At 52.1% G+C, this 55638-nt stretch carries 61 protein-coding genes, 5 tRNA genes and 2 pseudogenes (2 of these 68 cut by a window edge); 32 read left to right on the top strand and 36 right to left on the bottom strand.

The window, feature by feature from the left end; all coding sequences use genetic code 11:
- The 12 genes from Q9J79_RS00965 to Q9J79_RS00910 form a co-directional block, all read right to left on the bottom strand.
- Positions 1–325, bottom strand: partial view of a ribose-phosphate pyrophosphokinase gene (locus tag Q9J79_RS00965; RefSeq protein WP_013449165.1) — the beginning only. It extends 659 nt beyond the left edge of the window; 325 of the gene's 984 nt are visible here — the first part of the coding sequence; the start codon lies at positions 323–325; its stop codon lies off the left edge, out of view.
- 167 nt (positions 326–492) lie between these two features.
- Positions 493–568, bottom strand: a tRNA-Gln gene (locus Q9J79_RS00960).
- 8 nt (positions 569–576) lie between these two features.
- Positions 577–652: transfer RNA gene (locus tag Q9J79_RS00955), tRNA-Gln, on the bottom strand.
- A 12-nt stretch (positions 653–664) separates the two neighbouring features.
- Positions 665–740: transfer RNA gene (locus Q9J79_RS00950), tRNA-Gln, on the bottom strand.
- 7 nt (positions 741–747) lie between these two features.
- The gene (gene ispE, locus Q9J79_RS00945) at positions 748–1593 is read right to left on the bottom strand and encodes a 4-(cytidine 5'-diphospho)-2-C-methyl-D-erythritol kinase (RefSeq protein WP_301911467.1); all 846 of its coding nucleotides are present in this window, start codon (positions 1591–1593) and stop codon (positions 748–750) included.
- 9 nt (positions 1594–1602) lie between these two features.
- The gene (locus Q9J79_RS00940) at positions 1603–2184 is read right to left on the bottom strand and encodes an outer membrane lipoprotein LolB (protein WP_301911468.1); all 582 of its coding nucleotides are present in this window, start codon (positions 2182–2184) and stop codon (positions 1603–1605) included.
- A gap of 130 nt (positions 2185–2314) precedes the next feature.
- Entirely contained in the window at positions 2315–4159 is a 1845-nt protein-coding gene (locus Q9J79_RS00935) for a tetratricopeptide repeat protein (protein WP_301911600.1), read from the bottom strand.
- A gap of 159 nt (positions 4160–4318) precedes the next feature.
- Entirely contained in the window at positions 4319–5155 is an 837-nt protein-coding gene (panC, locus tag Q9J79_RS00930) for a pantoate--beta-alanine ligase (protein WP_301911469.1), read from the bottom strand.
- Positions 5156–5352: 197 nt separating this feature from the next.
- On the bottom strand, positions 5353–6024 hold the full coding sequence (locus Q9J79_RS00925; protein ID WP_107862794.1) for a hypothetical protein: 672 nt from the start codon (positions 6022–6024) through the stop codon (positions 5353–5355).
- On the bottom strand, positions 6021–6812 hold the full coding sequence (panB, locus tag Q9J79_RS00920; RefSeq protein ID WP_301911470.1) for a 3-methyl-2-oxobutanoate hydroxymethyltransferase: 792 nt from the start codon (positions 6810–6812) through the stop codon (positions 6021–6023). Before panB ends, Q9J79_RS00925 begins: the two co-directional genes overlap by 4 nt.
- A 141-nt stretch (positions 6813–6953) precedes the next feature.
- Positions 6954–7029, bottom strand: a tRNA-Thr gene (locus tag Q9J79_RS00915).
- 34 nt (positions 7030–7063) lie between these two features.
- Positions 7064–7139 (bottom strand) — tRNA-Thr (locus Q9J79_RS00910).
- 165 nt (positions 7140–7304) lie between these two features.
- Here Q9J79_RS00910 and Q9J79_RS00905 point away from each other — a divergent pair.
- Together Q9J79_RS00905 and Q9J79_RS00900 are read left to right on the top strand one after the other, a co-directional pair.
- Positions 7305–8096 carry a polyamine aminopropyltransferase gene (locus Q9J79_RS00905; protein WP_301911471.1) on the top strand — a complete coding sequence of 264 codons (792 nt, stop codon included), beginning with the start codon at positions 7305–7307 and terminating at the stop codon, positions 8094–8096.
- A 54-nt stretch (positions 8097–8150) separates the two neighbouring features.
- Positions 8151–8792 carry an alpha/beta hydrolase gene (locus Q9J79_RS00900; protein ID WP_301911472.1) on the top strand — a complete coding sequence of 214 codons (642 nt, stop codon included), beginning with the start codon at positions 8151–8153 and terminating at the stop codon, positions 8790–8792.
- Positions 8793–8868: 76 nt separating this feature from the next.
- Here Q9J79_RS00900 and Q9J79_RS00895 read toward each other — a convergent pair whose 3' ends face one another.
- Positions 8869–9792, bottom strand: coding sequence for an RluA family pseudouridine synthase (locus Q9J79_RS00895; RefSeq protein ID WP_301911473.1), 924 nt, complete (start codon positions 9790–9792; stop codon positions 8869–8871).
- A gap of 164 nt (positions 9793–9956) precedes the next feature.
- Between Q9J79_RS00895 and Q9J79_RS00890 the strand changes: the two genes are divergently transcribed.
- From Q9J79_RS00890 to dcd, 10 genes and pseudogenes are all read left to right on the top strand, one after another.
- The gene (locus tag Q9J79_RS00890; RefSeq protein WP_301911474.1) at positions 9957–10826 is read left to right on the top strand and encodes a meta-pathway of phenol degradation family protein; all 870 of its coding nucleotides are present in this window, start codon (positions 9957–9959) and stop codon (positions 10824–10826) included.
- Positions 10827–10868: 42 nt separating this feature from the next.
- Positions 10869–11264 (top strand): hypothetical protein, encoded by a 396-nt coding sequence (locus Q9J79_RS00885; protein WP_002223883.1) that lies wholly within the window; start codon positions 10869–10871, stop codon positions 11262–11264.
- A complete protein-coding gene (locus Q9J79_RS00880; RefSeq protein WP_301911475.1) occupies positions 11254–11469 on the top strand; it encodes a hypothetical protein in 216 nt (71 codons plus the stop codon). The genes Q9J79_RS00885 and Q9J79_RS00880 overlap by 11 nt, the downstream gene beginning before the upstream one ends.
- A 55-nt stretch (positions 11470–11524) precedes the next feature.
- Complete coding sequence (locus Q9J79_RS00875) at positions 11525–12181, top strand: C39 family peptidase (RefSeq protein WP_301911476.1); 657 nt, start codon at positions 11525–11527, stop codon at positions 12179–12181.
- A gap of 117 nt (positions 12182–12298) precedes the next feature.
- Positions 12299–13594, top strand: coding sequence for a histidine--tRNA ligase (hisS, locus tag Q9J79_RS00870; RefSeq protein WP_301911477.1), 1296 nt, complete (start codon positions 12299–12301; stop codon positions 13592–13594).
- On the top strand, positions 13595–14224 hold the full coding sequence (locus Q9J79_RS00865; RefSeq protein WP_070695350.1) for a YfgM family protein: 630 nt from the start codon (positions 13595–13597) through the stop codon (positions 14222–14224). It abuts the gene before it with no gap.
- 141 nt (positions 14225–14365) lie between these two features.
- A complete protein-coding gene (der, locus tag Q9J79_RS00860; RefSeq protein ID WP_301911478.1) occupies positions 14366–15823 on the top strand; it encodes a ribosome biogenesis GTPase Der in 1458 nt (485 codons plus the stop codon).
- Between the two features lie 30 nt (positions 15824–15853).
- Positions 15854–16753 (top strand): recombination-associated protein RdgC, encoded by a 900-nt coding sequence (locus tag Q9J79_RS00855; RefSeq protein WP_301911479.1) that lies wholly within the window; start codon positions 15854–15856, stop codon positions 16751–16753.
- A gap of 61 nt (positions 16754–16814) precedes the next feature.
- A pseudogene (locus tag Q9J79_RS00850) lies at positions 16815–17231 on the top strand (hypothetical protein).
- A gap of 68 nt (positions 17232–17299) precedes the next feature.
- Positions 17300–17866, top strand: coding sequence for a dCTP deaminase (dcd, locus tag Q9J79_RS00845; RefSeq protein ID WP_002222688.1), 567 nt, complete (start codon positions 17300–17302; stop codon positions 17864–17866).
- A 64-nt stretch (positions 17867–17930) separates the two neighbouring features.
- Here dcd and Q9J79_RS00840 read toward each other — a convergent pair whose 3' ends face one another.
- On the bottom strand, positions 17931–18635 hold the full coding sequence (locus Q9J79_RS00840) for an SIMPL domain-containing protein (RefSeq protein ID WP_301911480.1): 705 nt from the start codon (positions 18633–18635) through the stop codon (positions 17931–17933).
- 153 nt (positions 18636–18788) lie between these two features.
- Between Q9J79_RS00840 and Q9J79_RS00835 the strand changes: the two genes are divergently transcribed.
- Positions 18789–19742: a PhoH family protein gene (locus Q9J79_RS00835; RefSeq protein ID WP_301911481.1), complete on the top strand. Its 954-nt coding sequence runs from the start codon at positions 18789–18791 to the stop codon at positions 19740–19742.
- A gap of 103 nt (positions 19743–19845) precedes the next feature.
- Here the strand turns inward: Q9J79_RS00835 and Q9J79_RS00830 are convergent, their stop codons facing one another.
- From Q9J79_RS00830 to yjgA, 5 genes are all read right to left on the bottom strand, one after another.
- Positions 19846–20169: a hypothetical protein gene (locus tag Q9J79_RS00830; protein ID WP_301911482.1), complete on the bottom strand. Its 324-nt coding sequence runs from the start codon at positions 20167–20169 to the stop codon at positions 19846–19848.
- Between the two features lie 172 nt (positions 20170–20341).
- Positions 20342–21703 (bottom strand): polynucleotide adenylyltransferase PcnB, encoded by a 1362-nt coding sequence (locus Q9J79_RS00825; RefSeq protein WP_304671456.1) that lies wholly within the window; start codon positions 21701–21703, stop codon positions 20342–20344.
- A 432-nt stretch (positions 21704–22135) separates the two neighbouring features.
- Positions 22136–23836 (bottom strand): single-stranded-DNA-specific exonuclease RecJ, encoded by a 1701-nt coding sequence (recJ, locus tag Q9J79_RS00820; protein ID WP_301911484.1) that lies wholly within the window; start codon positions 23834–23836, stop codon positions 22136–22138.
- A gap of 68 nt (positions 23837–23904) precedes the next feature.
- A complete protein-coding gene (locus Q9J79_RS00815) occupies positions 23905–24618 on the bottom strand; it encodes a YidX family protein (RefSeq protein ID WP_301911485.1) in 714 nt (237 codons plus the stop codon).
- 46 nt (positions 24619–24664) lie between these two features.
- Complete coding sequence (yjgA, locus tag Q9J79_RS00810) at positions 24665–25171, bottom strand: ribosome biogenesis factor YjgA (protein WP_301911601.1); 507 nt, start codon at positions 25169–25171, stop codon at positions 24665–24667.
- Positions 25172–25324: 153 nt separating this feature from the next.
- Here yjgA and pmbA point away from each other — a divergent pair, with 153 nt between their 5' ends.
- Complete coding sequence (gene pmbA / locus Q9J79_RS00805; RefSeq protein ID WP_301911486.1) at positions 25325–26656, top strand: metalloprotease PmbA; 1332 nt, start codon at positions 25325–25327, stop codon at positions 26654–26656.
- 478 nt (positions 26657–27134) lie between these two features.
- Here the strand turns inward: pmbA and Q9J79_RS00800 are convergent, their stop codons facing one another.
- Positions 27135–27338, bottom strand: a complete 204-nt coding sequence (locus Q9J79_RS00800; protein ID WP_002217533.1) for a cold-shock protein — start codon at positions 27336–27338, stop codon at positions 27135–27137.
- Positions 27339–27582: 244 nt separating this feature from the next.
- On the opposite strand from Q9J79_RS00800, the gene clpS reads away from it, so the two are divergent.
- Positions 27583–27885, top strand: coding sequence for an ATP-dependent Clp protease adapter ClpS (gene clpS, locus Q9J79_RS00795; protein ID WP_002221161.1), 303 nt, complete (start codon positions 27583–27585; stop codon positions 27883–27885).
- Between the two features lies 1 nt (position 27886).
- Positions 27887–30178, top strand: a complete 2292-nt coding sequence (clpA, locus tag Q9J79_RS00790) for an ATP-dependent Clp protease ATP-binding subunit ClpA (RefSeq protein ID WP_301911487.1) — start codon at positions 27887–27889, stop codon at positions 30176–30178.
- 63 nt (positions 30179–30241) lie between these two features.
- Here clpA and rfaD read toward each other — a convergent pair whose 3' ends face one another.
- The 5 genes from rfaD to Q9J79_RS00765 form a co-directional block, all read right to left on the bottom strand.
- Positions 30242–31246 carry an ADP-glyceromanno-heptose 6-epimerase gene (gene rfaD / locus Q9J79_RS00785; protein ID WP_301911488.1) on the bottom strand — a complete coding sequence of 335 codons (1005 nt, stop codon included), beginning with the start codon at positions 31244–31246 and terminating at the stop codon, positions 30242–30244.
- A gap of 63 nt (positions 31247–31309) precedes the next feature.
- Positions 31310–32272, bottom strand: a complete 963-nt coding sequence (gene hldA / locus Q9J79_RS00780) for an ADP-heptose synthase (RefSeq protein WP_301818477.1) — start codon at positions 32270–32272, stop codon at positions 31310–31312.
- A 104-nt stretch (positions 32273–32376) separates the two neighbouring features.
- On the bottom strand, positions 32377–32769 hold the full coding sequence (locus tag Q9J79_RS00775) for a DUF2185 domain-containing protein (protein ID WP_003751480.1): 393 nt from the start codon (positions 32767–32769) through the stop codon (positions 32377–32379).
- A 95-nt stretch (positions 32770–32864) separates the two neighbouring features.
- Positions 32865–33596, bottom strand: coding sequence for an orotidine-5'-phosphate decarboxylase (gene pyrF, locus Q9J79_RS00770; RefSeq protein ID WP_301911489.1), 732 nt, complete (start codon positions 33594–33596; stop codon positions 32865–32867).
- 102 nt (positions 33597–33698) lie between these two features.
- Positions 33699–33959, bottom strand: coding sequence for a helix-turn-helix domain-containing protein (locus Q9J79_RS00765; protein WP_070765029.1), 261 nt, complete (start codon positions 33957–33959; stop codon positions 33699–33701).
- Positions 33960–34073: 114 nt separating this feature from the next.
- Here Q9J79_RS00765 and Q9J79_RS00760 point away from each other — a divergent pair, with 114 nt between their 5' ends.
- On the top strand, positions 34074–34436 hold the full coding sequence (locus Q9J79_RS00760; RefSeq protein WP_070843357.1) for a hypothetical protein: 363 nt from the start codon (positions 34074–34076) through the stop codon (positions 34434–34436).
- 75 nt (positions 34437–34511) lie between these two features.
- On the opposite strand, the gene adk is transcribed toward Q9J79_RS00760, so the two are convergent.
- Positions 34512–35159, bottom strand: coding sequence for an adenylate kinase (gene adk, locus Q9J79_RS00755; protein WP_013449205.1), 648 nt, complete (start codon positions 35157–35159; stop codon positions 34512–34514).
- A gap of 216 nt (positions 35160–35375) precedes the next feature.
- On the opposite strand from adk, the gene htpX reads away from it, so the two are divergent.
- Positions 35376–36215, top strand: coding sequence for a protease HtpX (gene htpX, locus Q9J79_RS00750; protein ID WP_301911491.1), 840 nt, complete (start codon positions 35376–35378; stop codon positions 36213–36215).
- Here htpX and Q9J79_RS00745 read toward each other — a convergent pair.
- The 3 genes from Q9J79_RS00745 to Q9J79_RS00735 form a co-directional block, all read right to left on the bottom strand.
- Complete coding sequence (locus Q9J79_RS00745) at positions 36202–36357, bottom strand: hypothetical protein (RefSeq protein ID WP_301911492.1); 156 nt, start codon at positions 36355–36357, stop codon at positions 36202–36204. The two genes, htpX and Q9J79_RS00745, sit on opposite strands and share 14 nt — an antisense overlap.
- A 93-nt stretch (positions 36358–36450) precedes the next feature.
- Positions 36451–37749 carry an adenylosuccinate synthase gene (locus Q9J79_RS00740; RefSeq protein ID WP_301911493.1) on the bottom strand — a complete coding sequence of 433 codons (1299 nt, stop codon included), beginning with the start codon at positions 37747–37749 and terminating at the stop codon, positions 36451–36453.
- 82 nt (positions 37750–37831) lie between these two features.
- Positions 37832–39004 (bottom strand): ATP phosphoribosyltransferase regulatory subunit, encoded by a 1173-nt coding sequence (locus Q9J79_RS00735; protein WP_301911494.1) that lies wholly within the window; start codon positions 39002–39004, stop codon positions 37832–37834.
- A 334-nt stretch (positions 39005–39338) separates the two neighbouring features.
- Here Q9J79_RS00735 and norM point away from each other — a divergent pair, with 334 nt between their 5' ends.
- From norM to Q9J79_RS00690, 9 genes and pseudogenes are all read left to right on the top strand, one after another.
- On the top strand, positions 39339–40718 hold the full coding sequence (gene norM, locus Q9J79_RS00730) for a multidrug efflux MATE transporter NorM (protein ID WP_301911495.1): 1380 nt from the start codon (positions 39339–39341) through the stop codon (positions 40716–40718).
- Between the two features lie 76 nt (positions 40719–40794).
- On the top strand, positions 40795–41835 hold the full coding sequence (murB, locus tag Q9J79_RS00725; protein ID WP_301911496.1) for a UDP-N-acetylmuramate dehydrogenase: 1041 nt from the start codon (positions 40795–40797) through the stop codon (positions 41833–41835).
- Between the two features lie 11 nt (positions 41836–41846).
- Positions 41847–42497 carry a TetR/AcrR family transcriptional regulator gene (locus Q9J79_RS00720; protein ID WP_003677657.1) on the top strand — a complete coding sequence of 217 codons (651 nt, stop codon included), beginning with the start codon at positions 41847–41849 and terminating at the stop codon, positions 42495–42497.
- Between the two features lie 190 nt (positions 42498–42687).
- The gene (locus Q9J79_RS00715) at positions 42688–42966 is read left to right on the top strand and encodes a hypothetical protein (RefSeq protein ID WP_301911497.1); all 279 of its coding nucleotides are present in this window, start codon (positions 42688–42690) and stop codon (positions 42964–42966) included.
- A gap of 25 nt (positions 42967–42991) precedes the next feature.
- Positions 42992–43054: pseudogene (locus Q9J79_RS00710) on the top strand (transposase); the annotation flags it as partial.
- Between the two features lie 119 nt (positions 43055–43173).
- Entirely contained in the window at positions 43174–43959 is a 786-nt protein-coding gene (locus tag Q9J79_RS00705; protein ID WP_301911498.1) for an SDR family oxidoreductase, read from the top strand.
- Positions 43960–44009: 50 nt separating this feature from the next.
- Complete coding sequence (locus Q9J79_RS00700; RefSeq protein WP_301911499.1) at positions 44010–44576, top strand: ubiquinone biosynthesis accessory factor UbiJ; 567 nt, start codon at positions 44010–44012, stop codon at positions 44574–44576.
- 19 nt (positions 44577–44595) lie between these two features.
- Complete coding sequence (locus Q9J79_RS00695; RefSeq protein ID WP_301911500.1) at positions 44596–45486, top strand: NAD(+) kinase; 891 nt, start codon at positions 44596–44598, stop codon at positions 45484–45486.
- A gap of 24 nt (positions 45487–45510) precedes the next feature.
- Positions 45511–46269 (top strand): pseudouridine synthase, encoded by a 759-nt coding sequence (locus Q9J79_RS00690; protein ID WP_301911501.1) that lies wholly within the window; start codon positions 45511–45513, stop codon positions 46267–46269.
- A 54-nt stretch (positions 46270–46323) separates the two neighbouring features.
- Here the strand turns inward: Q9J79_RS00690 and Q9J79_RS00685 are convergent, their stop codons facing one another.
- Together Q9J79_RS00685 and folE2 are read right to left on the bottom strand one after the other, a co-directional pair.
- Entirely contained in the window at positions 46324–46989 is a 666-nt protein-coding gene (locus tag Q9J79_RS00685) for an NAD(P)H-dependent oxidoreductase (RefSeq protein ID WP_301911502.1), read from the bottom strand.
- A 197-nt stretch (positions 46990–47186) separates the two neighbouring features.
- Positions 47187–47960: a GTP cyclohydrolase FolE2 gene (gene folE2, locus Q9J79_RS00680; RefSeq protein ID WP_369414975.1), complete on the bottom strand. Its 774-nt coding sequence runs from the start codon at positions 47958–47960 to the stop codon at positions 47187–47189.
- 202 nt (positions 47961–48162) lie between these two features.
- Here folE2 and Q9J79_RS00675 point away from each other — a divergent pair, with 202 nt between their 5' ends.
- Positions 48163–49320, top strand: a complete 1158-nt coding sequence (locus Q9J79_RS00675) for a trans-sulfuration enzyme family protein (protein ID WP_301670114.1) — start codon at positions 48163–48165, stop codon at positions 49318–49320.
- Positions 49321–49382: 62 nt separating this feature from the next.
- Here the strand turns inward: Q9J79_RS00675 and hemB are convergent, their stop codons facing one another.
- The 5 genes from hemB to yhbY form a co-directional block, all read right to left on the bottom strand.
- Positions 49383–50384 (bottom strand): porphobilinogen synthase, encoded by a 1002-nt coding sequence (gene hemB / locus Q9J79_RS00670; RefSeq protein ID WP_301911504.1) that lies wholly within the window; start codon positions 50382–50384, stop codon positions 49383–49385.
- A 132-nt stretch (positions 50385–50516) separates the two neighbouring features.
- Positions 50517–51179, bottom strand: a complete 663-nt coding sequence (locus Q9J79_RS00665; RefSeq protein ID WP_301911505.1) for a zeta toxin family protein — start codon at positions 51177–51179, stop codon at positions 50517–50519.
- 53 nt (positions 51180–51232) lie between these two features.
- Positions 51233–51490: a hypothetical protein gene (locus Q9J79_RS00660; protein ID WP_301911506.1), complete on the bottom strand. Its 258-nt coding sequence runs from the start codon at positions 51488–51490 to the stop codon at positions 51233–51235.
- 68 nt (positions 51491–51558) lie between these two features.
- Entirely contained in the window at positions 51559–51681 is a 123-nt protein-coding gene (locus tag Q9J79_RS00655; RefSeq protein WP_257392222.1) for a hypothetical protein, read from the bottom strand.
- Between the two features lie 60 nt (positions 51682–51741).
- Positions 51742–52026, bottom strand: a complete 285-nt coding sequence (yhbY, locus tag Q9J79_RS00650; RefSeq protein ID WP_025457224.1) for a ribosome assembly RNA-binding protein YhbY — start codon at positions 52024–52026, stop codon at positions 51742–51744.
- A 109-nt stretch (positions 52027–52135) separates the two neighbouring features.
- Here yhbY and Q9J79_RS00645 point away from each other — a divergent pair, with 109 nt between their 5' ends.
- The 4 genes from Q9J79_RS00645 to Q9J79_RS00630 form a co-directional block, all read left to right on the top strand.
- Positions 52136–52756, top strand: coding sequence for an RlmE family RNA methyltransferase (locus Q9J79_RS00645; protein WP_301667891.1), 621 nt, complete (start codon positions 52136–52138; stop codon positions 52754–52756).
- 63 nt (positions 52757–52819) lie between these two features.
- Positions 52820–54787 carry an ATP-dependent zinc metalloprotease FtsH gene (gene ftsH, locus Q9J79_RS00640; RefSeq protein ID WP_301911507.1) on the top strand — a complete coding sequence of 656 codons (1968 nt, stop codon included), beginning with the start codon at positions 52820–52822 and terminating at the stop codon, positions 54785–54787.
- A gap of 221 nt (positions 54788–55008) precedes the next feature.
- On the top strand, positions 55009–55440 hold the full coding sequence (locus Q9J79_RS00635) for a type II toxin-antitoxin system RatA family toxin (protein ID WP_301673749.1): 432 nt from the start codon (positions 55009–55011) through the stop codon (positions 55438–55440).
- Positions 55433–55638 carry the 5' portion of an RnfH family protein gene (locus Q9J79_RS00630; protein ID WP_002217575.1) on the top strand. It continues 73 nt past the right edge of the window, so only the first 206 of its 279 coding nucleotides appear in the window; the start codon lies at positions 55433–55435; its stop codon lies beyond the right edge, outside the window. The genes Q9J79_RS00635 and Q9J79_RS00630 overlap by 8 nt, the downstream gene beginning before the upstream one ends.

Genomic DNA, 55638 nt, shown 5'->3' with positions numbered 1-55638 from the left:
CGCGGACGGAACGCGGACGGCGGTCTTGGCGCGCATAGCCGAAATACGGAATGGCTGCGGTAATACGACCTGCCGAAGCACGCTTCAGTGCATCCGCCATCGTCAGGATTTCCATCAGGTTGTCATTGGTCGGCGCGCAAGTAGGCTGAAGGATGAAAACATCGCGGCCGCGTACGTTTTCCAACAGTTCGACGGCAACTTCGCCATCTGAAAACTTGGATACGGAAGCATTGCCCAAAGAAATGTCCAAATGCTTGACAACACGTTGTGCCAATTCGGGATTGGCATTGCCTGTAAATACCATCAAACTGTCGTACGCAGCCATATTCTCACCTGATTTTATGTTTAACTTCCGCTCAGAAAACACAATGCTTCCCTCCGCTTGTACCAAGCCCGACATTATACCTGCAACATCCGACACAAACAAAGGCATTTCAATATTTTTATTTCTATGAAATAAAAAGCGTGTAAGCAGGCTTACACGCTTTTGTCTGGCTGGGGAGGAAGGATTCGAACCTTCGCATGCTGGAATCAAAATCCAGTGTCTTAACCGCTTGACGACTCCCCAAAAAGGGCTGGCTGGGGAGGAAGGATTCGAACCTTCGCATGCTGGAATCAAAATCCAGTGTCTTAACCGCTTGACGACTCCCCAACTCGTTTGACTTGGCTGGGGAGGAAGGATTCGAACCTTCGCATGCTGGAATCAAAATCCAGTGTCTTAACCGCTTGACGACTCCCCAACAATGTTTATACGGACAACAAAGGATGTTTTGAAAGACCCTCTGCCAAATATGCCTCGTACAAACCTGAAACTTGTCGGTATATATTGTATGCGCCATCCCTATCTTGAAATGCTGCAAATATACAGGCTCCTGAACCTGTCATCATTGCAGAACCGTATTTCGACAACTCGGAATAGGCTTCCCAAACCTCAGGGTATTCTTTAAATACAACTGCCTGCATATCATTTCTGAACGGTTGCAGGTTTTGGAAAGTCGGCATTATGCTTGAGGCGGAATTTCGTGTCAAGCCTTCGTGTGTGAAAATTTTTGCGGTGGAAACGTGGGCGGGCGGTTTGACGATAACATACCACTGTTTCGGAATATCCATTTCGTCCAGCCTGTCGCCTATACCCCGCGCAAACGCATTTTTGCCGAAAATAAAAAACGGCACGTCCGCACCCAGTGTTGTACCCAGTTCAATCAGCTGCGACGTTGTGAGCCCGCACTGCCACCAACGGTTCAACACCAGCAAAACGGTTGCCGCATCCGAGCTTCCTCCGCCCAAACCGGCCCCTGTCGGGATTTTTTTGTCCAGCCATATCTCCACGCCGGTAGGGGTGCGTGCATATTTTTGCAGCAGCGATGCGGCACGGTAGCTCAAATCGGCTTCCTGCGGCATTCCGCCGACCGGGTTGTGCAGGATGATTTTGCCGTCGTCCCTCGGTTTCAAATATACGGTATCCTGCAAATCTATCAGGCAGAATATGCTTTCGATATTGTGATAGCCGTCTTCCCGCCTGCCGGTAATCCTCAAATCGAGATTCAGTTTGGCAGGGGCGGGAAACGCCTGCCGTCCGTCCGCAATATTCATCTGTCCGCCTTATCTCGTGCGCGCCGCACAACGTTCCGGGGTTTCGGTTTCAGACGGCATTCCAATTTCGGTGAAAACCAGCCTGATGTTCAATTTCCCGTTGTCCAATTGCAGGATGCGGGTTTTTCCTCCGCTGCCTGCGGTTCTGCCGATTGTCCAACCGTATTGTTCCAATATGCCGTCTGAAAGGATGCGGTAAGGTGCGCCCGCCACACGCCTGCCTTCTGCCCAGATATGCAGATATTGGATTGGCAGCTTGAAGCCAATAAGCTGTCGACCCAACTCTTCCGCACTCTCTGCCTGATAGACATTTCCTTTGCCGTCCACTGCCAATGCGCCATCCCTGTCTTGACACAACTGTCCGAGCGTACTGCCTAAAGGTGTATTGATATTGATGGTTTCTACAGGAGGCTGATATGTCCAGTCGAAATTTGCATAAGAACCTTTCCCTTCCGCTTTGACTGCCAACCGCCCTTCCGCCGTGAAACTGCGGGTGTGTTCGGACGGCTGCCACAGGCCTGCACTGTCCTGCGGCAACTGCGCACAGGCCGACAAAAGCAGGATTGCCGCTATTGATACAGTATGTTTCATGAAAATTTCCTTACCGATTGAAATCCTACCCGCGTGGACAACATCCTTTAAAACAGAGGCGTTGGCATTTGCCGGAGCGGAATGCGGCCGCCGTCTTTTTTCCAACCGCGCCTTCCATGTTCAGACGGCATTATTTCCGATGTTTTCGGAAAAGTTCGGGCAATGTGATTCCGTGACGTTTGAGCGTTTCGCGCCATATTTTCTTGTCTCCCGTAAGGTGTGCCGCCTGAGTCCACACGTCAACCGCCTGATCGCGTTCACCCAATGCCCACAACACCTCACCCAGATGGGCGGCAACTTCGGGCTCAGGCTGGCTCTCAAACGAATAACGGAGATACGGCAGCGCACTTTCCGCATCACCTTTCAGGTAATACGCCCAGCCTATGCTGTCGTTGACGGCAATATCGTCAGGGTTAATTTGATATGCCTTCTGAAGCAATACAAAACCCTCGTCCAAACGCTCGGAATCGGAAAGCAGGCTATAACCTAAATTATTCATAATCTGAGCGTTATCGGGTGCAAGCCTGAACGCCCTTTCAAGATCTGAAATCATTTTTTTCCGCCTGCCAAGCCGGTCGTAAACAACTGACCGCTGTACCAATGCCTCTGCCTGTAACTCTGTATTACTTCCGGCAGGCGGTTTTTCGATAATCTTGTCCAACCCCCTCAAAGCCTCCCGTGCATCCGGCAGTTTTGACAGGGCAAACAACTGTACTTTAGACAAGTTGTCCGCCATAAAATAACGCCCCTGCTGCTCGGGAAGCTTCCGTACTTCCCTAATTTGCCGCAAAGCCGCCTTTGCACCATCCAGTTCGAGGGTTGCAGCAACTGCCGACACACCTTTGTCAAACAAATATTCCGGCGCGGACACTTTTTTCAGCCACTGCCTGACTTTGGTGTAATCCCTGCGGTCGGCATACATCATCGCCGCCGTTAGTGCCGCCCTGCTCCGCTGTTCCTCCGTCCCCCTGCCGTATGCCTTTTCGACATAGCCGTCGATAACGGAAATATCTTCTTTCCGGTTTGCCGCCAATATTGCCGCCTGAATATACAGGTCTGCATTCGGGTTGTGTTCCAACAGCACGTTCAAACGCGCATAGGCATCATCCGGCCTGCGCAGGGAAACAAGGTTCATAATTTCCATTTCCTGCCAGACGGTTGAAAGGTTTTTGCTGTCTATTTGCTCGAAAAAGCCACTGAGTATCTCGGGATAACGGCGCGCAACCAGACGCAAGGTTACCAGGGTCGGCGGTAGTATTTCTGTATCAAGTTTTGCCAAGCGTTGCAATGCCGCGATTGCTTTATCTTTTTCCCGCACTTGCACGTTAAAAACCACATCGGCAATCGCCGCTTCCGACATATGCTCGTATTTCATTGCCGCACGATGAACGGCTTCGGATGCTTTTTTCGCCAATCCGTCCTGCTGCACGGCGGCTTGCGCCAGCAGCAAAAATATCCTGCGGTTTTGCCCGTCATCCGCCTGCGCCAATATCTCTTCCAGCCCGTCCAAACGTTGATTTTCTTCCCCTTTCAGCACGCTCCGCAACCAGGCCATCCGTTTTTGCGCCTCACCCGGTATAGGCTCAATCTGCCGCCATTTCTGATAAATCATCTCAGCCTGTTCAAACGCATTCAGCGACACGGCCATTTCCAAAGCACGTTCGGCAACTTCGGGGGATTTTGTACGCTCCAACATCAGCATATAGGCGGCAAGTGCCGTTCCCGCCTGCCCCTTTTGCAAGGCGGTTTCCCCTCCCAGCAACGTAAATATCCTGTTGACCCGTTCACCCACTGCCGCAAGCCGTGCGCGTTCGTTTTTGATTTCTTCCTCGCTGTAACGCTGATGTTTTCTTAAAACCTTTACGACTTCCTTCGGCTGTTTCATATCCCCCGCACCGTCTCCGGCGGCAGATACCTGTCCGGCAACCAAGACTGCCGTCAACACAGTTAACATTTTGAAACGGTTAGGTAGCATAATCATCCTTTATCCGACATCCGTCCGAACTTTCAGACGGCATATAATCAGGCGTAACTTTATCACAAGCAGAATCGTTTGTAGATTTGCGAAACCCCGTTCAAAAAAATAAATGCCGTCTGAAATACTGCTTCAGACGGCATTACCGACGCTTACGATTCAAGGGAGTTTTATTTCCACATTGTCAATCAGGCGCGTCGTCCCCAGACGGGCGGCGGCCAAGACCACCAGCTTCCTATCTCCCGTCCGTGCCACTTCGAGCGTATCGGCGTGGCGGATTTCAACATAATCGACCGTCCAGCCGTGTTCCGTCAGAGATTGGACGGCGCGTTTTTCCAAACCTGCATAATCCAAACTGCCCTGACCCAACAATTCGGCAATTGCCTTCAATTCACCGTACAAGCGAGGAGCCTCGGCACGTTCCGCCGCACTCAAATACTGGTTGCGGCTCGACAGTGCCAACCCGTCCGCCGCCCGCCCCGTATCGACGGGGACAATTTCGATGTCGAAATTCAAATCTTCGACAAAACCTTTAATCACAGCGAGCTGCTGGTAATCCTTCTTACCAAAACAGGCGATGTCCGGAGAAACGATGTGGAACAATTTAGAAACAACCGTTGCTACCCCGCGGAAATGTCCCGGACGGAACTTGCCGCACAACTCATTTTGCAGGTTGGGCGGTTCGACGTTATACCGTTGCTCCACGTTCGGATAGAGTTCTTTCTCATCGGGCGCGAAAACAACGGCAACGCCTTCGGCGGCAAGTTTGTCCGCATCCTGTTGCAACGTACGCGGATATTTGTCGAAATCTTCGCCCTGACCGAATTGCAGGCGGTTGACGAATATGCTGACAACAACGTTGTCGGCGCGTTTTTTGGCTTCGCGAACGAGGGCAAGATGCCCTTCATGCAGATTGCCCATGGTCGGCACAAATGCCACCTTTCCCGCATTTTTACGCCACGCGCGCAGTTCTTGAATGGTATGTATGATTTGCATAACGGTAATCCTTATCCTTCGGGCTTCCTGCCCGACAAAACGCGCCGATTATACGCGCCGCGCACGGCAAAACAAAATGCCGTCTGAAACGGCTTTCAGACGGCATTGGCAGCAAACCTTGTTCAGTCTGCAAAAAGCTGCCGACGTTAAAAGACAGCCTGAATATTTTTCAGACTGTCTTTTTGAAGAGATGGAAGTTATTTGTTTCTCAATATCTCAATAAGGGCGGCTTTGGACTGGTAGAAGTCCAAATCAAATAATGAAATGCCTAAATGTTTGCAATATTCTTCGATCATCTCCACAGTCAGCCTGTTTTTTTTGAGTCTTTCGGTATATTTTTCTGTCTGTTCAAACGGCAGCGGCGTGCCATATTCCATAAACTCGACACGACTGGTTTCTTTATGCAGCATAACATTTCTGGTTTCGCAGTCATGACGGGAAACCTGTTTGCTGCCCTCATATAGGGTAAATGAGACCGCACCGAATTCATCTTTGCCAAAATATGGGCGTAAGTACATAGTCAATAATCTGATTTTCCACAGCAAGGCTTCATACGGCACACTTGAAAAGTCTGTGCCGTTCCGATTATTGTCTATTAGCAATGACCAATCAGACTGCGTTTCCAACAATAAATATTTGGATGATCCGGTAATCTCAAGCGGATTCAAGAAATCCAATTTCTGACTGAGGGTATATTCCTCATCCAAATACGATAGTTTCGGTTTTAAATTCTGATAAAAGTCGCTTAAATCCATTAATCTTTTCAAATAGAGATCCAGTGCTTTTTCAAATGGCGCGCCAATAAAATAAAACTGTTTCAGGCTTGGATGACCGTCTTTTGCAAGAAAAAAATCTTTGTTTACATTCATAATTTAAACCTATGTTCCGCAGCAGGGAAGGTTTTGGCTTTGACTTCGGCAACATACGCCCGAACCGCCGCCTGAATGCTGCTTTGCCCGTGCATAAAATTTTTGACGAATTTCGCCGTCTTGCCCGGAAAAATACCGAGCATATCGTGCATCACCAAAACCTGCCCGTCGCAATCCACACCCGCGCCGATGCCGATGGTCGGACAGGAAACAGTTTCAGTTACCTTTTTTGCCAGTTCCTCCGGCACGCATTCCATCAACACGACGGCAGCTCCGGCTTCATCGTGCGCCTTGGCATCGTCAAGCAACGCCTGCGCCTTGCCGCCGCGACCCTGAACTTTATATCCGCCGAAGGCAAACACGGATTGCGGTGTCAGACCGATGTGGGCGCAGACCGGAATGCCGCGCATTTGCAGAAATTCAGTCGTTTCCGCCATCCACACGCCGCCTTCGAGTTTGACCATATGCGCTCCTGCCGCCATCAGTTCGGCAGCGGCGGCAAACGCCTGCTCCTTACTTTGCTGATATGCACCAAACGGCAAATCACTGACAATCATGACATTTTTCGTACCGTTTGCCACACATTCAGTGTGATAGCACATATCGCGCAGGCTGACAGGCAGCGTCGATTTCCTCCCCTGAACCGCCATTCCCAAAGAATCCCCAACCAACAGCACATCCACGCCGGCTTCTTCCATCAAAGCCGCAAAACTGGATTCGTAAGCGGTCAGCATGGCGATTTTTTCGCCTGCCGCCTTCATTTTTTGCAGTGTGTTCACAGTAATCATCAGATATTGTTACCCCGCCCTTTTCAGACGGCCTTTTCAGTTTGAAACGGGCTATTATAGTGAAATGCCCGCAGCCCTGCCACCGACCGTGCCGCAAATGCAAAACAGCCCGACTGTTTTACACAATCGGGCTGTCAAATCTGGTGCCGGCACCAAGAGTCGAACTCGGGACCCCCTGATTACAAGTCAGGTGCTCTACCAACTGAGCTATACCGGCTTACTGAAATGTTTTGCAACACCATCAGCAGAAATGGTGCCGGCACCAAGAGTCGAACTCGGGACCCCCTGATTACAAGTCAGGTGCTCTACCAACTGAGCTATACCGGCAAAGAAGGCGAATTATGCAGGCAACTTCACACTTTGGCAAGGAATTTGTTCGACCCCCTCATAAAAATACACTAAGTATCTTATTTAAAACAAAATTAATTTGAAACAGAACAAGCATCGGCATTCTGATAAAATATCCGCCTTTCAAACCGACCGTTCACACCGATGGCAAGACATCCCTACCGCCGCCTGCGTCCTGCAAAATCCGGCTTTCCCGAAGTCGGTATTTCCGAAGAAGGCAATATCCGTTCGCTTCACTTGGGCAGCGACACCGTTCAAAGCTCGATGAACCTCGACCACCCGTCCGAGCTGGTACTCTCTTACAGCCGTGCCATGATGGGATGGCTGCTGTTTACCGACGCGCTTCCGCAGCATATCACCCAAATCGGCTTGGGCGGCGGTTCGTTTGCACGCTGGATAGACACCTACCTGCCCGACACGCACCAAACCGCCGTGGACATCAATCCTCAGGTCATCGCTATTGCCCGCAACCTGTTTGAGTTGCCTTTCGAGGGCGAGAAATTTGAAATTATTGAAGCAGACGGTGCGGAATACATCAAAGTCTTCCGCCACAACACCGATATCATCTTGGTGGACGGGTTCGACGGCGAACAAATCATCGATACGCTGGTTGAAGAACCGTTCTTCCGAGACTGCCGCAACGCGCTTTCTTCAGACGGCATATTCGTTACCAACTGGTGGAGCGGCGACAAACGCTACCAACGCTTCATCGAACGCTTGTTGAACGTTTTTGAAGGGCGTGTCTTGGAACTTCCTGCCGAAAGCCACGGCAATGTCGCGGTAATGGCATTCCAAAGCAGTCCCAAAGAGCAAAACATAGACAAACTCAAAAAACGTGCCGACAAACTGAGCAGCGCATACGGATTAGACTTCCATCGTATGCTCGCCGGCCTGAAAGCGTCCAACCCCAACAACGGCAAGCATTTCCACCTTTAAGCCGCCATCTTCGCGGCTGCATCGGAATATGCGGAAAATCAAGAGGAACTCATTATGCTGAAACCCGAAACCATACACATACCCGGTCCTGCCGGCATTTTAGAAACCATCCATATCCCGTCCGAACAAGTATCGGCACGCGGTGTTGCCGTCATCAATCATCCCAACCCCCTCCAGGGCGGAACAAACACCAACAAAGTCATCCAAACCGCCGCCAAAGCCTTAAGTAAACTCGGATTCCACTGCTACCTCCCCAACCTTCGCGGCGTAGGCAACAGCGAAGGCACACACGATTACGGACGCGGCGAAACGCAAGACTGCCTCGCCGTCATCGACTATGCCCGCGCCCAACATCCCGAAGCCCCGGAATTTGCCTTATCCGGCTTCTCCTTCGGCGGCTATGTCGCCACATTTGCCGCACAAGCGCGCACACCCGATTTATTGCTGCTCATCGGCGCGGCAGTCTGCCACTATACCGACCGCCCCGAGCCGTCCGCCGTTCCCGACGTTGCAAAAACGCTGATGATACACGGCGCGGAAGACGAAGTCGTCGAAATCGGGAAAGCATTGAAATGGGCAGAACCGCAAGATTTGCCCGTCATTACCATCGCCGGTTCCACGCATTTCTTTCACGGCAAACTCATCGTCCTGCGCGACACCATCCTCCGCTTCGCGCCCGTATGCCTGAACGGGTAAACCCCTTTCAGACGGCATCGATAATATCAAACCCGTATCGGCGGCATCTGCCGATACGGGTTTGTATTCCCTCTCATTACAGGCAAAACCCGCTGCAAAACACCCTTTCCCGACCCGACAAAGGATCTGCAAACGCAATCTTTTTCGCCAATAGCTTCAAAGGTTTCCGATAATCCTCGCTTCCCGCTTCAGACGGCACGGGATAGAACGCGTCATTCAACAGCGGCATACCCAAACCCATCATATGCACGCGCAACTGGTGTTTCTTTCCGGTATGCGGCGTAAGGCGGTAAAGGCTGAATTCCCCTCTGTTTTCAATCAGTTCGACCGTCGTATGTGCGTTTGGTTCGCCTTCCGCCTCTTGCGTTGTAAAAAATTTCTCACCCCTCACCAAACGCGACACCACATCAATCGGATACGGCAAATCCGTCCTTGTCGGCGCAAGTGCCTCATACGTTTTCCATACCGTTTTGTTTTGAAACATCGTCTGATAGGCTCCGCGCGTGGCAGGATTGTGCGACAGCAGCATCACGCCTGCCGTATCCTTGTCCAAGCGGTGCAGCGGCGTAATGTCCTCAACATTCAAATGCTGCAATTCGGGGCGCAGGCGCAGGCGTGTGAGCAGCGTTTCCCTCAAAAAACGCCCGCTGGGGATGACGGGCAGAAAATGCGGCTTGTCCACCACAATCAAATGCTCATCAATATGCAAAATTTTTTCTTCAAACGGAATACACGGCTCATCCTCACTGCTGGTTTCCCGATAATAAAACATCGTCTTACCCGGCTCGAACAAAGTATATTCGTCCAACGCCGCACCATCCGAACCGACCACAAAACCGCTGTTCAACCGCCTGCGCCAATCGTCCGCGCCCACAAAAGGAAAGCGGATGCATAGAAAATGCAGCAGCGGCAGCCCGTAAAACTGCTTTTCATGCGGCAGCACCAAATAACTGGGTTTGACACCGTTCAACAACGGAAGAGGATTGTTGCGTTTTTTCATGCGGCGGATTGTAACCGTTTTTCACAAACTTTTCAGACGGCATATCAAAACATAATTGATAAAAACAAATATATCGTTTTTTTTGATTTAAAAATTTATTTAGACAGAATTATCGGATATTCATTACTATTCTTAAATAAGAATTAATATCAATAAGAGGAAATATGAAACGTATCTTTTTGTCCGCCTTGCCCGCCATCCTGCCTTTATCCGCTTATGCCGACCTGCCCTTGACGATTGAAGACATAATGACCGACAAGGGAAAATGGAAACTGGAAACTTCCCTTACCTACCTGAACAGCGAAAACAGCCGCGCCGTACTTGCCGCACCGGTTTACATTCAAACCGGCGCAACCTCGTTTATCCCCATTCCGACCGAAATCCAAGAAAACGGCAGCAATACCGATATGCTCGCCGGCACGCTCGGTTTGCGCTACGGACTGACCGGCAATACCGACATTTACGGCAGCGGCAGCTATCTGTGGCACGAAGAACGCAAACTCGACGGCAACGGCAAAACCCGCAACAAACGGATGTCCGACGTATCCCTCGGCATCAGCCACACCTTCCTTAAAGACGACAAAAACCCCGCCCTAATCAGCTTTCTTGAAAGCACGGTTTACGAAAAATCGCGCAACAAAGCCTCGTCGGGGAAATCGTGGCTCATCGGCGCCACCACCTACAAAGCCATAGATCCGATTGTCCTTTCCCTCACCGCCGCCTACCGTATCAACGGCAGCAAAACCCTTTCAGACGGCATCCGCTACAAATCGGGCAACTACCTGCTGCTCAACCCCAACATCTCATTTGCCGCCAACGACAGAATCAGCCTGACCGGAGGCATCCAATGGCTAGGCAAACAGCCCGACCGCATAGACGGCAAAAAAGAAACCGCAAGAAACACATCCACCTATGCCCATTTCGGCGCAGGTTTCGGTTTCACCAAAACCACGGCTTTAAACGCATCCGCACGTTTCAACGTTTCAGGGCAAAGCAGCTCCGAACTGAAATTGGGCGTACAGCATACGTTTTAAGCAGGTTTTGATTTTCCAACGTTGTAATCCAAAGGAGTTGTTATGAAAAAACAAATCACCGCAGCCGTAATGATGCTGTCTATGATTGCCCCCGCAATGGCAAACGGCTTGGACAATCAGACATTTGAAAACCAAGTGTTCCACACGCAGGCAGATGCGCCGATGCAGTTGGCGGAGCTTTCTCAAAAGGAGATGAAGGAGACTGAGGGGGCTTGGGGACCGGTAGGTGCATTTATCGGAGGAGTCGGAGGCGGAATCGGATATATGATGAACCAGCAACTTAGCGGAAGCAGATTTTCTCCCACAGCATTCACTCTTGCCGTAGGGGCGGGAGCTTTTGGAGGGGCGACAGCAGGTCCGGCAGGGGTTGTATGGGGATTTAACCGATCTTTGGCAACAGGTATGGTTACGGGTGTTGCCCAACGATATGGTAAATAAATATATAAAAACAGCAATCAGCATAACCGCCATATCTATATTTTATCTTCTAACTCAAGAAAGCAGCGGCAAAACTGAAAAACCATCATATTTCTTGATGGCCATGTTTCTCAACTCGCTTTGGTTTGAAAAAAATAAAACAGTTATGGCTGCCATTACGGCAATGATTGCCGCCTACTTTATATTTGTCGCACTATCCGATTAATAAACAAACAAAAAGGCTGCTTGGAAATTTCATGCAGCCTTTCAGGAGGATTTTGATGGAACAAAAAAGGCGGTTTGCCGCCTCCCTGCTCCTCGCCGCCGCCCTGCCGCTTTATGCGCATTCTTTTCCCTTTGCGGAAGAAAGCCCCATAGCCTACGGAAAAGTCAAAGTACAAAGCTGGAAAGCACGGCGGGATTTCAATATTGTAAAGCAGGATTTGGATTTTTCCTGCGGGGCGGCTTCGGTGGCGACACTTTTGAACAATTTTTACGGGCAAACGCTGACGGAAGAAGAAGTGTTGAAAAAGCTGGATAAGGAACAGATGCGTGCGTCGTTTGAGGATATGCGGCGCATTATGCCCGATTTGGGTTTTGAGGCGAAAGGTTATGCCCTGTCTTTCGAGCAGCTTGCACAGTTGAAAATCCCCGTCATCGTGTATCTGAAATACCGCAAGGATGATCATTTCTCGGTATTGCGCGGCATAGACGGCAATACGGTTTTGCTTGCCGATCCGTCGCTGGGGCATGTTTCCATGAGCAGGGTGCAGTTTTTGGATGCTTGGAAAACCCGTGAGGGAAATTTGGCAGGTAAGATTTTGGCTGTCGTACCGAAAAAAGCGGAGACGATTTCAAATAAATTGTTTTTTACACATCATCCCAAGCGACAGACGGAATTTGCAGTCAAACAAATCAGGCTAAGGCGTATAGAGTGAGTCAAAGGCCGTCTGAAAACTGTTTCAGACGGCCTTTTGATTTGTTCCCAACCTCACAAACCCTTAAAAATCAGCTATAATGCCCAACTATTTGATTTTCGCTTATCCCATATTGAAATGGCACAAAAAATTCAATCCGTCAAAGGTATGAACGACCTTTTACCTGTCGAACAAAAAGATTTCAAACTGACGGCTGCGTTTTGGCAGACGTTTGAAGATACGGTAAACCGCTGGACACGCGCTTACGGCTATCAGCAAATCCGTACCCCGATTGTCGAGCAAACCGGTTTGTTTGTCCGCTCCATCGGGGAGGAAACCGATGTGGTCGGCAAGGAAATGTACACCTTTTCCGATTCAAACGATTCTTTGAGTTTGAGCCTGCGTCCCGAAGGTACGGCTTCTTGTCTGCGTGCGGTGGTCGAACACAACCTTCTGTACAACAGCCCGCAAAAGCTGTGGTATATGGGGCCGATGTTCCGCCGCGAGCGTCCGCAAAAAGGCCGTTATCGTCAGTTCCATCAGGTCGGTATCGAGGCTTTAGGTTTTGAAGGGCCGGATATCGATGCGGAAATCATCGCGATGTCTGCTGACTTATGGGAAAAATTGGGTATTCGCGAATACCTGACTTTGGAAATCAACAGCTTGGGCAACCGTGAGGAACGCGCGGCACACCGTGCGGCATTGGTTGAATATCTGACCCGCTATGAGGCGCAATTGGATGAAGACAGCAAACGCCGTCTGAAAACCAATCCTTTGCGCGTTTTGGATACGAAAAACCCTGATTTGCAGGAAATCTGCAACGCGGCGCCGCGTCTGGTGGATTACTTGGGCGAGGCTTCGCAAAACCACTATGCTCGCTTCAAGGCGATGTTGGACGGTTTGGGTATCCAATATGTTGAAAATCCGCGCTTGGTTCGCGGTTTGGATTATTACAATCAGACAGTTTTTGAGTGGACGACCGATAAACTCGGCGCGCAGGCGACTGTGTGCGGCGGCGGCCGTTACGATGGTTTGATTGAAGAGCTTGGCGGCAAACCTGCGCCGTCTATCGGCTTTGCAATGGGTATTGAGCGCCTGCTGCTTTTGGTGAGCGAATACGGCTCGCTGGAAGTGAACGCTGCGCCTGATGTCTATGCAATGCACCAAGGCGAAGGTGCGGACTTGCAGGTGATGAAATACGCGCAAGCCTTGCGCGCTCAAGGTTTCAATGTGATGCAGCATTCCGGCTATCAAAGCCTGAAAGCGCAAATGAAAAAAGCAGACAACAGTGGCGCACGCTTTGCCCTGATTGTGGCTCAGGATGAGCTGGCAAACGGTACGGTTACCCTGAAAGATATGCAGGGCAAACACGAACAACAAACCGTTGCCGCCGCTGATTTGACAGACACTTTACAACAATGGAAGAACGCATAAATGGCAGCCCATTTGGAAGAACAACAAGAGTTAGACAACTTTAAATATTTTTGGAAAAAAACCGGCCGTTGGATCTTTGCCTTGCTGATCGTGGCGGCTTTGGGGTATTTGGGTTACACCATTTACCAAGGCCAAAAAGCTTCAAAAGATCAGGAAGCCGCCGCCGTATTGGCGCAAATGGTGGAAAAGGCGCAGCAAAAAACCGACCCTAAAGCCATCAACGCTGATTTGGCCGAATTGCAAAAAAACTATCCTGATTCTATTTCGACAGCCCAAGCCACTTTGATGGTAGCGGCAACCGAGTTTGATGCCGGCCGTTATGATGTGGCGGAAGGTCATTTGAATTGGGTGCTGAAAAACCAAAACGCACCGCTGGTTCAAGCTTTGGCAGCGCAGCGTTTGGGCGTTGTCCTGTTGCAGCAAAAAAAATACGATGCCGCCATCAATGCCCTGAATACTCAGGTTGAGGCTGATTTCGAGCCTTTGATGCTGGAAACCAAAGGCGATGTTTACGTTGCCCAAAATAAAACCAAAGAAGCCGTACAAAGTTATGAAGCTGCTTTGAGCAAAATGCCGCAAACCGCAGTAGGCCGCGAATTGCTGCAAATGAAAATCGACAGCTTGAAATAAGTTTGTTTGAAATCAAGGCCGTCTGAAGTTGCAATGACTTTTCAGACGGCCTACACTTATCCTTATCAACCGTGTTTTTAAAACACCTGCTTGTGTTCCGCTCCCGTTTTTAGGCGGCACTTGACACAGAAAGACTCAATCATGAAACCAACCATCGCGCTTGTCGGCCGCCCCAACGTCGGCAAATCTACTTTATTCAACCGTTTGACGCGCACCAAAGACGCGCTCGTACACGACCTGCCCGGCCTGACCCGCGACCGCCATTACGGACACGGCAAAGTCGGCAGCAAACCTTATTTGGTCATCGATACCGGCGGTTTCGAGCCGGTTGTGGACAGCGGCATTTTGCACGAAATGGCAAAACAAACCTTGCAGGCTGTCGATGAAGCCGATGCAGTTGTGTTTTTGGTGGACGGCCGTACCGGTTTGACACCGCAAGACAAGATTATTGCCGACCGTTTGCGCCAAAGTCCGCGCCCTGTTTATCTGGCGGTAAACAAAGGCGAAGGCGGCAACAGGGCCGTGCTTGCTGCCGAGTTCTACGAACTTGCTTTGGGCGACCCTTATGTTATTTCCGGTGCGCACGGCGACGGCGTGTATTACCTGATTGAAGAAATTTTAGAAAAATTCCCTGAGCCTGAAAAGGAAGAGGAAGAAGCGAAACATCCTGTTTTTGCCGTTATCGGTCGTCCGAACGTCGGCAAATCTACGCTGGTTAACGCCATTCTCGGCGAAGAGCGTGTGATTGCCTTCGATATGGCAGGCACGACGCGCGACAGTATCCATATCGATTTTGAACGTGAAGGCAAACCGTTTACCATCATCGATACCGCAGGCGTGCGCCGTCGCGGCAAAGTGGACGAAGCAGTGGAAAAGTTCTCCGTTATCAAAGCGATGCAGGCGGTTGAAGCGGCAAACGTCGCTGTTTTGGTGTTGGACGCGCAACAGGACATTGCTGACCAAGATGCCACGATTGCAGGTTTTGCCTTGGAAGCAGGACGCGCGCTGGTGGTTGCCGTCAACAAATGGGACGGCATCAGCGAAGAGCGGCGCGAACAAATCAAACGCGACATTTCCCGCAAACTGTATTTCCTCGATTTTGCCAAGTTCCACTTTATTTCCGCATTGAAAGAACGCGGCATAGACGGATTGTTCGACAGCATTCAAGCTGCCTACAATGCGGCAATGATTAAGATGCCGACGCCGAAAATCACGCGCGTCCTGCAAAGCGCGATCGAGCGTCAGCAACCGCCGCGTGCTGGCTTGGTGCGTCCGAAAATGCGTTATGCCCACCAAGGCGGCATGAATCCGCCGGTGATTGTGGTACACGGCAATTCGCTGCACGCGATTTCCGACAGCTATACGCGCTATCTGACCCAAACGTTCCGCAAAGCCTTCAACCTACAAGGCACGCCGTTGCGGATTCAATACAATGTTTCGGAAAACCCCTATGAAAATGCGGAAGACAAACCAAAGAAAAAACCGCTGCGCCGCGTCAGCCTGAGCAACCGTATTGAGAAACGCGAAGGCCGCAAGGAAGAGAAAAACCGTTTCAAGAAAAAAACCAAAGTTAGTGTGAAAAAACAGCACAGCAGGTAATTTTCGATATTTCAAACAACTGGAAACATCATGTGGTTCAAACAAATCAGTTTTTATCCGATTGACAAGGCAAAGCTGCCTGAAGCGGACGTACTTGCCGACAAACTTGCCAAAGCTGAATTTACCCATTGCCAAGGTTTGGACTGGTTCAGCGAAGGCTTTACCGCGCCGGTTTCTTTTTCGCCCGAACTCGTTTTCCCTGCCGACTTTACCTTGCGCGTCGCTCTGAAAAAAGAGGAAAAAGTCCTGCCTGCCGGTGTCATCCGCGACATTTTGGATGAAAAAATCGCCGAAATTCAAGACAACGAGGCGCGTAATGTCGGGCGCAAGGAAAAACAAGAACTTAAAGAACAGATTACCGACGACCTGCTGCCCCGCGCGTTTACCCGCAGCAGCCGCACCGAAGCCGTTTTCGATATCCGCCACGGCTACCTGCTCGTCAACAACGCCGCTTCCGCCAAAGCCGAAAACATCCTGACCAAGCTGCGCGAAGCCTTAAGCGGCTTGGAAGCCTCGCTGCCGAATACCAAGCAATCGCCCTCTTCCCTAATGACCGAGTGGCTGTTGCAGGGGCATTGCGAAGGCGGTTTTGAATTGGACAGCGATTGCGAACTCAAAGGTACGGGCGATATTGTTCCCGTCGTCAAAGTGTCCAAACAAGATTTGGCTGCCGATGAAGTGGTCCAACACGTCAAAAACGGTAAAACCGTAACCCAGCTCGGTTTGGTTTGGCGCGAACAAATCGCCTTTATCCTCACTCAAGACTTCACACTCAAGCGCATCCAATACCTCGACGTATTGCAGGAAGAAGCCGAAAGCAACAGCGACGATGCCGCCGGCCTTGCCTTCGCCTCGCAAATCCTGATGGCTGAATCCGTCAGCACCATGTTGGAAGAGCTGGTTTCCTATTTGGGCGGCTGGCACGATTGATTTTTCAGACGGCTTTTACACGACAAAATACCGTCAACCAAAATCCAATGGAATAACCCTTATGCTTAAACATCTCGCATTCCTACTGCCCGCCATGATGTTCGCCCTCCCCGCCGCATCCGCCGTTCTGACTTCCTATCAAGAACCCGGCTGCACCTACGACGGCGATGTCGGCAAAGACGGCAAACCTGCCGGCAAAGGCATATGGCGTTGCCGGGACGGGCGCGGTTATACCGGTTCATTCAAAAACGGCAAATTCGACGGGCAAGGTGTTTATACCGTTGCCGCCGGCCGCGAAGTATTTCTCGAGCCGTTCAATTCCGACAGTACCAAATTCCGCAATATGGCATTGTCGGGCACGTTCAAACAAGGCTTAGCGCACGGCAGGTTCGCCGTCTCGTAAAACGGCGAAACCCTCTTCATTATGAAATGCGAAAACGGCATGATTAAAGAAGTGAAACTGCCCAAAAACAAATAAGCCCCCCGTTTTTCAGACGGCATCCCCCAATGCTTTGTCCGAACACTGCAAGAAACAAGGAAAACACTATGAGCATCAAGTCCGACAAATGGATACGCCGAATGAGCGAAGAATTCGGCATGATCGACCCCTTCGAGCCGAACCAAATCAAAGAAGCCGACGGCAAACGCATCATCTCCTACGGCACGTCCAGCTACGGCTACGACATCCGCTGCGCCAACGAATTTAAAATTTTTACCAACATCAACAGCACCATCGTCGATCCCAAAAACTTCGATCCCAAAAACTTCGTTACCGTCGAAGACGACTGCTGCATCATCCCGCCCAATTCCTTCGCACTGGCGCGCACGGTCGAATATTTCCGCATCCCGCGCAACGTCCTGACCGTCTGCTTGGGCAAATCCACCTACGCCCGCTGCGGCATCATCGTCAACGTTACCCCGTTCGAACCGGAATGGGAAGGCTACGTTACCCTCGAATTTTCCAACACCACCCCCCTGCCCGCCAAAATCTACGCAGGCGAAGGCGTAGCGCAAGTCCTCTTCTTCGAGAGCGACGAAGTGTGCGAAACTTCATACAAAGACCGCAACGGCAAATATATGGGGCAAACCGGCGTAACCCTGCCCAAAGCCTGAAACACAAAATGCCGTCTGAACCCTTATCTTCGGGTTTCAGACGGCATTTGCCGTTCACCTCAAATCAGAACTGAACCGTCCCATTGACGCTGATGCTGATTTCCTCCACACCAGGTGCAACGGAATCCGCACCCTCCATATTGACGCTTGCCGCCATCGGCATCGCGCGCAGCATTTTTGCCCGCACCGCTCCGCCGCCCACGATATGGCTGCCGATTTGCCCCAAATTCAACTTGACGATTTTATAACCGGACGCACCCAAAACGCCCGCCAGTTTTTCGGCACGCGCCTTGAAACGCAAAACGGCATCCTTGCTGACCTGATCGATGACCTCGTTGCGGCGTTCGCGCGACACATAAAAATCCGTATATTCCAACGCGGCATCTGCCTGAACATCGGCAATAAAACGGTTCAACGCATCAAAATCCCTGCCCTCGACCTTAAATTCCGCACGCTCCTCCCAGCCCGTTTGGATACGCTTGCCATTGGTGTACTGGTAGCGCGGCATCGCACTTCGGGAAACCAATTCGGTTTTAAAGCTGCCATTTTTCGATTTTCTGTTAAAACTGTTGAATTTTTTAACAAACTCAGCATTGACGGCATTTTTGTCCCGCCCTTCCGCCGCCACCTGGAAACGCGCGGACATTGTATCCTGAACCACCTCGATACCCGCCGATTCGGAAAATTCGACAATGTTGTAATTCAATGCCTCAGCCGCCGCCGGAAAAGATACCGCCAGCAGGGAAGCCGCCAAAATAGAACGCAGCATATCCGTATCCTTACTTATAAAACCGCCAATCTAGCACATCGGCGCGCCAAATTGCATTAGCGCGGGGCAATTATTTCAAACCGCGTTTTCTCCTGCCGCCAGCAAGGCAAAATAGATTAAAATCACACAATATCCAACCATTCGGATGAACATATGACCCATACCGTCCACCTGCACTTGGAAGAAACCGACAACTTGGCGTTGCAGCGTCTGTGCGGTTCTTTTGACAACAACCTTGATTTACTTGCCAACGCACTCGATATCCACATCAGCCGCCGTTTTGAACATTTCACTTTCAACGGCGCATTTGCACACGCCGGCAAACGCGCACTGCTCAAACTCTTGGAAACAGCGCAGACGCGCGACTTAAACGACGGAGACATCAGGCTTGCCTCCGTTGAAACCCAAACCGAAGATGCCGGGCATCAGGAAAAAAACCTTGACCACGCCTATTATTTCCGTACGAAGCGCGGCAGCATCGGCGGCAGAACGCCACGGCAGAACGGCTATATCCGCGCCCTGCTCAACCACGACATCGTATTCGGTCTCGGGCCGGCAGGCACGGGCAAAACCTATCTTGCCGTTGCCGCCGCCGTCGATGCGATGGAAAAACACCAAGTCGAACGCATCATTTTAGTACGCCCCGCCGTTGAAGCCGGCGAGAAACTGGGCTTTCTGCCCGGAGACCTGACCCAAAAAGTCGACCCCTATCTTCGTCCGCTTTATGATGCCCTCTATGACCTGATGGGCTTTGACCGTGTAACCAAGCTGATTGAAAAAGGTCTGATTGAGATTGCCCCGCTCGCCTATATGCGCGGCAGGACGCTCAACGGCGCATACATCATCCTTGACGAAGCGCAAAACACCACGCCCGAACAAATGAAAATGTTCCTGACCCGCATCGGATTTGGTGCGAAAGCCGTCATTACCGGCGACACCAGCCAAATCGACCTGCCCAAAAACATCAAATCAGGATTGAAAGACGCGCGCGAGAAACTGCACGGCGTGGAAGGGCTGTATTTCCATACCTTCACCGGCGAAGACGTTGTCCGGCACCCTCTGGTGCAAAAAATCGTCGAAGCCTACGAATCGGCAGAACACGACTGACACTCCAATGCCGTCTGAAACCCGATGCACGGAAAATCGGGCAGAAAAAACGGATACGGAAGCCAAGCTCCGTATCCGTTTCTTTATCCGTCCAAGCGATACATCAATCGAATTTTCTGCATCGGATTGCCTCATCTCCGCAAAACATTGCCGAAGTTTCGCGGTTGCACGCCTGACGCACTTTCTGCCGCGCCACGCCTTCATTCCGATCGCTTGCCTCAAACGTCTTCTGAAAAGGCGTAACGCTGCATACATACATGGTGGGATTTGAACCGAAAAAGTCGATTTCGACGGTATTGCCGCCGCTTTCCAATACGGCGACACGGTGTTCCAACTGCGCCAAACGTGCTTCCAAATCGCTGATTCTGTCGGCAAATGCAGGCATGGCGGCACACGCGGTCAAAATGCCCAAAATACATTTTTTCATCAATTTTTCCTTGTTGCTTGAACCCTGCCCACCCGGACATCCTTTTTCAGGGCGGCAGGGTCAGACTTTATTTGTGGAGATAAAGTCCATTACAAATCAGTGTAATACATGGAACGGCACTTTATGCTTCATCCCATGTGTTGAAACTTCATTGCTCCTTGTCTGTTGACCGTTATTCCCAATCCGTTCCCACAACCTTCGGCTTGGGTTTGCGCCTGCGACGGCGGCGTTTTTTCGCCTGTCCTTCGTTTTTTTCGTGTCGGGCGGCGGCTTCGTTTTTGGTCATCTCCGACCGCTGTTCCGCCGATGCCGTCTGAAACGCCGTCCACCACTCGGCAAGGGCGCGGTCCGCATTGCCGGTTTCGGCGCGCAAGAGCAGGAAATCATAGGCGGCACGGAAACGCGCCTGTGCAAACAGTTTGTGCGGACGTGCGCCTTTGCGGTTTTCAAACTGCGGCTGGAACATCCAAATTTCGCGCATCGTGGCGGAAAAGCGTTGCGGCACGCCCCAACCGCGTTCGACGGTTTCGCGCATCGTATTGATTGCATCGGACAGGGCGGGCGCGGGTTTCAAACCCTGTTGCAGATTGCTTTTCCAATGGCGGGCCAACTCGGGCCACATTAACGCCGCCAACACAAAGCCGACCGAAACCGATTTGTCGGCACGCAGCCGCTCATCGGTATTTTTCAGGGCAAGCACCGTCATTTTTCCGGCGATGCCGTCTGAAACGAGCAAGGCATTGAGCAGCGGATGGATGTCGTCCGGTATGTCAAATCCGTTCAAACGTTTCAGACACTCGCGCGCGTGCCCTGAAAACAGCAGTTTCATCATTTCGTCGAACAGCCTTGCCACAGGTTCGTGCTTCAGACGGCATATCGATTCGTCAATCGGTGCGGCGGTTTCTTCCGACAGTTCAAATCCCAATTTGCCCGACAGGCGGATGGCGCGCAAAATCCTGACAGGGTCTTCCTGATAGCGTTCGGCGGCATCGCCAATCATAACCAGCCTGCGGGAGGCAACATCGGCAATCCCGTTGTGGAAATCCAAAATCTCTTCTTTTTCAGGATCGTAATACAAGGCATTGCAGGTAAAATCGCGCCGCATCGCATCTTCTTCGATGCTGCCGTAGGTGTTGTCCTTCATGATTCTGCCACGCGCGTTCTGCTGAACCTTCGCACCGCCGCGAAACGTCGTTACTTCGATAATCTCCGCACCGTTCATCACGTGGACGATTTGAAAACGCCTGCCGATGATGCGGCTGCGGCGGAAGAGTTTGTGCACCTGTTCGGGCGTGGCATCGGTTGCGACATCGAAATCCTTGGGTTCGATGCCGAGCAGCAGGTCCCTGACCGCGCCACCGACCACATAAGCCTGAAACCCTGCCCCTTTCAGGCGGCGTATGACGTTTTCGGCGGCAAAGCTCAACATTTCGGCACGGATGTTGTGTCTTTCGGCAGGAATGACCGTTTTACTTTCCGCTTTTTTACTGCTCCGACCGGAAGGCAGCATCTTATTCAACCATTTTTTCAGCATAAATATTCTGACCCGAAGAGCGGCATCTCCACGGGCAACCGTGTTCAGACGGCATCGGGCGCAGGTTTGCAAGATGCCGTAACCATAAACAAAAGGCGTAGAAACTACGCCGTCCGAATCACGCCGCCCTCGCGGCGGCAACGCGTCATTATAACAGATTGCCCTCCAAAAAAATCAGACCCTGCTTTTGTGGCAGAGTCTGAAATTTGATGCGCCTTCTCCGATTGGGAACATTCCCGTCGTACAAACAGGCAAATGTTTCAACACACAGGACGACACATAAAGCACCGCCCTATGTGTTGCCCTGATTTGGAAGGGGTTACGCCCCTCCCAAATAAGGTCTGATTCTACCGCCCTAAAGGGTGGGGTTTCAACCGAAAAGGAAATACGATGAAGGAACAGAAATCACATTCAAACGGCGTTCCGCCGCCTCTACGCCGCTTCCCAGTAGTCGATATAAAGCTGTAATTCGAGATTATTCCGCCATTCGTTGGCAACGGGGCGGTACACCGTGCGGATGTATTCGGGGATGTCTTCGCTGCAACGCCAAAACATGGCTTCAAATTCGCAGCCGTCTTTTTGCAGCCACGCTTTTTTGTGTTTACCCTCCGCGCCCAAAGGCTGCTGGCGGACGACGTGAAATTCGTCGGTAAAACTCGGCGGAGCGAAGCCTTGCCCCCAAACGTGGCGGGCGAGGTTTTGCGCCTGTTCCAGCGTGATGTCGCAGGCTTTCAGGCTGCCGTCGGTGATGAAGGTTTGCGACAAATCGTCTTCGCACACCATTTCGCGCACGGCTTCTTCAAAGGCCGTCTGAAACGCGGGAATATTGTGTTCGAGTATGCTCAAGCCCGCCGCCATCGCGTGTCCGCCGAATTTCAAAATCAAATCGGGGTGACGTTTGGATACCAAATCCAAAGCGTCGCGCAGGTGCAGGTTGGGAATGGAACGCCCCGAACCACGCACTTCGCCGTTGTCCGCTGGGGCGAACACGATGGTCGGGCGGTAGAATCGGTCTTTGAGGCGGCTGGCGACGATACCGACCACGCCTTGATGAAAGTCGTCGCGATACGCCACCAAAGTCGTCTGACCTGGAGGCAGGGTTTCAGGAAAAGCATTCAGCGCATCTTGCAGCATAGACTGCTCGATTTCGCGGCGCTCGATATTGAGGTTGTTTAACTGAGCCGCCAGTTCCTGCGCTTCGGCATCATCTCGTGCCAACAGACAGGCAATGCCGACCGACATATCGTCCAACCGTCCGGCGGCATTGATGCGCGGCCCCAGCGCAAAGCCCATATCAAACGGCTGAGCCTTGCGCCAATCCCGTCGCGCCACTTCAAACAAGGCGCGGATACCGGGGCGCATTTTGCCCGAACGCATCCGTTTCAAACCTTGCGACACGAGGATACGGTTGTTGTGGTCTAGAGTAACGACATCGGCGACAGTACCGAGTGCGACCAAATCCAAAAGGTTGCCCAGATTCGGCTCTTTCAGGCCGTCTGAAAAATAATTGCGGCGGCGCAGTTCGGCCCGTAAAGCCATCAGTACATAAAAAATCACGCCCACGCCCGCCAAGCTTTTGCTTTGGAAACCGCAGCCTTTTTGGTTCGGATTGACGATGATGCAGTCTGGCACGGTATCGGCTGGCAAATGGTGGTCGGTAACGATGACATCCAAACCCAGAGCCTGCGCGCGCGCCACGCCTGCGATGCTGGCAATGCCGTTATCCACCGTAATCAGCAAATCCATGCCTTGCGCGGCGGCGAGTTCGGCGAGTTCGGGCGTTAAGCCGTAGCCGTGTTCAAAGCGGTTGGGCACGAGGAAATCCACTTTAGCCCCCATCGCCGCCAAACCGTCCAAACCGACGGAACACGCCGTCGCGCCGTCGGCATCGTAGTCGGCGACAATCAGGATGTTTTCCTTGCGCTCGATGGCATCCGCCAAACGGCGGGCGGCGGCTTCGCAATTCGTCAGCGATTGATAAGGCAGGAGGGAAGCGAGTTTGTCGTCCAACTCGGCAGGACTTTGCACACCGCGCGAGGCACAAAGCCGGGCGATTAAAGGATCGGCACCGGCGGTGAGCAAATGATTAAAAACGTCGGTATTGACGGATCGGGTTTGGATTTTGACGGACATAGCGCGGGGTTTTACAGTGCGGGTGTGCTTGAAATGCCGTCTGAAGGCTTTTCAGACGGCATTACCGTTCATTTGTCCGAGGAATTCGAGACTGCAATCAACGCCGCGATAGGCAAGGCCAGCACCGCGCCCACCGCATCCAGTATCAACGTGGTGGGCGTATATGCAATATTTTCAAACAACTTGGATTTGTCGGTATGTTTTTCCGTAACCGTGTAATAAATATCGGCAGGCACACTTTGCTCAAAATGATAATCGGCGTTCAGTTTTTGCGGTGTGGCGTAGTATTTGCCTTTGGCGGAGACGCAGCGCGTGTAAATGGTTCGATTGTCGAGTTCGACCGCTTCAAACTCAAGCTGTTTCAGCTTGGCAATGTCGGCAGGCCTGTCGGTATCGTAACGCAGGCAAAGGCCGTCGGTACTGAAATTCTGGCTGCCGGGCGATTCGAGTTTGACCGGCAGGGCTTGGTAGGCAAAGCGCGGATTGGGCTCAACCATTTGAAACTGCTTGTCCAACCCTGCCTTCAAAATGCCCGTCAGTTTCGCCGAATCTTCAGGATTGACGACGAACCAGTATTTCCCGCCCATCATCACCAGGCTGCCCTTTTCCAATTGGGCATTGTCTTTGGCAACCACACCGAAGGCGCGGATTTGGTCTTTGTCAACGTGTTTGTGGGCGGTCGTTTCGCTGAACGGGTAGTTCACGCCCCACATCATTACCGTACAGCCGTTCAGCATCAAGGTTGCCGCCAAAACGGCGGCGGTCGTTTTACGGAACAACATTTTATCCTCCAATCAGAATGACGGCGGATGCCGTCTGAAAATATGCCTAAATTTCCTCGTCCCCGTTTTCCATCACGGTTTTCAATTCTTGAAACAGGGCGCGGAAGTTTTTCGGCGGTTTGTTTTGCTCCTGCTCTTTTTTGGTATTGCGGATGAGTGTCCTCAGCTTGCCCGCGTCCGCATGCGGAAAATCCGATATAAACTGCGTCAACGCGCCGTCGTCTGCCAACAGCCGTACGCGCGCCTGTTCCACACGTTGCAAAAAGGCATTGTGCGCCACATCGTCGCCGCGCAGCTTGGCAAGAAACGACTCGATGGGCGCGGGATCGGTGTCGCGCATCAGCCTGCCGATAAATTGCGCCTGCCGCTTGAGCGCGCCGTTGGACGTGATTTTTTTATAGGTAACGACGGCTTCGTACAAATCTTCGTCCAAGCCGATTTTTTTCAGCGTATCGCTGGAGAGCTTGGTCAATTCCATACCCAAAGCCTGCAAATCGTTCATCTGCTTTTTCATTTGGGTTTTGCTGACCCATTCGTCTTCTTGTTCAAACATCTTGATTCTCGAATTTTTTCCAATAACGCATTTTAACAGAATGCCGCCGCGTTCAGACGGCATTTTGCACCGCCCGCCCTGCAAACGGCACGCTTTTGCCCCTGCCGCCCGAAACGGTTAAAATGCCGCAACGCTCCACCAAGAAAGATTCCTATGCTGTTCAACCACACCGCTTCCGAACTACTCGACCTCTGCCGCCGCACGCTCGACTTGGCAAAAGCGACGGGCGCAACCGCCGCCGAAGCCGATTTCAGCGAATCATTGGGACAAAGCGTCAGCGTGCGGCTGGGCGAAATCGAACAAATCGAGTTCCAGCAGGACAAGTCGCTGGACATTACCGTTTACGTCGGCAAACGCAAAGGCCGCGCCAGCACTGCCGATTTCTCCGAAAAAGCCCTGCAAGACACCGTCAAAGCCGCCATCGACATCGCCCGCTACACTGCCGAAGACGATTGCGCAGGTTTGGCAGACGCTTCGCTTATGGCGCAACACGTCGGCGACCTCGACCGTTACCACGAATGGGATTTAAGCACGGAAGCTGCCGTCGAGTTGGCAAAACAATGTGAACAAGCCGCCCTGAACGAGGATGAGCGCATCGAAAACTCCGAAGGGGCGGCGGTACAAACCGGACATTACCAATACGTTTACGGCAACACCCACGGTTTTGCCGCACACCAGCAAGGCACGCGCCACAGCATTTCATGCAGCGTCGTTGCCGCCGACGAAAACGGCATGCAGCGCGACTACTGGTACGATTCCTCCTGCCGCCATCAAGACATGGACAGCCCGGCGCAAATCGGTCAAACCGCCGCCGAGCGTACCTTACGTCGTTTGAACAGCCGCAGCATTCCGACTGGAAGCTACCCCGTCCTATTCGATGCGACCGTTTCGGGAGGTCTGATCGGACACCTCGTCGGCGCACTGTCCGGAGGCTCGCTCTACCGCCAAAGCAGCTTCCTGATCGACAGCATAGGCAAACAGGTTCTGCCCGATTTCCTCAGCCTGCGCGAAGAGCCGCATATTCCTCGCGCCTTCGGCAGCACCTATTTTGATTCCGAAGGTGTCGCCACGCGGCCGCGTTTCGTTATCCGCGACGGCATCGTCGAAGGCTATTTCCTCAGCAGTTACAGCGCGAGGAAACTCGGTATGCAGACCACGGGCAACGCCGGCGGCGCGCACAACCTTTATTTGAACCATACGCACGAAACGCAATCAGACCTGCTGAAAGAAATGGGCACGGGATTGTTGGTAACCGAGCTCATGGGGCAAGGCGTAAACGCCATTACCGGCGACTACTCGCGCGGTGCGGCGGGTTTTTGGGTGGAAAACGGCATCATTGTCTACCCCGTCCATGAAATTACCGTTGCCGGTCGCCTTCAGGATATGTACCGCAACATCGTCGGCGTGTCCGATGATGCCTTACGCCGTTCGTCCAACCAAATCGGTTCTATCCTGATAGGAAGCATGACGGTTGCCGGCAACTGAAACCCCAACCGGATGCCGTCTGAAAGCAAAGGGCTGAACCTACAACGGTTCGGCCCTTTGTTGATATAGTGGATTAACAAAAACCAGTACGGCGTTGCCTCGCCTTAGCTCAAAGAGAACGATTCTCTAAGGTGCTGAAGCACCAAGTGAATCGGTTCCGTACTATTTGTACTGTCTGCGGCTTCGTCGCCTTGTCCTGATTTTTGTTAATCCACTATACATAATTTCTTTTAGATTTCCGCAAAAATCCCTGACAAACAATCTGCACATTTTTTAATCATATAAGATTTCCCCTTATTCCTCAGCATACTATCAAACATATCCACAACAGGATTCACACAGGCTAAGGATAAAGCAGATAAAAAGACACCTGTTCTTTTCAGACGGCATTCCCCCTGTTTCTGCAAACGGCAAAACAAAACGGCAGGACATCGTCTGTCCTGCCGTTTCACATATACGGTTTCCCGTACACTCGGGATTAAGCAGCCTGAATGTTAGCGGCTTGTTTGCCTTTAGGGCCGGTGGTTACGTCGAAAGAGACGCGTTGGCCTTCTTTCAGGGTTTTGAAACCTTCCATATTGATTGCGGAGAAGTGAGCGAACAAATCTTCGCCGCCTTCGTCAGGCGTGATGAAACCAAAACCTTTAGCGTCGTTAAACCATTTTACGATACCGGTTGCCATTAGAAACTTCCTATACTTAAAAATTAACAAAATCAGCAAAATAAGGCATACAGCAAACTTAAACGTTCAGCGTTTCTCCCCAGCTTTATATACTTGGTCGAGTGCCGGCTTCTGCTTAACCGTCTTTTTACATTTGTTAAGACAAAACGTCAAGCTATGTTTTCAAAAAAGTGGGAAAATAGGAAAAAGTACCGAAAATACAACAAAAATGCCGTCTGAACGCGGCTTTCAAATGGGACACGCTATGACCGCGCAACACCAATCCGACACGCTTTTGCACCGCCTGAACACCCTGCCGCCGAAACGTTACGGCGTATTTTTATTGAACGACGATTACACCACGATGGAATTTGTCGTTGAAATCCTGACCGAAATCTTTATGCTCGGACAAGAACAGGCGGTAGCGGTAATGCTCTTGGTTCATCACGAAGGCAAAGGCCTGTGCGGCACTTACACGCGCGATATTGCCCAAACCAAACAGCAACAAGTCATGCAGCGGGCAAAAGCCGAAGGGCATCCGCTGCAATGTATTGTCGAGGAGATTTAATATGCTTGCCCCTGAATTGGAACAGATTTTGCAGCAGCTTTACCGCGAGGCGCGTAAGGCTCATTATGAATTTATCAGCCTCGAGCATCTGCTTTTGGTACTCATCGAAGAAGATGCCGCCGTCCCCAACGTCCTCAAGCTCTGCGGCGCGGATTTGAAAGTGGTGTCCGAACAACTCGCCGCCAGCGTTGCCGAAAACACCCCCCTGATTCCCGACCACCTTTTAGACACGGTCGAAACCCAGCCCACGCTCGGCTTCCAACGCGTCATCCAACGGGCGATGGTGCATACCCAATCGGCAGGCAAGGGCTTGGTCGAGCCTTTGGACGTTTTGGTCGCGCTGATGAGCGAAACCGACAGCCACGCCGTCTATTTCCTCAAGCTGCAATCGGTTACGCGTTTTGAAGTTTTGCGCTGTATTGCCCACGGCTCTCCCGATGAAGATGAAGACGATGGCAACTATTCTTCAGACGGCATGGACGACGATAATGAGAACCGCACCAAACCGAGCAAAAACCCTTTATCGGAGTACACCGTCAACCTCAACGCCGAAGTCAAAGCCGGCCGCATCGACCCCTTAATCGGCAGAAAACACGAAATGGAACGGCTGGTGCAAATCCTGTGCCGCCGCCGCAAAAACAATCCGCTTTTGGTCGGCGAAGCAGGCGTGGGCAAAACCGCGCTGGCGGAAGGTTTGGCGCATCAAATCGTCAACGGCGACATTCCCGACGCGCTTAAGGAAGCCGAAGTGTACGCGCTGGATATGGGTTCGCTTTTGGCGGGCACGAAATACCGCGGCGACTTTGAAGCGCGGGTCAAATCCGTCTTGAAACAGCTCGAAAAAATCCCGCACGCCATTTTGTTTATCGACGAAATCCACACCATCATCGGCGCGGGCAGCACCAGCGGCGGCACAATGGACGCATCCAACCTGCTCAAACCCGCATTGGCGAAAGGTTCATTGCGCTGTATCGGCGCGACCACCTACGACGAATACCGCACCATTTTCGACAAAGACCACGCCCTAAGCCGCCGCTTTCAAAAAATCGACGTGGTCGAGCCCACCGTCGCCGAAACCGTGCAAATCCTGCGCGGCTTGAAACCGATGTTCGAAGGTTTCCACCAAGTCCGCTATACGCAAGGCGCACTCGAAGCCGCAGCCGAACTCTCCGCGCGTTACATCAACGAACGCTTCCTGCCCGACAAAGCCATCGACGTAATGGACGAAGCAGGCGCGGCGCAACGAATTCTGCCCAAATCCAAGCAGAAAAAAGTCATCGGTAAAGCGCAAATCGAAACCGTCATCGCCAAAGTCGCGCGGATTCCAGAAAAAACCGTGTCGCACGACGACAAACAAGTGTTGCAATTCCTCGGTCGCGATTTAAAAAACATGGTTTACGGTCAAGAAAACGCTATCGACGCGCTGGTTGCCGCCGTCAAAATGTCGCGCTCCGGCCTTGCCCTGCCCGACAAACCGATAGGCAGTTTCCTCTTCTCCGGCCCGACCGGCGTCGGCAAAACCGAAGTCGCCAAACAGCTTGCCTACTCGATGGGCGTACCGCTGCAACGCTTTGATATGTCCGAATACATGGAACGCCATGCCGTATCGCGCCTCATCGGCGCGCCACCGGGCTACGTCGGCTTTGAACAAGGCGGCCTTTTGACCGAAGCCGTCAACAAACAGCCACATTGCGTGTTGCTCTTGGATGAAATCGAAAAAGCCCATCCCGACATTTTCAACGTCCTCCTGCAAGTCATGGACGCAGGCAAACTGACCGACAACAACGGCAAGAGTGCCGATTTCCGCAACGTCATCCTGATTATGACCACCAACGCAGGCGCAGAAAGCCTCAGCCGACCCAGCCTCGGCTTTACTGCCAAACGCGAACGCGGCGACGAAATGCAGGCGATCAACAAACTCTTCACACCCGAGTTCCGCAACCGCTTGGACGCGATTATCCCGTTTGCGCCCTTGTCCGAACCCGTCATCGCCAAAGTCGTGGACAAATTCCTGCTCCAGCTCGAACACCAGCTCCTCGACAAAAAAGTCGAAGCCGAATTTACGCCGGCATTGCGCAAATATCTGGCGGAAAAAGGTTTCGACCCTCAAATGGGTGCGCGCCCGATGCACCGCCTGATTCAGGAAAAAATCCGCAAACCGCTCGCCGACGAACTCCTGTTCGGCAAACTCGCCGACGGCGGATTCGTGCGGATAGACTGGGATGCGGCAAAAGAAGAAGCCGTGTTGAAGTTTAAGAAAAGCAAGGTCAAAATAAAAACCGCCTCCGCATAAAATCAAAAATGCCGTCTGAAATTTCAGACGGCATTTTCTTTCAAACAAAATGACCAATCGTGTTTAAGCCAAATTTTCCAGCATCCATCCGACATAACGCGACACACCGGCCTTTACGTCTAAAAATTCTTCCGTATAACCTGCCTCACGCAGTTTGGTGATGTCGGCTTGGGTGAAGCTTTGGTATTTGCCTTTGAGCGCGTCGGGAAATGGGATGTAGCGGATAAATTCTTCTTCTACCAGCTCTTTCAAGCTCATTTCAGGTTTGCCTTCGGCGGCGCGGCAGGCATTGACGGTGGCGGCGGCGAGTTCGTTAAACTGTTGGCTGCGGCCGGTGCCGAGGTTGTAGATGCCGGAGAGATTGGGGTGGTCGAAGAAGTAGAGGTTGACTTTGGCAACGTCTTCAACGCTGACGAAGTCGCGGGTTTGTTCGCCGTTGCCGTAGCCGTCGTTGCTGCCGAACAGGTTGACGTAACCGTGTTCGCGGTATTGATGGAAATGGTGGAAGGCGACGGATGCCATGCGACCTTTGTGTTGTTCGTGTTGTCCGTAAACGTTGAAGTAGCGGAAGCCGACGACTTGGGCGGTCAGGCCTTCTTTCATACGGCGGCGCAATACTTGGTCAAACAGGAATTTGGAGTAGCCGTACACATTAAGCGGTTTTTCGAGTTCGCGCTCTTCGCGGAAGATTTCGCCTTTGCCGTAAACCGCCGCACTGGAGGCATAAAGGAAGGGGATGCGTTCGTCCTGACACCAGTCCAGCAAATCCAGCGTGTACTGGTAGTTGTTTTCCATCATATACAAACCGTCGTGGTTCATCGTATCGGAACACGCGCCTTGATGGAAAACGGCTTCGATGTTTTGATAAGGTAAAATGTGTTCCCTCACTTGGCGGATGAATTCGTGTTTATCGAGATAATGGGCGATTTCGCACTCGGCAAGGTTTTTGAATTTTTCGCCTTTGCTCAAATTATCGACGGCGACGATGTCGGTAATACCGCGTTGATTAAGTGCTTTGACGATGTTGCTGCCGATAAAGCCGGCCGCGCCTGTTACGATGATGGTCATATTGGGTTTCCTTTGTTTTGAGGGTTTCAGACGGCATTGGATGGTCATGCCGTCTGAAAAGATTTATTGCCCGTCCAGTGCTTCAACCAACTCTGCAAACGAACAGACCGCCGTGCCGAGTTTGGCGACGACGACGCCGGCAGCGGTATTGGCGAGGTGCATAGCTTCGGGCATCGTGCAACCTGCCGCCAGCCCCAAGCCCATTCCGGCAATGACGGTGTCGCCTGCTCCGGACACGTCGTAAACTTCTTGGGCGCGGGTGGGCTGGTAAATGGGTTCGCCGTCATTGAACAGGGTCATGCCCTCTTCGCTTCGGGTCAGCAAAACGGCGGTCAGGTCGAGATGGCGGCGCAGGTTTTGGGCTTTTTCGGTCAGTTCGCTTTCGTTTTTCCAACTGCCGACCACTTCTTTCAATTCGGCGCGGTTGGGCGTAATCAGGGTTGCGCCGGCGTATTTTTCGTAATCGTCGCCTTTGGGGTCGATTAATACGGTTTTACCTGCGTGTTTTGCCCAATCGATCATATCAGAGATGTGCGACAGACCGCCTTTTCCGTAGTCTGAAAAAATAACGGCATCGTATTCGGGCAAAACTTCTCGGTATTTCCGCTTGATTTGTTCCAACACTTCGCGGTTGGGATGTTCTTCAAAATCAAGGCGGATAAGCTGCTGGTTGCGGGCGACGACGCGCAGTTTGACGGTGGTGGCAATTTGTTTGTCGCGCATCAGATAGGAGGCGACACCGTCCTGCGCCATCAGCGCGTCAAGCGCGTCGGCGGCTTCGTCGTCGCCGGTTACGGACAACAGCCCTGCCCTGCCGCCCAACGAAGCGATGTTGCGCGCAACGTTCGCCGCACCGCCCGCGCGTTGGTCGATACGTCCGATTTTTGCCACCGGCACGGGGGCTTCGGGCGAAATTCGGGACACGTCGCCAAACCAATAGCGGTCGAGCATCACGTCGCCGACAACCAGGACTTTGGCTTGTGCGAAACGGGATTTGAGGGTTTCTTGTTGGAACTTGGCGGGCATTTTATGCACTCCAAAATAAGTTATTATTTGTGTGTGAAAACTTCACTGCATTCTCAGTAATTATCTGGCAAATTTACTGATTAATAATAAAATCCGGCTTTTTATTATTCTTCAAAGTCAAAAGGAGACCAATCAGTAACGGGAGAAAAACAATCCTCTCCTTCTTTTTTCTCAAAAACACTGCCTATATCCGCCCAAAACAGCTCCCCAACATCTGCTTGATAATGAGTAAGCCGCGTCAAACTATGAAAGGAGAAGTTATCAGGGTTATTCGTGTATTCATTATCTTCTGTTCCGGAAAATACCCGCCATCCGCTATCAAATGGTAAATCCCCTTGATGTTCCCGATACATAAATTTAATAGGAAGCCCCTCTTCGACAATTTTATGCGACACAATCGCATACCACCCGACAGGGGTATCCTTTACAAGCAAATCATCTTCCGGAAATGCATCATAATCAAAAATATTACTCACATCTGAACCACATTGAGACATCAGATAAATTCCTTTCTAAGCTGAAATCTTCCGGCTATTGATCTATCGTATCAAAGTGAGGCAGTTTCTTTGAACAGCATCAAAATTGTTGATGTTTAAGCGTTCGCCACGCGGTTCACTTCGCGTAATACGGCGACCGGATCGGCGGCTCGGGTAATGGGGCGACCCATCACCAGATAAGTCGAACCCGCCGCCAAGGCTTCGGCGGGCGTCATAATGCGGCGTTGGTCGTCGTTGTTGCCGGCAACGTCCAAGCGGATACCCGGTGTAACCAAGACAAAATCCTGACCCAACTCGCGGCGCAGCGGCGCGGCTTCTTGGGCGGAACAGACCACGCCGTCCAAGCCCGAACTTTGCGCCAGTTTCGCCAAGCGGATGACTTGCTCTTCGGGAGCGATGTTCAAACCGATTTCCACCAAATCGCTTTGTTCCATGCTGGTCAACACGGTTACGCCAATTAAGAGCGGCTTCGTGCCGTATCCGGCGACGGCTTCGGCGGCGGCTTCCATCATACGGCGGCCGCCTGAGGCATGCATATCGACCATCCACACGCCCATATCGGCGGCGACTTTGCAGGCTTGCGCAACGGTGTGGGGAATGTCGTGGTATTTCAAATCGAGAAAGAGTTTGAAACCCTGATGAATCAGGCTTTCTGCCAAACTGCGGCCGGTTGCGGTAAACAGCTCTTTGCCGATTTTGATTTGACATAGTGTCGGGTCAAGATTGCGGACAAATCCGAGCGTGTCTTTTTCGTTGGCAAAATCAAGGGCGACGATAACGGGAGTACGTTGTTGCTGGGTTTGGAAGTCGGAGATTAAGGGATTCATAAGATGCCTGCGGATAAACGGTTATAACTTCGATTTTAACAGCTTTTGTACACAAAAGGCCGTCTGAAAATATTTTTTCAGACGGCCTCATCACAACACACCTTAATTATTCTTATATAAATCTAAAATTTTTACAGAAAATTCATCATCGCTGAAAAAAAAGGCTGGTGGAACTTCCAATACTTCAGCAATTTTCTGCAAAGTATTCAAATCAGGCTGATGATTTCCTTTCTCATAACGATTAATACGCGTACTTGCCACAAACTCATCTAATCCTATCGCCAGTCCCAGCTTCTCCTGCGTCAAATTTTTTGCTTTTCTCGCTTCCTTAAATCGCCTTGTAAAAACTTCTTGTAAATTCATAACTTCCATCCTAAAAATCAAAGTTACGAATTTCGTATATTTCTCTTGATTATTTACTACGAATAACGTAGTATTTGATGATTTTATACTTTACCTATTTATTGTGAGAAAACCATGACACCAGACCAAGAATCAAAATGCCATAAAATTATTCATTCTCATGCAATTGCTGCTGCCGCAGGCAACGCCGTACCCGTACCGGGACTGGGTATTGCTACAGATATGGTTACAATGACTACCATGTGCACAAGCCTTTGTGCTGTTTTTGGTGGTAATATGACCGAAGCAGCTGCCAAAGCAATGGCTATTGCTGCAATTAAAAATACCATGTTAAAACAACCCATAAAAACAATAGCAAAAGAATTATCAAAATTAATTCCAGGCTTAGGCAGCGTTGTTGCACCAACTATTTCTGTTGCATTACTTGAAGCAGCAGGATGGACTCTAGCAAAAGAACTGGAACAAAAATTCAGTTGACCCACATACAATAATATGAAAAGGCCGTCTGAAAATATTTTTTCAGACGGCCTCATGATTTTACTTCGACAAAACTTATTTGCCCAAACCTTTCAATACTTCGGCTTTTACGGCTTCTACCGGCTGAGTGCCGTCAACCTTGATGTATTTCGGCGCGTGTTCGCCTTCCAGCTTGCTGTAAAAATCGACCAAAACTTCGGTTTGCTCGTGGTAAACGGCAAGGCGTTTTTTCACGGTTTCTTCTTTGTCGTCGTCGCGCTGAATCAAATCTTCGCCGGTTACGTCGTCTTTGCCTTCAACTTTAGGCGGATTGTAGGTAACGTGGTAGGTACGGCCGGAAGCCAAATGCACGCGGCGGCCGCTCATGCGGTCGACAATCACGCTGTCAGGTACATCGATTTCAACCACAGCGTCCAAATCCACACCGGCTTCAACCATCGCTTCGGCTTGTGCCAATGTACGCGGGAAGCCGTCGAACAGGAAACCGTTTTTGCAGTCGTCTTGCGCGATGCGTTCTTTGACCATGCCGATAATGATGTCGTCGCGCACCAAACCGCCTTCATCGATGATTTTTTTCGCTTCCAAACCCAAGGGCGTGCCTGCCTTAATCGCGGCACGGAGCATGTCGCCGGTAGAGATTTGCGGAATGCCGAACGCTGCGGTGATGAATTGCGCCTGAGTGCCTTTGCCCGCGCCCGGTGCGCCTAAAAGTAATGCTTTCATGAAGTGATCCTTTTAAATGTGTTTATTGGAATCAAACAGATGGTTTACGATTCTACACGGCTTGGCACAATAGTTCAAAAACCAACTGCACAAACTGCCATTTGCAAACAAATGTTTTGCATACCTTTGCCGAGCCTGATATTCACAAGCCGGCAACTTTTTGGGACAATCCCCCTCAATTCAAAAAACACAAAACCCTACCAAAAAGGAACATCCGTGAAACGCATTTTTCTGTTTTTGGCTACCAATATCGCTGTTTTGGTCGTAATCAACATTGTTTTGGCGGTTCTGGGCATCAACAGCCGGGGCGGCGCGGGCAGCCTGTTGGCGTATTCCGCCGTCGTCGGCTTCACTGGTTCGATTATTTCGCTGCTGATGTCCAAATTCATCGCCAAACAATCGGTCGGCGCGGAAGTCATCGACACGCCGCGCACCGAAGAAGAAGCCTGGCTTTTGAACACTGTCGAAGCCCAAGCGCGGCAATGGAACCTGAAAACGCCCGAAGTCGCCATCTACCACTCCCCCGAACCCAATGCCTTTGCCACGGGCGCATCGAGAAACAGCTCCCTGATCGCCGTCAGCACCGGTTTGCTCGACCATATGACACGCGACGAAGTGGAAGCCGTGTTGGCGCACGAAATGGCGCACGTCGGAAACGGCGACATGGTTACGCTGACGCTGATTCAAGGCGTGGTCAATACCTTTGTCGTGTTCCTGTCGCGCATTATTGCCAACCTGATTGCCCGAAACAACGACGGCAGCCAATCCCAAGGGACTTACTTCCTCGTCAGCACCGTATTTCAAATCCTGTTCGGCTTCCTTGCCAGCCTGATTGTCATGTGGTTCAGCCGCCAACGCGAATACCGCGCCGATGCGGGCGCGGCAAAACTGGTCGGTGCGCCGAAAATGATTTCCGCCCTGCAAAGGCTCAAAGGCAACCCGGTCGATTTGCCCGAAGAAATGAACGCAATGGGCATCGCCGGAGATACGCGCGACAGCCTGCTCAGCACCCACCCTTCACTGGACAACCGAATCGCCCGCCTCAAATCGCTTTAAACCGATTTGAAACGGCAAAAACCGTACGCGCAAGCAGTACGGTTTTTTCGTATATGCCGTCTGAAAACATCGGGTTTGCCATACCGGCACCGACCTTACTAATTTCCGTACCGGATACGCCGCATTGATATATCCCCGACAAACCGTTTCCGGACAGAGAATATCAGATAAAACAGCGGTAAAAATGCCGTCTGAAACCAATTAGGGCTTCAGACGGCATTTTCACTGCAAAACCTTATGCGAACGGATGATGCAGCACAATCGTTTCCTCGCGGTCGGGGCCGGTGGAGACGATGGCGACCGGTGCGCCGCAGACTTCTTCAATCCGTTTCAAATATGCTTTGGCGTTTTCGGGCAATGCGTCGTAGTTTTTCACGCCGAAGGTCGATTCGCGCCAGCCGGGCATAGTTTCGTAAATCGGCTTGCAGGTTTCCACCGCGTCCGAACCGCAAGGCAGGATGTCGGTTTTGCCGCCGTCGGGCGATTCGTAGCCGACACAGATATTGATGGTTTCAACGCCATCCATTACATCAAGTTTGGTAATGCACATACCGGAAATGCCGTTGATTTGGATGGAGCGTTTCAGGGCGGCGGCATCGAACCAGCCGCAACGGCGCGCGCGGCCGGTTACCGAACCGAATTCGTGTCCGCGTTCCGCCAAACCTGCGCCTACTTCGTCGAACAATTCGGTCGGGAACGGGCCTGAGCCGACGCGCGTGGTATAGGCTTTGACGATGCCCAAAACATAATCCAGCATTTGAGGACCTACGCCCGCGCCTGCCGAAGCCGCGCCGGCGAGGCAGTTGGACGAGGTAACGAAGGGGTAAGTGCCGTAGTCGATGTCCAACAACGCACCTTGCGCGCCTTCAAACAGCAGTTTTTCGCCGTTTTTGTTTTTCTCGTTCAACACGCGGGATACGTCGGTAATCATCGGCGTAATGCGCGGCGCGACTTTTTCGATAACCGCCATCACGTCTTCCGCTTTCACCGGATCGGCATTGTGCAGATGTTGCAGTTGAACATTGTAATAGGCAAGGACGGCATCCAGTTTTTCACGCAGTTTTTCGGGATGCAGCAAATCAGCGGCGCGGATGGCGCGGCGTGCCACTTTGTCTTCGTAGGCAGGACCGATGCCGCGTCCGGTCGTGCCGATTTTGCCTTTGCCGCGCGATGCTTCGCGGGCTTGGTCGAGCGCGATGTGGTAAGGCAGGATTAGCGGGCAGGTCGGCGCGATTTTCAAACGGCCTTCGACGTTTTTCACGCCCGCCGCGTTCAACTCGTCGATTTCGCCCAACAGGGCTTCGGGGGAAACGACAACGCCCGAACCGATAAAGCAATCCAATCCTTCGTGCAGGATGCCGCTCGGAATCAGGCGCAAAATGGTTTTTTTGCCGCCGACGACCAAAGTATGACCCGCATTGTGACCGCCTTGGAAGCGCACGACGCCGCCGGCTTCTTCCGCCAGCCAGTCAACGATTTTACCTTTACCCTCGTCGCCCCACTGTGCGCCGATTACTACAACATTTTTAGCCATAGCCATATAACCTATCGATATTAAAAATTATTGCGGAAATCCCCAAACCGGTGCGGCTTTGCGCCCCGCCCCGGTTTGCCTTTCATCCGCTATGAACGGGTATTTGGCATTTCACGACCTGCCAAACGCCGTCCGTCTTTTTCAGACGGCCTGCAAGCTCTTCCGAAACATTGTGTCCGATACCGTAGTCAATCACGACACACTGCCCTTGTTCACGCAAGGCTTCGACTGCTTCGCGCGCCGCTTCGGCATCTTCCGCATCGACCAACACGGCGGGCTGCCGTTCGATGGCGGGCAAACGCCCGATAAAGCTGCGCAAGTCGAAACTGAATCCCGTTGCCGGGCGCGCCCTGCCGAAATATCCGCCCAATCCGTCATAACGCCCGCCTCTCGCGACCGCGTCGTGGAAATCGGCGGCATAGGCGGCATACAGCAAGCCCGTGTGGTAATTGTCGACACGCAGCTCGGACAAGTCGATATGGATTTCATTATCGGGAAATGCGTCGCACACCGCCTGCAATTCGTCCAACGCGCCGCCGACCGCCGACAAATCCGGCAACCGTCCGCGCGCGTCGGACAACACTTCCCGCCCGCCGTACAGGCGCGGCAGCAGCGAGAATGCTTTTGCCCACATACCGTCCAGCTTCCAAGCCTTGACCTGCGCTTCGACCGCCCCGGTATCTTTATCCTGCATCAGCGACAAAAGTTCTGCCGATTGCTCGGCATTGAGATGCGCCGCATCGGATAGGGCGCGGAATACGCCGATATGCCCCAGCGACAGCAAAACTTCGCCCATATCGGCAATCTTCATACTTTTGAGCATCAGGTCAATCAGTTCGATATCGCCACGGATGTCGGCGAAACCGTACATTTCCGCACCCGCCTGCAAGGGTTCGCGCATATTCAGCAGACCGTCAGGCTGCGCGTGCAACACGGAGCCTGCGTAACACAACCGGTTAATCCCTTGGTTGGCGGACAAAAGATGAGCATCGATACGCGCCACCTGCGGCGTAATATCGGCACGGATGCCCAACTGCCTGCCGCTCAACTGATCGACCACCAAAATGGTTTTCAACGACAAGCCTGCGTCAATATGCGTCAGCAGGGAGTGGCTGTATTCCATCACCGGGGGTTGGACCAACTCGTAACCGTGTACGCGGAACAGTGCCAACAACTGCTCCCTCGCGCTTTCAAGCTGCCGCGCGTTCGTGGGCAGTACGTCGGCGATATGTTCCGGAAGCTGCCAAGTCTGCATGAGAATCTGCCTTCTATTTTATTTTGCAAACACAAAAGGCTGCCCGATCCGCAATCAGACGGCATCTTTGCCGCAACGCATCACGCCGCTGTCAAAACGGCGATGCTTCCTTCCGATTCAGAATCCGAACAGCCCCTGTCCGACGGCTCAATGCCGTCAAGTTGTTAAAACCAAACTTTACCATAAAATACACACAATCTGAATATACTTTTATACCTGTATCCGCCGTCTGACGGCACGGCATTTTTTTACTATATAATGTGCACCACTATTTCTCATCACTCCCTGCTGCCGTTTTTTTGTTTCAGACGGCATTTTTGTTGATTGAACACTTATGCTGCTCGACCTCGACCGCTTTTCCTTTTCCGTCTTCCTGAAAGAAGTCCGCCTGCTGACCGCCCTTGCCCTGCCCATGTTGTTGGCGCAGGTCGCACAGGTGGGCATCGGTTTCGTCGATACCGTGATGGCGGGCGGTGCGGGTAAGGAGGATTTGGCGGCGGTGGCTTTGGGCAGCAGCGCGTTTGCCACGGTTTATATTACCTTTATGGGCATTATGGCGGCGCTGAACCCGATGATTGCCCAGCTTTACGGCGCGGGTAAAACCGCCGAAGTGGGCGAAACGGGGCGGCAGGGGATTTGGTTCGGGCTGATCTTGGGAATTTTCGGCATGGCATTGATGTGGGCGGCGATTACGCCGTTCCGCAACTGGCTGACCTTGAGCGATTATGTGGAAGGCACAATGGCGCAATATATGTTGTTTACCAGTCTGGCGATGCCGGCGGCAATGGTGCACCGCGCCCTGCACGCCTACGCTTCCAGCCTGAACCACCCGCGCCTGATTATGTTGGTCAGCTTCGCGGCGTTTGTGTTGAACGTGCCGCTGAACTATATTTTCGTTTACGGCAAATTCGGTATGCCCGCTTTGGGCGGCGCGGGCTGCGGACTGGCGACGATGGCGGTGTTCTGGTTCAGCGCGCTGGCGTTGTGGATTTATATCGCCAAGGAAAAATTCTTCCGCCCGTTCGGACTGACGGCAAAATTCGGCAAACCGGATTGGGCGGTGTTCAAACAGATTTGGAAAATCGGCGCGCCCATCGGGCTGTCTTATTTTTTGGAAGCCAGCGCGTTTTCGTTTATCGTGTTTTTGATTGCGCCCTTCGGCGAGGATTATGTGGCGGCGCAGCAGGTCGGCATCAGTTTGTCGGGGATTCTCTATATGATTCCGCAAAGCGTCGGCTCGGCGGGGACGGTGCGTATCGGCTTTTCGCTGGGGCGGCGCGAATTTTCGCGGGCGCGTTATATTTCGGGCGTGTCGCTGGTGTCGGGCTGGATGCTCGCCGTGATTACCGTGCTTTCTTTGGTATTATTCCGTTCGCCGCTGGTAAGTATGTACAACAATGATCCGGCGGTTTTAAGCATCGCCGCCACCGTCCTGCTGTTCGCCGGCTTGTTCCAACCGGCAGACTTCACCCAATGTATCGCGTCCTACACCCTGCGCGGCTATAAAGTTACCAAGGTTCCGATGTTCATCCACGCCGCCGCCTTCTGGGGCTGCGGCCTGCTGCCGGGCTACCTGCTCGCCTACCGTTTCGATATGGGAATTTACGGCTTCTGGACGGCATTGATCGCCTCGCTCACCATCGCCGCCGTCGCCTTGGTGTGGTGCTTGGAATTGTGCAGCAGGGAGATGGTCAGATCGCATAAGGTCGTCTGAAAACTCCGCCGATTAAAATATCGAAACAATGGACTGAAGCCCGCTACTGACAATACCCATTTTAAAGTTTAAACCCATGCAACCCATCCAATACCAAACCGACCTCACCCCCTACAACACTTTCGGCCTGCGCGCCCAAGCCCGAGCCTTTATCGCGCTCGAACACGCCGACGAGTTGCGCGACATCGTCCGATTGCCCGAGTTCGACCGCGATACCGTTTTATGGCTGGGCGGCGGCAGCAACATCCTTTTGATGCAGGATTACGACGGCTTGGTCGTACACATGGAAAACAAAGGCATACGCGAGATTGCGCGTTCAGACGGCATGGTTCTGATTGAAGCGCAGACGGGCGAAATTTGGCACGATTTCGTGTTGCACACCGTCGCTCTGGGCTTGAACGGTTTGGAAAACCTGAGCCTGATTCCGGGTACGGTCGGCGCGTCGCCCGTGCAGAACATCGGTGCATACGGCGTGGAAGCGAAAGACGTGATTCACAGCGTGCGCTGCTTCGATTTGGATACGGAAACCTTTGTCGAGCTTTCCAATGCCGATTGCCGCTTCGCCTACCGCGAAAGCCTGTTCAAGCAGGAAGGCAGAGGACGTTATGTGATTGTTTCGGTCGTATTCGCCCTGAAAGAGCGTTTCGAGCCGAATTTGGGTTACGGCGATTTGGCGGCCGCCGTTGCCGAACGGAGCGCGGGCAGGGCGCCGACGGCGAAAGATGTTTCCGATGCAGTGTGTGCAATCCGCAACAGTAAATTGCCTAATCCTAACGTACTTGGTAATGTCGGCAGTTTCTTTAAAAACCCCGTCGTCAGCGCGGAAAAAGCCGCCACCCTGTTGCAGCAGCATCCCGATATGCCGCATTATCCGCAGCCGGACGGTTCGGTCAAACTCGCCGCCGGCTGGCTGATCGACCAATGCCGTCTGAAAGGCTTCCAAATTGGCGGCGCGGCGGTACATGACCGGCAGGCTTTGGTTTTAGTGAACAAAAACAATGCTTCTTCAGACGACATCTGGAAACTGGCGCAACACGTCTGCAATACAGTATTTACTCAATTTCAGGTAGAATTACACGCCGAACCCAATTGGCTGCCCGCTTCGTTCAGCCTGTAAATCCAAGGAGTATGCCCGTGACCCGCATTGCAAAAACCAATACTTACACCCGCATCATCGACGCCAGCCTTGCGCTTTTCAACGAGGAAGGCGAGCGCAACATCAGCACCAACCATATCGCGGCGCATTTGGGCATCAGTCCGGGCAATCTCTATTACCACTTCCGCAACAAAGACGAAATCATCGTCCAACTGTTCAAACGTTACAGCGAAGCCCTGCTGGCATACCTGAATGAAGCCGTGCTGCCGTCCGATGTGGAAGACTCCATCAACTATATGGCGGGCATTTATGACGTCATGTGGGAATACCGCTTCCTCTTTAGCGACGTGAACACCCTGCTTGCGCGCAGTGCCGAACTATTGGGCGAACACAACACCTTCACCCAAGCCAAAGTCTCCCCGCTCTTGGTCAACCTGCTCACCCAGCTCAACGGTCTGAACATCATCCAAGCCGACCAAACCGCCATGAACGACCTAGCCGTCAATATGTGGATGGTAACGAAATACTGGTTCGACTTCGACAGCTCCCTGCGCGGGCGTACCAAGCTGACCGAAGACTCCAAAGCACGCGGCGTCCGTCGTACCTTAAGCCTCCTGCGCCCCTACCTCTTGCCGGAACACCGCGAAGAATACGACCGGAAAATCGGCGGTGCGCAGTCATAATTTCCATGCCGTCTGAGCCTATATATGTAGTCGGATTTGAGATAGATGATGAGATCTTATCTGGGGCATATAAGGTCAAAAACCTAGATGCAATTGGAGATGCTCTAGCAATAGATATAGATCAGCTCAACAACTCTAGCACCATTGTAACTTCTGTTAATAGTCAACGAGTAAAAATAGATTCTCACTAATGAAAAAAGTAGTTCTCATAGAATGGCTGAAAGAATATTTCATTAGAGAGTCAAAAGAATTGCCAGATACAACTCGACTACACACTCAGCTGTATGTGAATGGTGAGGTTTGGACTCTTGTTGTTGATTTTGAGACTTCTCCCAAGGAGCAAGGATTCTTATCTATTGGAGTTTGTTATTTGCTAATTACAGATGCTCCAGTTGAGTTGAAAGAGGGAGATACTTTTCCTTTTTGGGATGGTGCTACCCAAATTGGGACGTGCCTACTGATTGACTAATTTCTTAATAGAGTAACTTCGTTTTTATAGTGGATTAACTTTAAATCAGGACAAGGCGACGAAGCCGCAGACAGTACAGATAGTACGGAACCGATTCACTTGGTGCTTCAGCACATTAGAGAATCGTTCTCTTTGAGCTAAGGCGAGGCAACGCCGTACCGGTTTTTGTTAATCCACTATATTTTCAGACGGCATCCATCTATAAACATGATACATAACCCTCTTTCCACCTCCCCCGACGCATCTATCTTAGGCTTAGGCTACCTCGGTCGTCCTTTGGCGCAGAAACTTTACCAACACGGCAGCCGCGTTGCCGCCGTCAAACGCAGCCTGACTTCGGACGATATCAATCTGCCCATACACCTCGACACCTTCGACCTCGGCAGCACCGATGCCTTTCAGACGGCATTGTGGCGGCACCACGCCGACAAATCCGTCTGGTTCTGTCTTTTGCCGCCATCCTCGCTGACGCATTACGCCGACACCGTCAAACAATGGGCAGAACTTGCCCGGGCGTGTAACGTGCAACACCTGATTTTCACAAGCAGCACCAGCGTTTACGGCGATAAGGCGCGCGAATGCGACGAAACTGCCACACCCGATCCGCAAACCGAGTCTGCCCGCCAAATCCTTGCCGCCGAGCAATACCTGCTCGACAGCGGCGTGCCGAACATCGACATCCTGCGGCTGGGCGGGCTCTATTGCGCCGAACGCCATCCCATCAGCCGCCTTGTTCAAAAGCAAAACATCCCAGGCGGCAACCGCCCCGTCAACATCGCCCACCGTGATATCGCCGTTGAAACCCTGTTTCAGACGGCATTCAAACCCGGCGGCAGGCGGCTGAAAAACATTATCGAACCGCGCCACCCGGCACGCCGCGAATTTTATACGGAAGAAGCCGCCAAACTCGGCCTGCCCGAGCCGGATTTCGCACCCGACAACAGCGTGGGCAAAATCATCCGTACCGTTTGCGATAACGGCTTAAGCCTGTAAAATAAGCGGCAACAGCAACAAACAGGCATTCTCCGCCCCAATCAGAAAATATGTCCGCCCTCCTCCCCATCATCAACCGCCTGATTCTGCAAAACCCGGACAGCCGCTCGGAACTTGCCGCCTTTGCAGGCAAAACACTGACCCTGAACATTGCCGGGCTGAAACTGGCGGGACGCATCACGGAAGATGGTTTGCTCTCGGCGGGAAACGGCTTTGCAGACACCGAAATCATCTTCCGCAACAGCGCGATACAGAAAATCCTCCAAGGCGGCGAACCCGGGGCGGGCGACATCGGGCTCGAAGGCGACCTCATCCTCGGCATCGCGGTACTGTCCCTGCTCGGCAGCCTGCGTTCCCGCGCATCGGACGAATTGGCACGGATTTTCGGCACGCAGGCAGGCATCGGCAGCCGTGCCGTCGACATCGGACACGGCATCAAACAAATCGGCAGGAACATCGCCGAACAAATCGGCGGATTTTCCCGCGAACCCGAGTCCGCAAACATCGGCAACGAAGCCCTTGCCGACTGCCTCGACGAAATAAGCAGACTGCGCGACGGCGTGGAACGCCTCAACGAACGCCTCGACCGGCTCGAACGCGACATTTGGATAGACTAACCTTCAGACGGCATCCGACATGAACAGCCCTTTTCACAACATCGGCATCGTAACCCGCCCCAACACGCCCGACATCCAAGACACCGCACACACGCTGATTACCTTTTTGAAGCAGCACGGCTTTACCGTCTATCTCGACGAAGTCGGCATAAGGGAAGGCTGCATCTATACCCAAGACACCGACGGCTGCCACATCGTCAACAAAACCGAACTGGGACAATACTGCGACCTGGTCGCCGTTTTGGGCGGAGACGGCACTTTTCTCTCCGCCGCCCGCGAAATCGCCCCGCGCGCCGTTCCGATTATCGGTATCAACCAAGGTCATTTGGGCTTCCTGACCCAAGTTCCCCGCGAATATATGACGGACAAGCTATTGCCCGTTTTAGAAGGGAAATACCTTGCCGAAGAGCGCATCCTGATTGAAGCCGCACTCATCCGCGAAGGCAAAACCGCCGAACGCGCCATCGCCCTCAACGATGCCGTCCTCTCACGGGGCGGCGCCGGACAAATGATTGAATTTGAAGTCTTCGTCAATCAGGAATTCGTCTATACACAACGTTCGGACGGGCTGATTGTCTCCACCCCGACCGGTTCGACCGCCTATTCGCTTGCCGCCGGCGGCCCCATCATGCAGGCAGGTTTGCACGCCTTCACGCTCGTCCCCATCTGCCCGCAATCTATGACCAACCGCCCCATCGCCATTCCGGACACGTCCGAAATCGAAATCCTCGTTACCCAAGGCGGCGACGCGCGCGTCCATTTCGACGGTCAAACCCATATCGACGTGCAAAGCCTCGACCGCATCACCATCCGCCGCTACCGCAACCCCTTACGCATTTTGCACCCGACCGACTACCAATATTTCAAAACCCTGCGCCAAAAACTGCACTGGGGCGAACAATTGGTCTGAACCGACCCTTACCGGAAAACACCTATGAATCCAAAAACTCCCCCCGGCCATACAGAAGATGCCGTGCGCCTGTCCAAACGTATGGCGCAACTCGGGCTTTGTTCGCGCCGCGAAGCCGACGGCTACATCGGACAGGGCTGGGTAACGGTCAACGGCAAAACCGCCGTACTCGGTCAGAAAGTTTCACCGGCAGACCGTATCGAACTGAACAAGAAAGCCCACGAACAGCAGGCGGCACGCATCACCATCCTGTTGAACAAACCCGTCGGCTATGTCAGCGCACAAGCGGAAAAAGGCTATAAATCCGCCGCCGAACTGATTACCCCCGAAAACCGCTGGGAAGGCGACACCGGCCGCATCCGTTTCGATCCGAAACACAAAATCGGTCTTGCCCCCGCCGGCAGGCTGGACATCGACTCGGTCGGATTGCTGGTATTGACGCAAGACGGCCGTATCGCCAAACAGCTTATCGGCGAAAACAGCGGCAGTGAAAAAGAATATTTGGTGCGCGTGCGCGGCAAATTGGACGAAAAAGGACTTGCCTTACTGAATCACGGATTGAGTTTGGACGGTGAGAAACTGCGTCCCGCCAAAGTAGAATGGCAAAACGAAGACCAACTGCGTTTCGTATTGAAACAAGGTAAAAAGCGGCAAATCCGCCGTATGTGCGAACTGGTCGGACTGCGCGTCGTCGGGCTGAAACGCATCAGGATGGGCAAGGTCAAACTCGGCAGGCTGCCGCCCGGCAAATGGCGTTATCTCGCTCCCGGCGAATCGTTTTAAATAAGCATTAAAAAATGCCGTCTGAAAATCCTTGCGTTTTCAGACGGCATTGCCTTATGCCCAAATAACGGTTTCTTCCAAGGGCCTGCGCGCTTTCGTGGCGATTTCCTGAACCCGGTAGCCGAATGTCGCGGCAACGGACACGCCCCATTCTGCCGCATCGAACAAACCGAACTGCCCGGACAATACGCGTTCCATATCGGCATAGTTGAAACCTTCCACCGGACAGGAATCGATACCTGCCATCGCCGCACCCGTCATCATGTTGGCTAACGCGATATAGGTCTGACGGCAACACCAGTCAAACAAGGCGCGCGAATCGTCCAAAATCTTGATGTCGTCGGATTGAAACGCCTGATACCTCGCCAAAGATTTTTCTACGGCATCCGGTTCGGTAACGCCGCGCCGTTTGAGGCTTTCCAACATAAACGGGCTGTCGAAGCGGGCATTTTTCTTCGCCAAAAACACCACCAAATGACTGGCGGTATCCAAAGCATCCGCCATACCCCAAGAAAACGGCTTGACGGTCTGTCGGATTTCAGGATTTTGAACCACAACAAACTGCCAAGGCTCCGAACCGACCGAACTGGGCGACAAACGCCCAAGTTCTAAAATAAACTGAAAATCCTCGGCACTGATTTTGCGTGCCGCATCGTAATGCCGGCACGACTTGCGGTTTTTAAATGCGGATAGGACCTGCTCTTTGCTTAATACTGTCATCGTGCATCCTTTTATTACTTTGATTGCAAATTGATTTCAAACCGATACGGCTCTGCCGCACCATACAATCCGCCCTCGCCGTCGGACCTTATCCGGACTTTGCCCGTCCTTCGGCGGCTCGGAAAGTGAAGCGGCGGCAGATTCGCCAATAACGCCCAAACGCCTTTCAGACGGCATTTGGTTCATCGCAAACACGCCTACGGGTAGGCGATATAGGCATAAGCCGAATGGTTGTGGATAGACTCGAAATTCTCGCTCTCGACAACGAAACTCTTGATGCGTTTGTCGGCAATCAGCGAAGTAGCGACATCACGCACCATATCTTCCACGAATTTCGGGTTTTCGTAGGCTTTTTCGGTAACATATTTTTCATCGGGGCGTTTAAGCAGACCGTAGAGTTGGCAGCTTGCCTGCGCCTCCACATAATCGATGACTTCCTCGATACCGACTTCGGCATCGGCAGTCAGGCTGACGGTAACGTGCGAACGCTGGTTGTGCGCGCCGTATTGGGAAATTTCTTTGGAACACGGGCAAAGCGAGGTTACGGGAATCATGACTTTGAGGCTGTGGTCGTATGCCCCGTCTTTGATTTCGCCCGTGAGGCAGACATCATAATCCAGTAAAGACTGAATACCGGAAACTGGGGCGGTTTTCTTGCGGAAAAACGGAAAAGAAACGCTGATTTTACCGGAGTGGGAGTCCAAAAGCGCGACCATTTCGGCAGTCAGCCTATGCAATTGTGCGAAATCCAAGGCTTCAGAATGTTGCTCCATCAATGCGACAAAGCGCGACATATGCGTACCCTTCTGCTCGGCGGGCAGATAAACCGTCATGGTCAGGCGGGCAACCGTGGATTGCGTTCCTTCGGCGGTTTTCAGGGTAATCGGGAAGCGCAGGTCTTTAATGCCGACCTGATTGATCGGCAGGTTGCGTAAATCTCTGCTGGATTGCACGTCTGCAATGGCGTTCATGCGTTGTTTGTCCTTAATATTCAGATAATTATTGAGATGTGTGTATTGTATGGCAGGCAGATGCCGTCTGAAAAAACGCTGTCGGTCGCCTGCCTGCAAATGCGAGATTATATCACTTGCTTTTGGCGGCTGCATTGATTGTTTCTATTTTCGGGATAGTGATAAAATCCCGACTTATTCATATCTTACAAGGCAGAAACAGATGAAATTCCCGACCCGCGCCATTCATTCCAGCTACGATTGCGACAAACACAACCGCGCGCTGATGCCGCCGATTTATCAAAACAGTATGTTCGCGTTGCACGAGATTGGCGAAAATGTGCCTTACCGCTATTCGCGCCTGAGCAACCCGACCCGTCAGATTTTAGAAGACACCGTTGCCGATTTGGAACACGGTGCGGCAGGTTTTGCGTTTTCCAGCGGTATGGCGGGGATTGATGCCGTATGGCGCACATTCCTGCGCCCGGGCGATACCATTGTCGCAGTCGCCGATATTTACGGTGGTGCTTATGATTTATTGGTCGATGTTTATCAAAAATGGGGGGTGAACGTTGTTTTTGCCGATTTGGGCAAGCCGGATAATTTGGACGAGCTGCTCAAAGCGCACAAGGTCAAACTGGTTTGGCTGGAAACGCCGTCCAACCCGCTTTTGCGCTTGGTAGACATCAAAGCCCTTGCGGCGAAAGCCAAAGCAGCCGGTGCGCTGGTCGGTATCGACAACACTTTTGCCACGCCGTATCTGCAACAGCCCTTGGATATGGGTTGCGATTTTGTATTCCATTCCGCTACCAAATATTTGTGCGGCCATTCGGATGTATTGATGGGTATCGTCGTTGCCAAAACCAAAGAACTGGCGCAGCCTTTGCACGATATGATGGTGCATACCGGCGCGGTTGCCGGTCCGATGGACTGCTGGCTGGTGTTGCGCGGCATCAAAACGCTTGCCCTGCGTATGGAGGCACACTGCAAAAACGCACTCGAAATCGCACGCCGTTTGGAAGCCCATCCTGCCATTGAAAAAGTGTTCCATCCCTGCCTGCCGTCGCACGAACATTATGAACTGGCGAAAACACAAATGCCTAAAGGCATCGGCGGCGTGGTTACGGTTTATCTCAAAAACGATACGCGTGAAGCGGCAAACAGCGTGATTAAAAACATGAAACTGGTCAAAATGGCCTCCAGCCTCGGCGGCGTGGAAAGTCTGGTCAACCATTGCTATTCCCAGTCCCACAGCGGCGTACCGCATAATGTGAAAATGGAAATGGGCATCAAAGTCGGTCTGCTGCGCTTCTCCATCGGTATTGAAGACGTAGATGATATTTGGAACGATATTTCCGCCGCACTCGATACGACTTTGTAAACCGTAAAAATGCCGTCTGAAACCATAGTTTCAGACGGCATTTCAATATTGCGAATCAAATATCAACGCTTCAGCATCTTTGCCGCCTCAATGGCGTAATAGGTCAAAATCCCGTCCGCGCCCGCGCGTTTGAATGCCAGCAGACTTTCCAAAACCACTTTGCCGCCGTCCAGCCAGCCGTTGGCAATCGCCGCCTGCAACATCGCATATTCTCCCGAAACCTGATAGGCATAAGTCGGTACGCCGAACTCGTCCTTCACGCGGCGGACAACGTCCAAATACGGCAAACCGGGCTTCACCATCACCATATCCGCACCTTCCTGAATATCGAGCGCCACTTCATGCAGTGCCTCATCGGTATTTGCCGGATCCATCTGATAGGTCTTTTTATCTGCCTTGCCCAAATTGCCCGAACTGCCTACCGCATCACGGAAAGGACCGTAGAATGCAGAAGCATATTTGGCGGAATATGCCATAATCCGCGTGTGGATATGTCCGGCATCCTCCAAAGCCTCGCGAATCGCACCGATACGCCCGTCCATCATATCGGAAGGGGCAACCACCTGCGCGCCCGCTTCAGCGTGGCACAAAGCCTGCTTGACCAAAACCTCTACGGTTTCATCGTTCATCACATAACCGTTTTCGTCCGTCAGCCCGTCCTGACCGTGAACCGTATAAGGATCGAGCGCGACATCCGTCATAATGCCCAGTTCCGGGAAACGCTCGCGCAAGGCGCGAACGGCTGTCGGCACGAGTCCTTCGGGATTGTACGCCTCCTCCGCACGCTCGGTTTTGTTTGCCGTAACCACGGGAAAGAGTGCCAACATCGGAATACCGAGCTTCACCGCCTCTTCCGCCGTAAACAGCAGCCTGTCCAAACTCTGACGCTTCACACCCGGCATAGAAGGCACATCCTCCTCACGAGCCGCCCCCTCCAATACGAACACCGGATAAATCAAATCATCGGCGGTCAGCGTGTGTTCGCGCATCAGGCGGCGTGAAAAATCGTCCCTGCGCATACGGCGCATACGCGAAGCCGGAACATTGCGGTAAGGAAACTGCATAATATCTCTCCAATCACTCTGTCAACCAATCAAACGGACAGCAAGCATCTCCGTTTGAGATTTAAAAAAACAGCCTGTACAAAAATACATTACAAAACAAAATATTAAATAAAATCAACCGCCAAAGGACAATCAGTCTGATATGTTTTTCCCCTGCAGATTGAATCCTTGCAGCTCATGATTGACAACGCCTTCAACCTCTTTCGGATGATCCGTGCCGGAATCAAACAATTTCCCTCCTCTCGAATACACTTCCAACACTGAAGCTTTGCCGCTTTCCAAAACGATTTGGACATTTTCAGCCAAATTGTCTGCAACCTCTTCAAAAGAAGATTTATCCACTTTTCTGGCATAGAACCCGTTTTCCATATCATGACGGTATCTGTCTATCGCAGATTCCCATGCCACATTTTTATTGATTGCAATAATGGCTGCCTTTGTGTGATAGCCCCGTTCTTCAAATATCGATAAAGTATTGACAGGCACATTGGGATTTCTAAAAGTTCCTTCAACCACGATATTGAATCTGTTTTTCACCGCCTCCCCAATTACACGTTCCACCATTTTATTTGAAAAATCAGACGTGTATTTGGGAAAATCCCCTTTGTGATTCGCATATATTTCTTTAAAGTCAGGATGATAGATTCTGAAATCATCTCCATTGACAGGAATAACATTCCCATTCAATTCTTCTTCTACTTTTTGGATAAGGATCGATTTCCCCGACCCCGGCATACCGCCCAAAACAATTCCCCAAGGCTTTTCTTGTGGAGTGATGCATCTAGCTTCGAGCAAGTCATTCTAAACCGCAGGAAACGCCTTTTCCACTTCATTGTCCATACACGCCGTCATAATTTGTAAATCTCAAATTTTTCTTTTACCAATTTTGCAACCGCTTCATAATCAATTTCTTCCGGCGCAAGACCGTATAATCTGTTGCGCAATCCCGCAAGAATCTTACTGTCTTCATTACGCCCTCCCGTTTGGATGACAATAAGGCCCAAAGTCTGGGAAATGCCATTCAGCAAGCTGTCTTTCTGCATCAACGTACACATAAAAGCCCCAATATTAAAAAAACCGACCGTAAGGATGGTCTGCAATGCCATCACTCACAGACTGCCAACCCCGGCCGTCAGACTATTCGGACAGCAGACATTTCAGACGGCATCGGTACTCAACCGTCCACCTTTCTCAACGCTTCAACCGTTTCTTTCAAGCCGTCCAAAGTATCGGCGGCATAAACGGCACATTCCTTAGCACTCATGCCGTCTGAAGAATAGACAGCACAAGATTTCAACCGCACCAACCGTTAAAGAACAGCAATAAAAACAGCGGTGTCTGCACACCGCTTCCAAAATCAGGCTTCGATATTCTTACGCCACAATACCAAAAGTTTCCCGATATGCTGAACAGGTTGCGCGTCAACCGCCTCACACAAGGCATTGCAGATTTCGATACGCTCGGCACGGTCGTCGCCGAATACGCGCACTTTAATCAGCTCATGCGCCGTCAGTGCCGCATCGGTTTCCTTAATGACCGCGTCCGTCAAACCCTGCTGACCGACCATCACAACAGGATGGAGATGGTGCGCGCGCGCTTTCAGTTCCAAAATTTCTTTGGTGTTCAATTTGGTATCCGTCATTTTCCTACTGCTTGAATAAAAAGAATAATGCGGCATTGTACGCGATTTGGCACGGCAACGGCAAAATTAACGTACAATACGCAGTTTACATTCCGACCCGCGAACCACTATGGCTGTACGTTCCAAATCCTCAAAAGCGTGGCTGCACGAACACGTCAACGATCATTACGTCCATATGGCGCAAAAAGACGGCTACCGCGCCCGTGCCGCATACAAACTTTTGGAAATCAACGAAAAAGACAAATTAATCAAACCCGGCACGGTACTTGCCGACTTGGGCAGCGCGCCGGGAAGCTGGTCGCAGGTTGCCGCCAAGCTGACGGGTACTTCCGGAGCAGTTTTCGCCTTGGACATCCTGCCTATGGAAGCCATAGGGGGCGTGTCCTTCATTCAGGGCGACTTCCGCGAGAACGACGTACTGGCACAATTTGAAACCTTGTTGGACAACCGCCCGCTCGACCTTGTAATCTGCGATATGGCGCCCAATATGTCGGGCAATGCCGTAACCGACCAGGCACGCAGCTTTTATCTGTGCGAACTGGCTTTGGACTTCGCCTCGCAACACCTGAAAACCGGAGGCAGCTTTTTGGTCAAAGTCTTTCAGGGTGCAGGCTATCAGGAATACATGGCAGCCATGCGCGAAATTTTCGGCACGGTGCAGACGCGCAAACCCGAAGCCTCGCGCAATCGCTCCAGTGAGATTTATTTATTGGGCAAAAATAAACGCTGACAATACAGACGGCGTGTTTTACAATCATTTCCGTTTTACACCTCAATTATGGAGCCTTGCTAAGTGGGGAACACCTTTAAATCAATCCTTGTCTGGGTCGCCTTGGGTATCGGCCTGATGGCTGCGTTCAACGCTTTAGACGGTAAAAAAGAAGACAACGGACAAATCGAATATTCTCAGTTCATCCAACAGGTCAACAACGGCGAAGTATCCGGCGTCAACATCGAAGGATCCGTCGTCAGCGGTTACCTGATTAAAGGCGAGCGCACCGACAAAAGCACCTTCTTTACCAACGCGCCTTTGGACGACAACCTAATCAAAACGCTTTTGGACAAAAACGTCCGCGTAAAAGTAACGCCGGAAGAAAAACCGAGCGCGCTGGCTGCCCTGTTTTACAGCCTGCTGCCCGTATTGTTGCTGATTGGCGCGTGGTTCTACTTTATGCGTATGCAGACGGGCGGCGGCGGAAAAGGCGGCGCATTCTCGTTCGGGAAAAGCCGTGCGCGCCTGCTGGACAAAGATGCCAACAAAGTGACCTTTGCCGATGTCGCCGGCTGCGACGAAGCCAAAGAAGAAGTGCAGGAAATCGTCGATTACCTGAAAGCCCCGAACCGCTATCAAAGCTTGGGCGGGCGCGTACCGCGCGGCATCCTGCTGGCGGGCAGCCCGGGTACGGGTAAAACCCTGCTGGCAAAAGCCATTGCAGGCGAAGCCGGCGTGCCGTTCTTCAGTATCTCCGGTTCCGATTTTGTCGAAATGTTTGTCGGTGTCGGCGCGAGCCGCGTCCGCGATATGTTCGAGCAGGCGAAGAAAAACGCCCCCTGTATCATCTTTATTGATGAAATCGACGCAGTAGGCCGCCAACGCGGCGCAGGATTGGGCGGCGGCAACGACGAGCGCGAGCAAACATTAAACCAATTATTGGTTGAAATGGACGGTTTTGAGAGCAACCAAACCGTCATCGTCATTGCGGCAACCAACCGCCCCGACGTACTCGACCCCGCGCTGCAACGCCCCGGCCGTTTCGACCGCCAAGTCGTCGTCCCCCTGCCGGACATCCGGGGGCGCGAACAGATTTTGAACGTCCATTCTAAAAAAGTGCCTTTGGACGAATCCGTGGATTTATTGTCCCTCGCGCGCGGCACGCCGGGCTTTTCCGGTGCGGACTTGGCGAACTTGGTCAACGAAGCCGCCCTGTTTGCCGGCCGCCGCAACAAAGTCAAAGTCGATCAGAGCGATTTTGAAGATGCCAAAGACAAAATCTATATGGGTCCGGAACGCCGCAGTATGGTGATGCACGAAGACGAAAAACGTGCGACGGCGTATCATGAGTCCGGACACGCGATTGTTGCCGAAAGCCTGCCCTTTACCGACCCCGTCCACAAAGTAACCATTATGCCGCGCGGACGCGCACTGGGCCTGACTTGGCAGCTTCCGGAGCGCGACCGCATCAGTATGTATAAAGATCAGTTGTTGAGCCAACTCTCCATCCTGTTCGGCGGACGGATTGCCGAAGACATCTTCGTCGGACGCATCTCCACCGGCGCATCAAACGACTTTGAACGCGCAACCCAAATGGCGCGCGAAATGGTGACGCGCTACGGTATGAGCGACAAAATGGGCGTGATGGTTTATGCGGAAAACGAAGGCGAAGTCTTCTTGGGACGCAGCGTAACCCGTTCGCAAAATATTTCCGAGAAAACCCAGCAGGACATCGATGCGGAAATCCGCCGGATTCTGGACGAGCAGTATCAGGTTGCCTACAAAATCCTCGATGAAAACCGCGACAAGATGGAAACGATGTGCAAAGCCCTGATGGAATGGGAAACCATCGACCGCGATCAAGTGCTGGAAATTATGGCGGGCAAACAACCCAGTCCGCCCAAGGATTACAGCCACAACCTGCGCGAGAATGCGGATGCGGCGGAAGATAACGCGCCGCACGCTCCGGCTCGGGAAAAAACCGGAGCACCTGCCCCGGCAGACACCGCTTCGACAAAGTCCGGGCAGCAGCCTGAAAACAAGGCTTAACTCCCCGAACAAACGGCAGCCCGCAAGCTGCCGTTTTCCCATCCCGTTTTCAGACGGCATTTTCCGCCCAATGCCGTCTGAAACGCCAAAGCCGTATCGGTTTTTGCGAATCTGCGATATGGCGGTTTAAATTGAAATCAGAACGGGGCAAGGCTGTACCGGTTTAAAATTAAACCGCTATAATACCGCCCTTCGAATACACGACCGCATTGGTGATGCCCGTGAAAAAAGTTGAAAAAAACATCTTGGTGCTGCACAGCGCGGACAAAATGTTCGAGCTGGTCGACAAGGTTGAGGATTACCCGAACTTTCTACCGTGGTACAGCAAAACCGAGGTCATCGGGCGCAACGACAACGAACTGAAGGCGCGGCTGTTTATGGACTATATGCACGTTCGCCAATCATTCGCCACGCACAACCGCAACATCCCCGGCAGGGAAATCCGTATGGAACTGCTCGAAGGCCCGTTCAAAACCTTGCGTGGAACGTGGAAATTCATCGATTTGGGCGACGATATGTGCAAAATCGAATTCAATTTGGAATACGATTTTTCCAATGCCGTTTTGTCTGCCTTAATTTCCCCCGTATTCAACCACCTTTCCGCCACGCTGGTCGAGGCGTTCGTTAAAGAGGCGGATCGCCGTTATGCTTGAAATTGAGATTGTGTACGGTCTGCCCGACCGGCAGGTTTTGAAAACGATGCAGCTTGCCGAGGGAACAACCGTCCGCGCCGCCGCACTGCAAAGCGGTTTGGACGGCATATTTGAAGATTTAAACCTGCATTCCGCGCCTTTGGGCATTTTCGGCAAAGCCGTCAAAGACGATACGCCGCTGCGCGACGGCGACCGCAT

The sequence above is a fragment of the Neisseria viridiae genome (assembly GCF_962747995.1).
GTDB lineage: Bacteria > Pseudomonadota > Gammaproteobacteria > Burkholderiales > Neisseriaceae > Neisseria > Neisseria viridiae.
Note: the sequence above shows the minus strand (reverse complement) of the source record. Positions and strands in the feature narration are given on the sequence as shown.

Excerpts from the sequence above, each read along its gene's own strand:
- yhbY (WP_025457224.1), bottom strand. The coding sequence starts at position 52,026 with ATGACGGATACCAAATTGAACACCAAAGAAATTTTGGAACTGAAAGCG.
- Q9J79_RS00815 (WP_301911485.1), bottom strand. The coding sequence starts at position 24,618 with ATGTTGTTCCGTAAAACGACCGCCGCCGTTTTGGCGGCAACCTTGATG.
- Q9J79_RS00760 (WP_070843357.1), top strand. The coding sequence starts at position 34,074 with ATGACACCAGACCAAGAATCAAAATGCCATAAAATTATTCATTCTCAT.
- yjgA (WP_301911601.1), bottom strand. The coding sequence starts at position 25,171 with ATGTTTGAACAAGAAGACGAATGGGTCAGCAAAACCCAAATGAAAAAG.
- Q9J79_RS00700 (WP_301911499.1), top strand. The coding sequence starts at position 44,010 with ATGTCCGCCCTCCTCCCCATCATCAACCGCCTGATTCTGCAAAACCCG.
- Q9J79_RS00925 (WP_107862794.1), bottom strand. The coding sequence starts at position 6,024 with ATGAATGTAAACAAAGATTTTTTTCTTGCAAAAGACGGTCATCCAAGC.
- Q9J79_RS00865 (WP_070695350.1), top strand. The coding sequence starts at position 13,595 with ATGGCAGCCCATTTGGAAGAACAACAAGAGTTAGACAACTTTAAATAT.
- Q9J79_RS00675 (WP_301670114.1), top strand. The coding sequence starts at position 48,163 with ATGAAATTCCCGACCCGCGCCATTCATTCCAGCTACGATTGCGACAAA.
- Q9J79_RS00645 (WP_301667891.1), top strand. The coding sequence starts at position 52,136 with ATGGCTGTACGTTCCAAATCCTCAAAAGCGTGGCTGCACGAACACGTC.
- Q9J79_RS00830 (WP_301911482.1), bottom strand. The coding sequence starts at position 20,169 with ATGAAAAAATGTATTTTGGGCATTTTGACCGCGTGTGCCGCCATGCCT.
- Q9J79_RS00875 (WP_301911476.1), top strand. The coding sequence starts at position 11,525 with ATGGAACAAAAAAGGCGGTTTGCCGCCTCCCTGCTCCTCGCCGCCGCC.
- folE2 (WP_369414975.1), bottom strand. The coding sequence starts at position 47,960 with ATGAACGCCATTGCAGACGTGCAATCCAGCAGAGATTTACGCAACCTG.
- Q9J79_RS00880 (WP_301911475.1), top strand. The coding sequence starts at position 11,254 with ATGGTAAATAAATATATAAAAACAGCAATCAGCATAACCGCCATATCT.
- Q9J79_RS00895 (WP_301911473.1), bottom strand. The coding sequence starts at position 9,792 with ATGAAAAAACGCAACAATCCTCTTCCGTTGTTGAACGGTGTCAAACCC.
- Q9J79_RS00890 (WP_301911474.1), top strand. The coding sequence starts at position 9,957 with ATGAAACGTATCTTTTTGTCCGCCTTGCCCGCCATCCTGCCTTTATCC.
- hldA (WP_301818477.1), bottom strand. The coding sequence starts at position 32,272 with ATGCCCGCCAAGTTCCAACAAGAAACCCTCAAATCCCGTTTCGCACAA.
- Q9J79_RS00660 (WP_301911506.1), bottom strand. The coding sequence starts at position 51,490 with ATGGCATTGCAGACCATCCTTACGGTCGGTTTTTTTAATATTGGGGCT.
- Q9J79_RS00740 (WP_301911493.1), bottom strand. The coding sequence starts at position 37,749 with ATGGCTAAAAATGTTGTAGTAATCGGCGCACAGTGGGGCGACGAGGGT.
- dcd (WP_002222688.1), top strand. The coding sequence starts at position 17,300 with ATGAGCATCAAGTCCGACAAATGGATACGCCGAATGAGCGAAGAATTC.
- Q9J79_RS00765 (WP_070765029.1), bottom strand. The coding sequence starts at position 33,959 with ATGAATTTACAAGAAGTTTTTACAAGGCGATTTAAGGAAGCGAGAAAA.
- Q9J79_RS00935 (WP_301911600.1), bottom strand. The coding sequence starts at position 4,159 with ATGCTACCTAACCGTTTCAAAATGTTAACTGTGTTGACGGCAGTCTTG.
- Q9J79_RS00695 (WP_301911500.1), top strand. The coding sequence starts at position 44,596 with ATGAACAGCCCTTTTCACAACATCGGCATCGTAACCCGCCCCAACACG.
- pmbA (WP_301911486.1), top strand. The coding sequence starts at position 25,325 with ATGCTGTTCAACCACACCGCTTCCGAACTACTCGACCTCTGCCGCCGC.
- ispE (WP_301911467.1), bottom strand. The coding sequence starts at position 1,593 with ATGAATATTGCGGACGGACGGCAGGCGTTTCCCGCCCCTGCCAAACTG.
- pyrF (WP_301911489.1), bottom strand. The coding sequence starts at position 33,596 with ATGAATCCCTTAATCTCCGACTTCCAAACCCAGCAACAACGTACTCCC.
- recJ (WP_301911484.1), bottom strand. The coding sequence starts at position 23,836 with ATGTCCGTCAAAATCCAAACCCGATCCGTCAATACCGACGTTTTTAAT.
- Q9J79_RS00840 (WP_301911480.1), bottom strand. The coding sequence starts at position 18,635 with ATGCTGCGTTCTATTTTGGCGGCTTCCCTGCTGGCGGTATCTTTTCCG.
- Q9J79_RS00715 (WP_301911497.1), top strand. The coding sequence starts at position 42,688 with ATGAAAAAAGTAGTTCTCATAGAATGGCTGAAAGAATATTTCATTAGA.
- rfaD (WP_301911488.1), bottom strand. The coding sequence starts at position 31,246 with ATGACCATCATCGTAACAGGCGCGGCCGGCTTTATCGGCAGCAACATC.
- Q9J79_RS00800 (WP_002217533.1), bottom strand. The coding sequence starts at position 27,338 with ATGGCAACCGGTATCGTAAAATGGTTTAACGACGCTAAAGGTTTTGGT.
- Q9J79_RS00900 (WP_301911472.1), top strand. The coding sequence starts at position 8,151 with ATGCTGAAACCCGAAACCATACACATACCCGGTCCTGCCGGCATTTTA.
- hemB (WP_301911504.1), bottom strand. The coding sequence starts at position 50,384 with ATGCAGTTTCCTTACCGCAATGTTCCGGCTTCGCGTATGCGCCGTATG.
- Q9J79_RS00885 (WP_002223883.1), top strand. The coding sequence starts at position 10,869 with ATGAAAAAACAAATCACCGCAGCCGTAATGATGCTGTCTATGATTGCC.
- hisS (WP_301911477.1), top strand. The coding sequence starts at position 12,299 with ATGGCACAAAAAATTCAATCCGTCAAAGGTATGAACGACCTTTTACCT.
- Q9J79_RS00940 (WP_301911468.1), bottom strand. The coding sequence starts at position 2,184 with ATGAAACATACTGTATCAATAGCGGCAATCCTGCTTTTGTCGGCCTGT.
- clpA (WP_301911487.1), top strand. The coding sequence starts at position 27,887 with ATGCTTGCCCCTGAATTGGAACAGATTTTGCAGCAGCTTTACCGCGAG.
- Q9J79_RS00905 (WP_301911471.1), top strand. The coding sequence starts at position 7,305 with ATGGCAAGACATCCCTACCGCCGCCTGCGTCCTGCAAAATCCGGCTTT.
- Q9J79_RS00690 (WP_301911501.1), top strand. The coding sequence starts at position 45,511 with ATGAATCCAAAAACTCCCCCCGGCCATACAGAAGATGCCGTGCGCCTG.
- panC (WP_301911469.1), bottom strand. The coding sequence starts at position 5,155 with ATGCAAATCATACATACCATTCAAGAACTGCGCGCGTGGCGTAAAAAT.
- murB (WP_301911496.1), top strand. The coding sequence starts at position 40,795 with ATGCAACCCATCCAATACCAAACCGACCTCACCCCCTACAACACTTTC.
- der (WP_301911478.1), top strand. The coding sequence starts at position 14,366 with ATGAAACCAACCATCGCGCTTGTCGGCCGCCCCAACGTCGGCAAATCT.
- panB (WP_301911470.1), bottom strand. The coding sequence starts at position 6,812 with ATGATTACTGTGAACACACTGCAAAAAATGAAGGCGGCAGGCGAAAAA.
- clpS (WP_002221161.1), top strand. The coding sequence starts at position 27,583 with ATGACCGCGCAACACCAATCCGACACGCTTTTGCACCGCCTGAACACC.
- adk (WP_013449205.1), bottom strand. The coding sequence starts at position 35,159 with ATGAAAGCATTACTTTTAGGCGCACCGGGCGCGGGCAAAGGCACTCAG.
- Q9J79_RS00775 (WP_003751480.1), bottom strand. The coding sequence starts at position 32,769 with ATGTCTCAATGTGGTTCAGATGTGAGTAATATTTTTGATTATGATGCA.
- norM (WP_301911495.1), top strand. The coding sequence starts at position 39,339 with ATGCTGCTCGACCTCGACCGCTTTTCCTTTTCCGTCTTCCTGAAAGAA.
- Q9J79_RS00720 (WP_003677657.1), top strand. The coding sequence starts at position 41,847 with ATGCCCGTGACCCGCATTGCAAAAACCAATACTTACACCCGCATCATC.
- Q9J79_RS00835 (WP_301911481.1), top strand. The coding sequence starts at position 18,789 with ATGACCCATACCGTCCACCTGCACTTGGAAGAAACCGACAACTTGGCG.
- Q9J79_RS00705 (WP_301911498.1), top strand. The coding sequence starts at position 43,174 with ATGATACATAACCCTCTTTCCACCTCCCCCGACGCATCTATCTTAGGC.
- Q9J79_RS00685 (WP_301911502.1), bottom strand. The coding sequence starts at position 46,989 with ATGACAGTATTAAGCAAAGAGCAGGTCCTATCCGCATTTAAAAACCGC.
- Q9J79_RS00735 (WP_301911494.1), bottom strand. The coding sequence starts at position 39,004 with ATGCAGACTTGGCAGCTTCCGGAACATATCGCCGACGTACTGCCCACG.
- Q9J79_RS00855 (WP_301911479.1), top strand. The coding sequence starts at position 15,854 with ATGTGGTTCAAACAAATCAGTTTTTATCCGATTGACAAGGCAAAGCTG.
- Q9J79_RS00825 (WP_304671456.1), bottom strand. The coding sequence starts at position 21,703 with ATGCTGAAAAAATGGTTGAATAAGATGCTGCCTTCCGGTCGGAGCAGT.